This window comes from Serratia sp. SA088 (assembly GCF_049065515.1).
GTDB lineage: Bacteria > Pseudomonadota > Gammaproteobacteria > Enterobacterales > Enterobacteriaceae > Serratia > Serratia nematodiphila.
Genome location: NZ_JBAKGW010000004.1, coordinates 389,106 through 443,567, shown reverse-complemented (window position 1 = coordinate 443,567; position 54,462 = coordinate 389,106). Strand labels below are relative to the sequence as shown.

Annotated in this window: 57 protein-coding genes and 1 tRNA gene (1 of these 58 cut by a window edge); 38 read left to right on the top strand and 20 right to left on the bottom strand. The window is 60.8% G+C overall.

Annotated elements, in window-relative coordinates; genetic code table 11:
- Positions 1-10: 10 nt before the first annotated feature.
- A complete protein-coding gene (mtnA, locus tag ACOWVD_RS13795) occupies positions 11-1,039 on the bottom strand; it encodes an S-methyl-5-thioribose-1-phosphate isomerase (protein WP_197800769.1) in 1,029 nt (342 codons plus the stop codon).
- A gap of 146 nt (positions 1,040-1,185) precedes the next feature.
- Here mtnA and mtnK point away from each other — a divergent pair, with 146 nt between their 5' ends.
- Entirely contained in the window at positions 1,186-2,385 is a 1,200-nt protein-coding gene (gene mtnK / locus ACOWVD_RS13790) for an S-methyl-5-thioribose kinase (RefSeq protein ID WP_075685768.1), read from the top strand.
- Between the two features lie 73 nt (positions 2,386-2,458).
- Here mtnK and ACOWVD_RS13785 read toward each other — a convergent pair whose 3' ends face one another.
- Positions 2,459-2,611 carry a Hok/Gef family protein gene (locus ACOWVD_RS13785; protein ID WP_004930217.1) on the bottom strand — a complete coding sequence of 51 codons (153 nt, stop codon included), beginning with the start codon at positions 2,609-2,611 and terminating at the stop codon, positions 2,459-2,461.
- A 284-nt stretch (positions 2,612-2,895) separates the two neighbouring features.
- On the bottom strand, positions 2,896-5,352 hold the full coding sequence (fadE, locus tag ACOWVD_RS13780) for an acyl-CoA dehydrogenase FadE (RefSeq protein WP_197763861.1): 2,457 nt from the start codon (positions 5,350-5,352) through the stop codon (positions 2,896-2,898).
- Positions 5,353-5,598: 246 nt separating this feature from the next.
- On the opposite strand from fadE, the gene lpcA reads away from it, so the two are divergent.
- Positions 5,599-6,180, top strand: a complete 582-nt coding sequence (gene lpcA / locus ACOWVD_RS13775; protein ID WP_004930220.1) for a D-sedoheptulose 7-phosphate isomerase — start codon at positions 5,599-5,601, stop codon at positions 6,178-6,180.
- Between the two features lie 102 nt (positions 6,181-6,282).
- Positions 6,283-7,086 (top strand): class II glutamine amidotransferase, encoded by an 804-nt coding sequence (locus tag ACOWVD_RS13770; RefSeq protein WP_004930222.1) that lies wholly within the window; start codon positions 6,283-6,285, stop codon positions 7,084-7,086.
- On the opposite strand, the gene dpaA is transcribed toward ACOWVD_RS13770, so the two are convergent.
- Positions 7,021-7,791: a peptidoglycan meso-diaminopimelic acid protein amidase gene (dpaA, locus tag ACOWVD_RS13765; RefSeq protein ID WP_049241359.1), complete on the bottom strand. Its 771-nt coding sequence runs from the start codon at positions 7,789-7,791 to the stop codon at positions 7,021-7,023. The two genes, ACOWVD_RS13770 and dpaA, sit on opposite strands and share 66 nt — an antisense overlap.
- 554 nt (positions 7,792-8,345) lie before the next feature.
- Here dpaA and ACOWVD_RS13760 point away from each other — a divergent pair.
- The 8 genes from ACOWVD_RS13760 to nqrM are packed head-to-tail and all read left to right on the top strand — an operon-like array spanning position 8,346 to position 15,456.
- Positions 8,346-9,695, top strand: coding sequence for a Na(+)-translocating NADH-quinone reductase subunit A (locus tag ACOWVD_RS13760; protein ID WP_049241361.1), 1,350 nt, complete (start codon positions 8,346-8,348; stop codon positions 9,693-9,695).
- Positions 9,696-9,698: 3 nt separating this feature from the next.
- On the top strand, positions 9,699-10,940 hold the full coding sequence (locus tag ACOWVD_RS13755; protein WP_164095997.1) for an NADH:ubiquinone reductase (Na(+)-transporting) subunit B: 1,242 nt from the start codon (positions 9,699-9,701) through the stop codon (positions 10,938-10,940).
- On the top strand, positions 10,930-11,724 hold the full coding sequence (locus ACOWVD_RS13750) for a Na(+)-translocating NADH-quinone reductase subunit C (protein WP_015376731.1): 795 nt from the start codon (positions 10,930-10,932) through the stop codon (positions 11,722-11,724). Before ACOWVD_RS13755 ends, ACOWVD_RS13750 begins: the two co-directional genes overlap by 11 nt.
- Positions 11,717-12,346 (top strand): NADH:ubiquinone reductase (Na(+)-transporting) subunit D, encoded by a 630-nt coding sequence (locus ACOWVD_RS13745; RefSeq protein WP_004930232.1) that lies wholly within the window; start codon positions 11,717-11,719, stop codon positions 12,344-12,346. The genes ACOWVD_RS13750 and ACOWVD_RS13745 overlap by 8 nt, the downstream gene beginning before the upstream one ends.
- A 6-nt stretch (positions 12,347-12,352) precedes the next feature.
- Positions 12,353-12,949 (top strand): NADH:ubiquinone reductase (Na(+)-transporting) subunit E, encoded by a 597-nt coding sequence (nqrE, locus tag ACOWVD_RS13740; RefSeq protein WP_015376732.1) that lies wholly within the window; start codon positions 12,353-12,355, stop codon positions 12,947-12,949.
- Between the two features lie 15 nt (positions 12,950-12,964).
- Positions 12,965-14,188: an NADH:ubiquinone reductase (Na(+)-transporting) subunit F gene (nqrF, locus tag ACOWVD_RS13735; RefSeq protein ID WP_033634097.1), complete on the top strand. Its 1,224-nt coding sequence runs from the start codon at positions 12,965-12,967 to the stop codon at positions 14,186-14,188.
- On the top strand, positions 14,172-15,221 hold the full coding sequence (locus ACOWVD_RS13730) for an FAD:protein FMN transferase (protein WP_049241365.1): 1,050 nt from the start codon (positions 14,172-14,174) through the stop codon (positions 15,219-15,221). The genes nqrF and ACOWVD_RS13730 overlap by 17 nt, the downstream gene beginning before the upstream one ends.
- 7 nt (positions 15,222-15,228) lie before the next feature.
- Positions 15,229-15,456, top strand: a complete 228-nt coding sequence (gene nqrM, locus ACOWVD_RS13725) for a (Na+)-NQR maturation NqrM (RefSeq protein WP_421105676.1) — start codon at positions 15,229-15,231, stop codon at positions 15,454-15,456.
- Positions 15,457-15,487: 31 nt separating this feature from the next.
- On the opposite strand, the gene ACOWVD_RS13720 is transcribed toward nqrM, so the two are convergent.
- Entirely contained in the window at positions 15,488-16,384 is an 897-nt protein-coding gene (locus tag ACOWVD_RS13720) for a glycerophosphodiester phosphodiesterase family protein (RefSeq protein WP_164095996.1), read from the bottom strand.
- A 183-nt stretch (positions 16,385-16,567) separates the two neighbouring features.
- Here ACOWVD_RS13720 and dinB point away from each other — a divergent pair, with 183 nt between their 5' ends.
- On the top strand, positions 16,568-17,629 hold the full coding sequence (gene dinB / locus ACOWVD_RS13715; RefSeq protein ID WP_021505001.1) for a DNA polymerase IV: 1,062 nt from the start codon (positions 16,568-16,570) through the stop codon (positions 17,627-17,629).
- A gap of 42 nt (positions 17,630-17,671) precedes the next feature.
- On the opposite strand, the gene pepD is transcribed toward dinB, so the two are convergent.
- Entirely contained in the window at positions 17,672-19,132 is a 1,461-nt protein-coding gene (pepD, locus tag ACOWVD_RS13710) for a beta-Ala-His dipeptidase (RefSeq protein ID WP_049241371.1), read from the bottom strand.
- Positions 19,133-19,471: 339 nt separating this feature from the next.
- Between pepD and gpt the strand changes: the two genes are divergently transcribed.
- The 8 genes from gpt to ACOWVD_RS13670 all read left to right on the top strand — a co-directional run bounded on the left by gpt (position 19,472) and on the right by ACOWVD_RS13670 (position 26,378).
- Positions 19,472-19,930, top strand: coding sequence for a xanthine phosphoribosyltransferase (gene gpt / locus ACOWVD_RS13705; RefSeq protein ID WP_004930253.1), 459 nt, complete (start codon positions 19,472-19,474; stop codon positions 19,928-19,930).
- Positions 19,931-20,233: 303 nt separating this feature from the next.
- A complete protein-coding gene (gene frsA, locus ACOWVD_RS13700; RefSeq protein ID WP_049241373.1) occupies positions 20,234-21,481 on the top strand; it encodes an esterase FrsA in 1,248 nt (415 codons plus the stop codon).
- A 60-nt stretch (positions 21,482-21,541) separates the two neighbouring features.
- Positions 21,542-21,943, top strand: coding sequence for a sigma factor-binding protein Crl (crl, locus tag ACOWVD_RS13695; RefSeq protein WP_033651027.1), 402 nt, complete (start codon positions 21,542-21,544; stop codon positions 21,941-21,943).
- Positions 21,944-22,059: 116 nt separating this feature from the next.
- On the top strand, positions 22,060-23,163 hold the full coding sequence (gene proB, locus ACOWVD_RS13690) for a glutamate 5-kinase (RefSeq protein WP_015376738.1): 1,104 nt from the start codon (positions 22,060-22,062) through the stop codon (positions 23,161-23,163).
- Between the two features lie 9 nt (positions 23,164-23,172).
- Entirely contained in the window at positions 23,173-24,426 is a 1,254-nt protein-coding gene (gene proA, locus ACOWVD_RS13685; RefSeq protein WP_019454296.1) for a glutamate-5-semialdehyde dehydrogenase, read from the top strand.
- A 190-nt stretch (positions 24,427-24,616) separates the two neighbouring features.
- Positions 24,617-24,692 (top strand) — tRNA-Thr (locus ACOWVD_RS13680).
- A gap of 231 nt (positions 24,693-24,923) precedes the next feature.
- A complete protein-coding gene (locus ACOWVD_RS13675; RefSeq protein ID WP_273875020.1) occupies positions 24,924-25,703 on the top strand; it encodes an alpha/beta hydrolase in 780 nt (259 codons plus the stop codon).
- Between the two features lie 456 nt (positions 25,704-26,159).
- Positions 26,160-26,378: a TM2 domain-containing protein gene (locus ACOWVD_RS13670; protein ID WP_019454291.1), complete on the top strand. Its 219-nt coding sequence runs from the start codon at positions 26,160-26,162 to the stop codon at positions 26,376-26,378.
- A 94-nt stretch (positions 26,379-26,472) separates the two neighbouring features.
- Here the strand turns inward: ACOWVD_RS13670 and ACOWVD_RS13665 are convergent, their stop codons facing one another.
- Positions 26,473-26,790, bottom strand: coding sequence for a hypothetical protein (locus tag ACOWVD_RS13665; protein ID WP_239504307.1), 318 nt, complete (start codon positions 26,788-26,790; stop codon positions 26,473-26,475).
- Between the two features lie 457 nt (positions 26,791-27,247).
- Between ACOWVD_RS13665 and ACOWVD_RS13660 the strand changes: the two genes are divergently transcribed.
- Positions 27,248-28,345 carry a hypothetical protein gene (locus ACOWVD_RS13660; protein WP_342134941.1) on the top strand — a complete coding sequence of 366 codons (1,098 nt, stop codon included), beginning with the start codon at positions 27,248-27,250 and terminating at the stop codon, positions 28,343-28,345.
- A gap of 3 nt (positions 28,346-28,348) precedes the next feature.
- Here the strand turns inward: ACOWVD_RS13660 and ACOWVD_RS13655 are convergent, their stop codons facing one another.
- From ACOWVD_RS13655 to ACOWVD_RS13635, 5 genes are all read right to left on the bottom strand, one after another.
- Complete coding sequence (locus ACOWVD_RS13655; RefSeq protein WP_164095444.1) at positions 28,349-29,053, bottom strand: hypothetical protein; 705 nt, start codon at positions 29,051-29,053, stop codon at positions 28,349-28,351.
- 16 nt (positions 29,054-29,069) lie between these two features.
- Entirely contained in the window at positions 29,070-30,245 is a 1,176-nt protein-coding gene (locus tag ACOWVD_RS13650; RefSeq protein ID WP_164095445.1) for a hypothetical protein, read from the bottom strand.
- Positions 30,242-31,528, bottom strand: coding sequence for a hypothetical protein (locus ACOWVD_RS13645; protein ID WP_049243214.1), 1,287 nt, complete (start codon positions 31,526-31,528; stop codon positions 30,242-30,244). Before ACOWVD_RS13645 ends, ACOWVD_RS13650 begins: the two co-directional genes overlap by 4 nt.
- 53 nt (positions 31,529-31,581) lie before the next feature.
- Entirely contained in the window at positions 31,582-32,106 is a 525-nt protein-coding gene (gene cybB / locus ACOWVD_RS13640) for a cytochrome b561 (RefSeq protein WP_080356249.1), read from the bottom strand.
- 277 nt (positions 32,107-32,383) lie between these two features.
- On the bottom strand, positions 32,384-33,985 hold the full coding sequence (locus ACOWVD_RS13635; RefSeq protein WP_033634060.1) for an ABC transporter substrate-binding protein: 1,602 nt from the start codon (positions 33,983-33,985) through the stop codon (positions 32,384-32,386).
- Positions 33,986-34,159: 174 nt separating this feature from the next.
- Between ACOWVD_RS13635 and ACOWVD_RS13630 the strand changes: the two genes are divergently transcribed.
- Complete coding sequence (locus ACOWVD_RS13630) at positions 34,160-34,741, top strand: flavin reductase family protein (protein WP_049242861.1); 582 nt, start codon at positions 34,160-34,162, stop codon at positions 34,739-34,741.
- Here ACOWVD_RS13630 and ACOWVD_RS13625 read toward each other — a convergent pair.
- Positions 34,738-35,118: a winged helix-turn-helix transcriptional regulator gene (locus ACOWVD_RS13625; protein ID WP_004940645.1), complete on the bottom strand. Its 381-nt coding sequence runs from the start codon at positions 35,116-35,118 to the stop codon at positions 34,738-34,740. The genes ACOWVD_RS13630 and ACOWVD_RS13625 overlap by 4 nt on opposite strands.
- A gap of 83 nt (positions 35,119-35,201) precedes the next feature.
- Here ACOWVD_RS13625 and ACOWVD_RS13620 point away from each other — a divergent pair, with 83 nt between their 5' ends.
- Positions 35,202-35,969, top strand: coding sequence for an NAD(P)H-dependent oxidoreductase (locus tag ACOWVD_RS13620; RefSeq protein WP_049188727.1), 768 nt, complete (start codon positions 35,202-35,204; stop codon positions 35,967-35,969).
- Here ACOWVD_RS13620 and ACOWVD_RS13615 read toward each other — a convergent pair.
- Positions 35,966-36,214 carry a hypothetical protein gene (locus ACOWVD_RS13615; RefSeq protein ID WP_004940639.1) on the bottom strand — a complete coding sequence of 83 codons (249 nt, stop codon included), beginning with the start codon at positions 36,212-36,214 and terminating at the stop codon, positions 35,966-35,968. The two genes, ACOWVD_RS13620 and ACOWVD_RS13615, sit on opposite strands and share 4 nt — an antisense overlap.
- Before the next feature lie 193 nt (positions 36,215-36,407).
- Between ACOWVD_RS13615 and ACOWVD_RS13610 the strand changes: the two genes are divergently transcribed.
- The 3 genes from ACOWVD_RS13610 to feaR all read left to right on the top strand — a co-directional run bounded on the left by ACOWVD_RS13610 (position 36,408) and on the right by feaR (position 38,599).
- Complete coding sequence (locus ACOWVD_RS13610; RefSeq protein WP_015376778.1) at positions 36,408-36,812, top strand: Exc2 family lipoprotein; 405 nt, start codon at positions 36,408-36,410, stop codon at positions 36,810-36,812.
- Between the two features lie 107 nt (positions 36,813-36,919).
- On the top strand, positions 36,920-37,561 hold the full coding sequence (locus ACOWVD_RS13605; RefSeq protein ID WP_197798681.1) for a DsbA family protein: 642 nt from the start codon (positions 36,920-36,922) through the stop codon (positions 37,559-37,561).
- Positions 37,562-37,699: 138 nt separating this feature from the next.
- Positions 37,700-38,599 (top strand): transcriptional regulator FeaR, encoded by a 900-nt coding sequence (feaR, locus tag ACOWVD_RS13600; protein WP_049242857.1) that lies wholly within the window; start codon positions 37,700-37,702, stop codon positions 38,597-38,599.
- A gap of 33 nt (positions 38,600-38,632) precedes the next feature.
- On the opposite strand, the gene ACOWVD_RS13595 is transcribed toward feaR, so the two are convergent.
- Complete coding sequence (locus ACOWVD_RS13595) at positions 38,633-40,132, bottom strand: aldehyde dehydrogenase family protein (protein ID WP_164095448.1); 1,500 nt, start codon at positions 40,130-40,132, stop codon at positions 38,633-38,635.
- 159 nt (positions 40,133-40,291) lie between these two features.
- Positions 40,292-40,930, bottom strand: coding sequence for a leucine efflux protein LeuE (gene leuE, locus ACOWVD_RS13590; protein ID WP_004940625.1), 639 nt, complete (start codon positions 40,928-40,930; stop codon positions 40,292-40,294).
- A gap of 237 nt (positions 40,931-41,167) precedes the next feature.
- Here leuE and ada point away from each other — a divergent pair, with 237 nt between their 5' ends.
- Together ada and ACOWVD_RS13580 are read left to right on the top strand one after the other, a co-directional pair.
- Complete coding sequence (gene ada, locus ACOWVD_RS13585) at positions 41,168-42,223, top strand: bifunctional DNA-binding transcriptional regulator/O6-methylguanine-DNA methyltransferase Ada (RefSeq protein ID WP_421105675.1); 1,056 nt, start codon at positions 41,168-41,170, stop codon at positions 42,221-42,223.
- Positions 42,220-42,933, top strand: coding sequence for a 2OG-Fe(II) oxygenase (locus tag ACOWVD_RS13580; protein ID WP_164095449.1), 714 nt, complete (start codon positions 42,220-42,222; stop codon positions 42,931-42,933). The genes ada and ACOWVD_RS13580 overlap by 4 nt, the downstream gene beginning before the upstream one ends.
- Here ACOWVD_RS13580 and tehB read toward each other — a convergent pair.
- Positions 42,928-43,791 carry an SAM-dependent methyltransferase TehB gene (tehB, locus tag ACOWVD_RS13575; protein WP_049242848.1) on the bottom strand — a complete coding sequence of 288 codons (864 nt, stop codon included), beginning with the start codon at positions 43,789-43,791 and terminating at the stop codon, positions 42,928-42,930. The genes ACOWVD_RS13580 and tehB overlap by 6 nt on opposite strands.
- Before the next feature lie 178 nt (positions 43,792-43,969).
- Between tehB and ACOWVD_RS13570 the strand changes: the two genes are divergently transcribed.
- Entirely contained in the window at positions 43,970-45,073 is a 1,104-nt protein-coding gene (locus tag ACOWVD_RS13570; RefSeq protein WP_049242846.1) for a DUF1615 domain-containing protein, read from the top strand.
- Between the two features lie 55 nt (positions 45,074-45,128).
- Here ACOWVD_RS13570 and ACOWVD_RS13565 read toward each other — a convergent pair whose 3' ends face one another.
- Positions 45,129-46,808 carry an alpha-keto acid decarboxylase family protein gene (locus ACOWVD_RS13565; RefSeq protein WP_049242844.1) on the bottom strand — a complete coding sequence of 560 codons (1,680 nt, stop codon included), beginning with the start codon at positions 46,806-46,808 and terminating at the stop codon, positions 45,129-45,131.
- A gap of 676 nt (positions 46,809-47,484) precedes the next feature.
- Between ACOWVD_RS13565 and ACOWVD_RS13560 the strand changes: the two genes are divergently transcribed.
- From ACOWVD_RS13560 to ACOWVD_RS13545, 4 genes are all read left to right on the top strand, one after another.
- Positions 47,485-47,913, top strand: coding sequence for a universal stress protein (locus tag ACOWVD_RS13560; RefSeq protein WP_004940605.1), 429 nt, complete (start codon positions 47,485-47,487; stop codon positions 47,911-47,913).
- Positions 47,914-48,120: 207 nt separating this feature from the next.
- A complete protein-coding gene (pagP, locus tag ACOWVD_RS13555) occupies positions 48,121-48,711 on the top strand; it encodes a lipid IV(A) palmitoyltransferase PagP (RefSeq protein ID WP_031300033.1) in 591 nt (196 codons plus the stop codon).
- Between the two features lie 126 nt (positions 48,712-48,837).
- Positions 48,838-49,326, top strand: coding sequence for a DUF2501 domain-containing protein (locus ACOWVD_RS13550; RefSeq protein ID WP_015376789.1), 489 nt, complete (start codon positions 48,838-48,840; stop codon positions 49,324-49,326).
- 51 nt (positions 49,327-49,377) lie between these two features.
- Positions 49,378-49,641, top strand: a complete 264-nt coding sequence (locus ACOWVD_RS13545) for a DUF333 domain-containing protein (RefSeq protein WP_004940597.1) — start codon at positions 49,378-49,380, stop codon at positions 49,639-49,641.
- A gap of 36 nt (positions 49,642-49,677) precedes the next feature.
- On the opposite strand, the gene ACOWVD_RS13540 is transcribed toward ACOWVD_RS13545, so the two are convergent.
- Positions 49,678-50,295 carry a hypothetical protein gene (locus ACOWVD_RS13540; RefSeq protein WP_015376791.1) on the bottom strand — a complete coding sequence of 206 codons (618 nt, stop codon included), beginning with the start codon at positions 50,293-50,295 and terminating at the stop codon, positions 49,678-49,680.
- 172 nt (positions 50,296-50,467) lie between these two features.
- Between ACOWVD_RS13540 and ACOWVD_RS13535 the strand changes: the two genes are divergently transcribed.
- Entirely contained in the window at positions 50,468-51,250 is a 783-nt protein-coding gene (locus tag ACOWVD_RS13535) for a DeoR/GlpR family DNA-binding transcription regulator (protein WP_016928923.1), read from the top strand.
- A gap of 2 nt (positions 51,251-51,252) precedes the next feature.
- Positions 51,253-51,636: a VOC family protein gene (locus ACOWVD_RS13530; RefSeq protein ID WP_015376793.1), complete on the top strand. Its 384-nt coding sequence runs from the start codon at positions 51,253-51,255 to the stop codon at positions 51,634-51,636.
- Here ACOWVD_RS13530 and ACOWVD_RS13525 read toward each other — a convergent pair whose 3' ends face one another.
- Positions 51,637-52,545 carry a LysR family transcriptional regulator gene (locus tag ACOWVD_RS13525; protein ID WP_033634044.1) on the bottom strand — a complete coding sequence of 303 codons (909 nt, stop codon included), beginning with the start codon at positions 52,543-52,545 and terminating at the stop codon, positions 51,637-51,639.
- Between the two features lie 125 nt (positions 52,546-52,670).
- On the opposite strand from ACOWVD_RS13525, the gene ACOWVD_RS13520 reads away from it, so the two are divergent.
- From ACOWVD_RS13520 to ACOWVD_RS13510, 3 genes are all read left to right on the top strand, one after another.
- Complete coding sequence (locus ACOWVD_RS13520; RefSeq protein WP_015376795.1) at positions 52,671-53,552, top strand: pirin family protein; 882 nt, start codon at positions 52,671-52,673, stop codon at positions 53,550-53,552.
- Between the two features lie 118 nt (positions 53,553-53,670).
- Entirely contained in the window at positions 53,671-54,297 is a 627-nt protein-coding gene (gene ycaC, locus ACOWVD_RS13515; protein WP_004928476.1) for an isochorismate family cysteine hydrolase YcaC, read from the top strand.
- Between the two features lie 154 nt (positions 54,298-54,451).
- Positions 54,452-54,462, top strand: partial view of a hypothetical protein gene (locus tag ACOWVD_RS13510; RefSeq protein ID WP_421105674.1) — the start only. 319 nt of this gene lie beyond the right edge of the window; 11 of the gene's 330 nt are visible here — the first part of the coding sequence; the start codon lies at positions 54,452-54,454; its stop codon lies off the right edge, out of view.

The following is a 54,462-nucleotide window of genomic DNA, read 5'->3' as shown; positions in this document are numbered from 1 at the left end:
CCGGCGGGCGTTAACCCAGCGTCCGCCGGAAGATCCCCGCTTCAACCTGTTGCGGCGTGATCACGCCGCTGTCGAACACCCACCCGCTGATGAGTTTTGCCGGCGTGACGTCGAACGCCGGATTGTAGACCGGCGCATCGGCCGGCGCCCACTGGCAGGCGCCGAAGCTGCCTGAAACGCCGGTGACTTCGGCCGCCGCGCGTTGCTCGATCGGGATGGCGGCGCCGTCTGGGCAGTGCGGATCGTGGGTGGTATGCGGGGCAGCCACGTAGAATGGAATGTCATGGTAGTGCGCCAGCACCGCCAGGCTGTAAGTGCCAATCTTGTTGGCGACGTCGCCGTTGGCGGCGATGCGATCCGCGCCGACCCACACCGCATCGACCTGGCCCTGCGCCATCAGGCTGGCGGCCATCGAATCGCAGATCAGGCGATAGGGAATGCCCAGCTCGCCCAGTTCCCAGGCGGTCAGACGGCCGCCCTGCAGCAGCGGCCGGGTTTCATCGACCCATACCTGTTGCACCTTGCCCTGCTGGTGGGCGCGCAGCAGCACGCCGATGGCGGTGCCGACGCCGGCGGTGGCCAACCCGCCGGTATTGCAGTGGGTCAGCAGGCGGCTGCCGGGCTTGACCAGACCAGCGCCGCGATCGGCGATGCGATCGCACAGCAGGCGATCTTCCTCCACCAACCGCAGCGCTTCGTTCACCATCGCCGGCGCCCAGTCAGACTCCGCCAGCGCCAGCTTCATGCGATCCAGATTGTTCATCAGGTTAACCGCCGTCGGGCGGGCGGCGCGCAGCGTGTGCAGCGCCTGCTCCAGCTCGGCGCGCGGCAGACCGCGCTCCGCCAGCAGCGCCAACAACAGGCTGGCGGACAGCCCGATCAGCGGTGCGCCGCGCACCCGCAGGCTGTGAATGTGCCCGACCAACTCCTCCACGCTGTCGCAAGCGCGCCACCGCTTTTCCTGCGGCAGGGCTTGCTGATCGAGGATCCAAAGGCGGTTGTCCTGCAGGGTCAAACTGGTGGTGTTAAGCGCTTGCATCGGCGGTTAATTCCTTGTTGCGAGGTTATTGCATCTGAAACGCTATTCTGCCAACATGACTTCCAGATGTATAGACGTCCAAATGCTTTTACGTCTAAATAAACAGAATCGCTGGGGGCAGCGAGAGAGAACAGAGGGGTTGGGGAATGTCGCTTTATCGTACGTTTACGGCTGCCGATGCCGTTGAATACGCCCGCCAATACGGGCAGGTGGCCGATCCGCAGGCGCTGGTCAGCGCCGACGAGATCGGCGACGGCAACCTGAACCTGGTGTTCAAGATCCGCGATCGCGAAGGCGTGAGCCGGGTGATCGTCAAACAGGCGCTGCCCTACGTGCGCTGCGTGGGCGAATCCTGGCCGCTGACGTTGGATCGGGCGCGCATCGAAGCGGAAACGCTGTTGATCCACGGCGGTTTCTGCCCGCGGCATACGGTAAAAGTCTTGCATCACGATCCTGAGTTGGCGGTGATGGTGCAAGAAGATCTCTCCGATCATCGCATCTGGCGCAGCGAACTGGTGCAGGGGAACTATCATCCGCTGGCGGCCGGTCAGCTGGCGGAATACCTGGCGCAGACGCTGTTCCACACCTCCGATTTTTATCAGCCGGCGCAGCAGAAAAAGGCGGAAGTCAGCCGTTTCACCAACCCCGAACTGTGCCAGATCACCGAAGATCTGTTCTTTACCGATCCCTATATCGACCATGAGCGCAATCAGTTCGAGGCGGCGCTGTTGCCGCAGGTACAGGCGCTGCGCGAGGATGCGCCGCTGAAGTTGGCGGTCGCCGGCCTGAAACATCGCTTCCTCAGCAAGGCGGAGGCGCTGTTGCACGGGGATATCCACAGCGGTTCAATTTTCGTGGCGGAAGGGCGATTGAAAGCGATCGACGCTGAATTCGGTTTCTACGGCCCGATCGGTTTCGATGTCGGCACTGCGTTAGGCAATCTGCTGCTCAACTATTGCGGCCAGCCGGGGCTGTTCGGGCCGCGCGACGCCGCCGCCGGGCGCGAGCAGCGGCTGCAGGATGTGCGCGAGCTGTGGCTGATCTTTGCCGATCGTTTCCTGGCGCTGTGCCATCAGCAAAGCCGCGATGCGGCGCTGGCGACGCCGGGTTACGCCGAGCAGTTCCTGCAGCAGGTCTGGAGCGACGCGATAGGATACTGCGGCACCGAACTGATTCGGCGCACCATCGGCCTGGCGCACGTCGCCGATCTGGACAGCATCGCCGACGCTGACATGCGCCTCGACTGCCAGCGTCATGCGCTGGGTTTGGGGCGCACGCTGATCGTCAATGCACCGCAGATCGAGCATATCGACGCGCTGTTGGCGCGCATTCGTCAGCAAGGCTGAAAAGGCGGGTGCTCGTGGATCCAGCCTGACATCATCAGCCAACGGGCGGGGCGAACCCCGCCGTTGGGTTGCCTTACCGTTCGGATTCGTAAGCCAAAGTGGCCGCAACCTCCGAGTCTCCCAACCTGATGCGCAGTTCGCACAGCGAACCGCGGGTTAGCCAGATGAACGCGATCAGCGTCATACAGACGATCACCAGTTTAAGCACGACCCGTTTTTGCTGCATTTTTGACCTCCCTATCCTTGCCTTGCGGCGGGTAAGAGGCTAACCTGATGTTGCTTGGCATCAGAGTGGCCTCGGGTTGATAATATCGACTCGGGGCCTTTCTCTTTCTCTCCTTTGCCAAGGCGCCGGACAGAAAGATCCAGAGCACCCGCGGCGCAGCCTACCCGAACTTCCTTCCCGTAAAATCCGCCGTTGCGCCAACCTGCGGCGCGGTGCGCAGTTTGTCATGAAAGCAAAAGAAAAAGGGGCGATGATGATCGCCCCTTGGATACGTGAAGTGAACCTTAAGCCGCTTCGGTCTGCTGCTGGCGCTTAGATTGCGCCGCCGGCTTTTCCGGCTTGGCGGCCGCCAGCGCGTCCGGCGCGAAGTCGTCTACGTTGATGGAGCGCAGGCGGCTCTCTTCGGCTTTCACCAGGATCTTCGCCTCGTCGGCGCTGATCTTGCCTTCTTCCAGCGCGCGCTCCGCCAAACGATCCAGACGGGTGAACGGCAGGTTTTTGCCGACCGCCTTGCACAGGCGTTCGTGAATCGGCTCGGCGGCCATCACGTCGGCCAGCGCCGCTTCCAGCAGGCCGATTGGGTTATGCTCGCTCGGCGTCAGGTACTGGCCGCGCCCCAGACGGCTGCGGGTGGCGGAAGGCACCTGCAGGATCTTGGCCAGCTGATGATCCAGGCGATCGGACGGTGCGTTATGCACGCGGCCGAACGGGAAGACCACGAAGCGCAGCGCGCCGGCGATAAAGCGGTTCGGGAAGTTGCGCAGCAGATCATCCAGCGCCTGTTCGGCTTTATGCAGGCTGTCTTGCACGCCCCAATGCACCAGCGGCAGATCTTCTTTCTGACGGCCTTCGTCGTCAAAGCGTTTCAGCACGGCGGAAGCCAGATACATCTGGCTGAGGATATCCCCCAGGCGAGCGGAGATGCGCTCGCGGCGCTTCAGGCTGCCGCCCAGCACGCCCATGGAAACGTCCGACAGCAACGCCAGGTTGGCGCTCAGGCGGTTCAACTGCTGATAGTAACGACGGGTCGCGTCCTTGGTCGGCGTGGCGCTGGTGCGGCCGTTGGTCAGGCCCAGCCAGAAGCTGCGTACCTTGTTGCTGCCGACGTGGCCCAGGTGGCCGAACAGCGATTTATCGAAGGCGTTCAGATCGTTGTTCTGCGCCGCCGCCATTTCATCCAGCACATAAGGATGGCAGCGGATCGCGCCCTGGCCGAAGATCATCATGGTGCGGGTCAGGATGTTCGCGCCTTCCACCGTGATGGCGATCGGTGCGCCCTGATAAGCGCGAGCCAGGAAGTTGGATTCGCCCAGCATGATGCCTTTACCGCCGGCGATGTCCATGGCGTCAACGATCGACTGCTGGCCGCGGTGCGTACAGTGGTATTTGACGATGGCCGACAGCACGGCCGGTTTCTCGCCCTGCACCAGTGCATAGGTGATCAGCGAAGCGGCGGCGTCCATCACATAGGTGTTGCCGGCAATGCGCGCCAACGGCTCTTCGATCCCTTCCATCTTGCCGATGGAGATCTTGAACTGACGGCGAATGTGCGCGTAAGCGCCGGTCGCCAGGGCGATGGATTTCAGGCTGCCGGTGGAGTTGGACGGCAGGGTGATGCCGCGACCGACCGACAGGCATTCAACCAGCATGCGCCAGCCCTGGCCGGCCATTTTCGGCCCGCCGATGATGTAATCGATCGGCACGAACACGTCGGTGCCGCGGGTCGGGCCGTTCTGGAACGGCACGTTCAGCGGGAAGTGGCGGTTGCCGATTTCCACGCCCGGCGTGCTGGTCGGGATCAGCGCACAGGTGATGCCCGGGGATTCGTTGTCGCTCAGCAGGCGGTTCGGGTCATGCAGTTTGAACGCCAGGCCCAGCACGGTGGCGACCGGCGCCAGCGTGATGTAGCGCTTGTTCCAGGTCAGGCGCATGCCCAGCACCTGCTTGCCTTGCCATTCGCCCATGCACACGGTGCCCACGTCCGGGATCGCGCCGGCATCGGAACCCGCTTCCGGGCTGGTCAGCGCGAAGCAAGGGATCTCGTCGCCGCGCGCCAGGCCCGGCAGATAGTGGTTTTTCTGTTCTTCAGTACCGTAATGCTGCAGCAGTTCCCCCGGGCCGAGGGAGTTTGGCACGCCGACGGTGATTGCCAGGATGCCGGAAACGCCGGCCAGTTTTTGCAGCACCATCGCCTGAGCGTAAGGGGAGAATTCCAGGCCGCCGTACTCTTTCTTGATGATCATCGCGAAGAAACGGTGTTCTTTCAGGTACGCCCAGAGTTCAGGCGGCAGATCGGCCAGTTCGTGAGTGATCTGGAAGTCGTTGGCCATGCGGCAGGCTTCTTCCACCGGGCCGTCGATAAACGCCTGCTCTTCTTCCGTCAGGCGCGGTTTCGGGTAGCTGTGCAGCTTGTTCCAGTCCGGCGCGCCGCGGAACAGATCGCCTTCCCACCAGGTGGTGCCCGCGTCGATCGCTTCCTTCTCGGTGGTGGACATCGGCGGCATCACCTTGCGGAAGGCGCGCAGCGCTGGCGCGGAGAGCAGAGAGCGACGCACAGAGGAAAGGTTCAGTGGCAGCAGCACGATCGCCAGCGGCAGCAACAGCCAGAAGCTCCACAGGCCGATCGCGCCCATGGCGGCGGTGTACGCCACCAGTATCAGGCTGCTGAGGGTAAGGTTCACTCGGTGGTAGAACACCACGCCAAGGAGAGCCAGGAAAACGACGATACTAAGAACCATCATAAGAAGCTCCGAAGTAGTAAGAGGTCTGACCTGTTGTGTGTATGTAATAGGTTTTAGTACAAGGCAGAATTTTTATCAATGCGTTTACAGTTTAATTACAACTCAGGTCACAAACTGACAGCACCAATCATCAAAAACCTCTCCGCTTCCTTAACCGGCGCGCTGTTTGGCTGAGAATGCTTCTCGCTGTTTCCGCGATCCGGTACACTGCGGAGCGGAAGATTTGACGATAACAAGAGGTTCCTCATGTACCACGACCTTATTCGCAGTGAACTGAACGAAGCGGCTGATACCCTGGCGAAATTTATCAATGACGACGCCAACATCGACGCCATCCAACGCGCGGCGGTGCTGCTGGCGGACTCCTTCAAAGCCGGCGGTAAAGTGATCTCCTGCGGCAACGGCGGTTCCCATTGCGACGCGATGCACTTCGCCGAAGAGCTGACCGGCCGCTACCGCGAAAACCGCCCGGGCTACCCGGCGATTGCCATCTCGGACGTGAGCCACCTGTCCTGCGTCAGCAACGACTTCGGCTATGAGTATGTGTTCTCGCGCTATGTGGAAGCGGTGGGCCGCGAAGGCGACGTGCTGCTGGGCATTTCCACCTCCGGCAACTCCGGCAACATCATCAAGGCTATCGACGCGGCGCGCGCCAAGGGGATGAAAGTGATCACCCTGACCGGCAAGGACGGCGGCAAGATGGCGGGTTCCGCCGATGTGGAAATTCGCGTGCCGCACTTCGGTTACGCCGATCGCATTCAGGAAATCCATATTAAAGCGATTCACATCTTGATTCAGCTGATCGAAAAAGAGATGGTTAAGGCGTAATAGCCTTCGGGGGGGCTGCAGCTCCCCATGAATAAGACTGCGGGCGCCGCATATATGCCGCGCCCGCACAGCCTGTGTCAGTGTGGTTAAGGAGTGCTGGCGATGTGTGAACTGCTCGGGATGAGCGCAAACGTACCGACCGATATCTGCTTCAGCTTTACCGGCCTGGTACAGCGCGGCGGCCGCACCGGGCCGCATAAGGATGGCTGGGGCATTACCTTCTATGAAGGGAACGGCTGCCGTACATTCAAGGATCCGCAGCCGAGCTTCAACTCGCCGATCGCCCGCCTGGTGCAGGACTACCCGATCAAGTCTTGCGCGGTGGTGTCCCATATTCGCCAGGCCAACCGCGGCGAAGTGGCGTTGGAAAACACCCATCCGTTCACCCGTGAACTGTGGGGCCGCAACTGGACCTACGCGCACAACGGCCAATTGAAAGGCTATCGCCAGCTGGATACCGGCACGTTCCGCCCGGTCGGCCAGACCGACAGCGAATATGCGTTCTGCTGGCTGCTGCACCAGCTGGCGCTGAAATATCCGCGCACCCCGAGCCAGTGGCCGGCGGTATTCCGCTACATTGGCCTGTTGGCGAGCCAGCTGCGCAAGAAAGGGGTATTCAATATGCTGTTGTCGGACGGGCGCTTCGTGATGGCCTATTGCTCCACCAACCTGTATTGGATCACGCGCCGCGCGCCGTTCGGCAAGGCGACGCTGCTTGATCAGGACGTGGAGATTGATTTTCAGCAACAGACCACACCGAACGATGTGGTCACGGTGATCGCCACCCAACCGCTGACCGCCAACGAAACCTGGCACAAGATTGAGCCAGGCGAGTTCGCGTTATTTCACTTCGGTGAGCGGCTTGTTCTGAGCGAAGGGGTTGGTGTTGGGCGTCGGGCTGGCTGACGCGTACTGCGTCATCATGCCGCCGCTGCTCATCAGCGGTTGACCCAAGACGTACTGGCCATTGACCACGCCCATTGTCGGCGGTTGGCGGTTCTTCGCGAAGTAATCGTAGCCCGGCTTCAGCTGGCGCCAGAAGGCGATATAGCTGGATGACGCATGGCGTTTGAGATTCTGATCGGTCATGCGGAACGGGTAGATGCTGATGTCGACGCGGCTTTGGCCATAGGCGAAGGCGGCTTCGACGTAGCGATAGATCTCATCCATATAGGTGTTGGTCATCGCGTAACAGCCGATCGATTTACATTCGCCGTGGATCATCAGATAAGCGCCGGAATAGCCCTGCGACTTATCGTAATCGTTAGGGAAACCGATATTGATCGCCCGATAATACTTGCTGTCGGGTTTCAGATGGCGCGCGTCAACGCTATAAAAGCCTTCAGGACTTTTAAAGTCGCCTTCACGACGTTTAGGACCCAGCCCGCCGGAGAAATTACAGATCGGGAACGTGTTGACCAGGCGGAATTCATTGCCCATTCTGGCATACAATTCCAGCTTGCGTTCCTCTTTGAAGATCTGAATATAGACCGGCGAACCCAATAATTGCTGTTTAACTACCGGCGCTTCGGGTACCTGCTCGCTGGCGCTGCAGGCCGTGATCATCGGCATAGAAACAAGCATCGCAAACAACAGCGCGATTTTGCTCATTATAATTCCTGCTTATATTTATCTGCCGGCGCAATCAACCTGGCCAGCATGCCACTGATTATTGTTTTTACTGCTGCAAAACACCGCCAGATTACCAGCGCGTTTATTTTTAGCAATACGTGATATGTATAAAAAAACGACAAAGCTCGATAAAAGTGAAATGACCGGCAGATTTTAACGATAAGTAGTGAAAAACAGGCGAAATTTAATTGCGTTTGCTTGACCCAAGTCACGACGGAACGCAGAACAATGTTGCGAACAATGTTAATATTCTCTCTTCAATTTAACGCGCGGTGGCGATTGAAGCGGCGGGGGTTATGGCATATAACCCGGCCGTTTCGGTGGTTATTTGGCTACAGGCCGTTAACACATCGATTGTCACGCAAATAACGGAGAGGGGGGAATCAAGGGAATGCGCGTTACCCCATATATTCACTGCGAGAAAGTTTATGTTGGGCGTGCCGTCGTGCGCACTGCCCGGCAATCCTGGCATCGTCCGCACCCGCCTCTGGGGCCGGTCAGACGTGTAAACCAAACTACATCGTATAAATCCTATGATTAAGATCAGAAAAGGGTTAGATCTGCCGATAGCCGGGGCTCCGGTTCAGGCGATCCAAGATGGCCCGAACATTCAGCATGTCGCCCTGCTTGGGGAAGAGTATGTCGGAATGCGCCCCTCCATGCTGGTGCAGGAAGGCGATACCGTTAAGAAAGGCCAGGCGTTGTTCGAAGACAAGAAAAACCCCGGGGTTTTCTTCACGGCTCCCGCCAGCGGCCGCATCGCCGCGATTAACCGCGGCGAGCGGCGCGTATTGCAATCGGTGGTGATTGCGCTGGAAAACGGCGGCGACGATCAGCTCGAGTTCGCGCACTACCCGCTGGGTGAACTGAGCCAGCTGCCGCGCGAACAGGTCGAAAGCGAACTGATCGCCAGCGGCCTGTGGACCGCGCTGCGCACCCGTCCGTTCAGCAAGACGCCGGCTCCCGGCAGCGAACCGCGCGCCATTTTCGTCACCGCTATGGACACCCAGCCGTTGGCCGCCGATCCGCAGGTGATCATCGCCGAGCAGCAGGCGGCGTTCAACGCCGGGTTGGTGGTGCTGGCGCGCCTGACGGCAGGCAAGGTGCACGTGTGCCATGCCGCCGGCGCTTCGGTTGGTCAGCAGAGCGGCCCGCAGATCGCCTACAGCGAATTCGCCGGCCCACATCCCGCCGGGCTGGCGGGCACCCACATTCACTTCCTCGAACCGGTCAGCCTGAAGAAAACCGTTTGGCACATCGGTTACCAGGACGTGATCGCCATCGGCACGCTGTTCACCACCGGCAAGCTCGATACCCGCCGTGTGGTGGCGCTGGCCGGGCCGCAGGTGGCGCAGCCGGCGCTGCTGCGCACCCGCCTGGGGGCCAGCCTCGATGAGCTGACCGCCGGCCGCCTGAAAGGCGGCGAGAACCGGGTGATCTCCGGTTCGGTGCTGAACGGCATGCACGCCGCCGGGCCGAACGCCTGGCTCGGCCGTTTCCACTCGCAGGTGTCGGTGCTGGAAGAAGGGCGCGACAAAGAGCTGTTCGGCTGGATCGTGCCCTCGCCGAACAAGTTTTCCATTACCCGCACCACGCTGGGCCACTTCCTGAAGAACAAACTGTTCGCCTTCTCGACCACCACCAACGGCGGCGAGCGCGCCATGGTGCCGATCGGCAACTACGAGCGGGTGATGCCGCTGGATATTTTGCCGACGCTGCTGCTGCGCGATCTGCTGGCGGGCGACAGCGACAGCGCGCAGGCGCTGGGTTGTCTGGAGCTGGACGAGGAAGATCTGGCGCTGTGCACCTTCGTTTGCCCCGGCAAGTATGAGTACGCGCCGGTGCTGCGCGAGGTGCTGACCAAGATTGAGCAGGAAGGATAACCGATGGGCCTGAAGAATTATTTCGAGAAGATAGAGCATCACTTCACGCCGGGCGGCAAACTGGAAAAGTGGTATCCGCTGTATGAAGCGACCACCACGGTGTTTTACACCCCCGGCACGGTGACGCGCGGCGCTTCGCACGTGCGCGACGCCATCGATTTGAAACGCATGATGATCCTGGTGTGGCTGGCGGTGTTCCCGGCGATGTTCTGGGGCATGTACAACGTCGGCCAGCAGGCGATCCCGGCGCTGCACCATCTGTACAGCGGCGACGCGCTGCAACAGGTGCTGGCGGGCGACTGGCATTATCGCCTGGCGCAGTGGCTCGGCGCCTCGCTGGCGGCCGACGCCGGCTGGGTCAGCAAAATGGTGCTGGGCGCCTGTTACTTCCTGCCGATCTACGCCGTGGTGTTCGTCGTCGGCGGTTTCTGGGAAGTGCTGTTCGCCATTATCCGCAAGCATGAGGTCAACGAAGGTTTCTTCGTCACCTCTATCCTGTTCGCGCTGATCGTGCCGCCGACCCTGCCGCTGTGGCAGGCCGCGCTGGGCATCACCTTCGGCGTGGTGGTGGCCAAAGAGATCTTCGGCGGCACCGGGCGCAACTTCCTCAACCCGGCGTTGGCCGGCCGCGCCTTCCTGTTCTTCGCCTATCCGGCGCAGATCTCCGGCGATCTGGTGTGGACTTCCGCGGACGGTTTCTCCGGCGCGACGCCGCTGGCGCAGTGGAGCGCGGGCGGGGCGCACAGCCTGAGCAACGTAGCCACCGGCCAGTCCATCAGCTGGATGGACGCTTTCCTCGGCAATATTCCCGGCTCGATCGGTGAGGTGTCCACGCTGATGATCCTGATCGGCGGGGCGATTATCCTGTTCGGCCGAGTGGCCTCCTGGCGCATCGTCGCCGGCGTAATGCTCGGCATGGTGGCTTCCGCCATGCTGTTCAACGCCATCGGTTCGGACACCAACCCGATGTTCGCCATGCCGTGGTACTGGCATCTGGTGCTGGGCGGCTTCGCCTTCGGCATGATCTTTATGGCGACCGACCCGGTTTCCGCCTCCTTCACCAATAAGGGGAAATGGTGGTACGGCATTCTGATTGGCGTGATGTGCGTGCTGATTAGGGTGGTCAACCCCGCCTATCCGGAAGGCATGATGCTGGCGATCCTGTTCGCCAACCTGTTCGCGCCGCTGTTCGATTACCTGGTGGTGCAGGCCAACATCAAGCGGAGACAAGCCCGTGGCGAATGAAGCGAAAAATGACGGCATCGGTAAAACGCTGCTGGTAGTGCTGCTGCTGTGTCTGGTGTGTTCAGTGGTGGTGGCGGGCTCCGCCGTCGGCCTGAAGTCCAAACAGCAGGAGCAAAAGCTGCTCGATAAGCAGCGCAATATTCTCGACGTAGCCGGCCTGTTGCAGCCGAAAATGGAGAGCGAGCAGGTCAAGCGCCTGTACAGCGAGCGCATCGAACCGCGCCTGGTGGATCTGAACAGCGGCGAGTTTGTCGCCGGCAAAGCGGCGGCGTTCGATCTGGGCGCTGCGCTGCGCGACGACGCCAAAAGCGTGGCGCTGGCGGCGGGCGACGATCCGGCCGGCATCAAGCGCCGCAGCAACCAGGCGGAAATCTACCTGGTGCGCGATGAAAGCGGCCAGGTGAACAAGATTGTGCTGCCGGTGTACGGCACCGGTCTGTGGTCGATGATGTACGCCTTCGTGGCGCTGGATAACGACGGCAACACGGTCAAGGGCATCACCTACTACGACCAGGGGGAAACCCCGGGGCTGGGCGGTGAGGTCGAGAACCCGTCCTGGCGTCAGCAGTGGGTCGGCAAGCAGCTGTTCGACGATAACGGCCAGCCGGCGATCCGCGTGGTGAAAGGCGGCGCGCGTCAGGGGGATGTGCACGGGGTGGACGGCCTGTCCGGCGCCACGCTGACCTCCAACGGCGTGCAGCATACGTTTGATTTCTGGTTGGGCGAGCACGGCTTCGGCCCGTTCCTGAAAAAAGTTCGTGAAGGAGCGCTGAAAAATGGCTGATTCCAAAGAGATAAAGCGGGTCCTGCTGGGGCCGCTGTTCGACAATAACCCGATCGCCCTGCAGGTGCTGGGCGTCTGTTCGGCGCTGGCGGTGACCACCAAGCTGGAGACGGCGGTGGTGATGACCATTGCGGTGACGCTGGTAACCGCGTTCTCCAGCTTCTTCATCTCGCTGATCCGTCACCATATTCCCAACAGCGTGCGCATCATCGTGCAGATGGCGATCATCGCCTCGCTGGTGATCGTGGTCGATCAGCTGCTGCGCGCCTATGCGTTCGAGATCTCCAAGCAGCTGTCGGTGTTCGTTGGCCTTATCATCACCAACTGCATCGTGATGGGGCGCGCCGAGGCCTACGCCATGAAGTCGCCGCCGATCGAGAGCTTTATGGACGGCATCGGCAACGGGCTGGGCTACGGGGTGATCCTGGTGCTGGTCGGTTTCCTGCGCGAGCTGATCGGCTCCGGCAAGCTGTTTGGCGTACCGGTGCTGGAAACGGTGCAGAACGGCGGCTGGTATCAGCCGAACGGCCTGTTCCTGCTGGCGCCGAGCGCGTTCTTCATCATCGGCCTGCTGATCTGGGTGCTGCGCACCCTGAAGCCGGCGCAGATCGAAAAGGAGTAAAGGCCGATGGAACACTATATCAGCCTGTTTGTGCGCGCGGTGTTCGTCGAGAACATGGCGCTGGCGTTCTTCCTCGGGATGTGTACCTTCCTGGCGGTGTCGAAGAAGGTCTCGACCGCCTTTGGCCTGGGCATCGCGGTGACCATCGTGCTCGGCATTTCGGTGCCGGTGAACAACCTGGTCTACAACCTGATCCTGCGCGACGGCGCGCTGGTGGAAGGCGTCGATCTGAGCTTCCTCAACTTCATCACCTTCATCGGCGTGATCGCGGCGCTGGTGCAGATTCTGGAGATGATCCTCGATCGTTTCTTCCCGTCGCTGTATAACGCGCTCGGCATCTTCCTGCCGCTCATCACCGTGAACTGCGCCATCTTCGGCGGCGTGTCCTTCATGGTGCAGCGCGACTACAACTTCGCCGAATCGGTGGTGTACGGCATCGGTTCCGGCACCGGCTGGATGCTGGCGATCGTCGCCATGGCGGGGATCCGCGAAAAACTCAAGTATGCCAACGTGCCGGCAGGGCTGCGCGGCCTGGGCATTACCTTTATCACCACCGGACTGATGGCGCTGGGCTTCATGTCCTTCTCCGGTGTTCAGTTGTAAAGGCGGGAAGAATTTATGGAAATTATTTTAGGCGTAGCGATGTTCACCGCCATCGTGATGGTGCTGGTGTTGCTGATCCTGTTCGCCAAATCGAAGCTGGTGAACACCGGCGACATCGCGGTGGAAATCAACGGCGATCTGGATAAGAGCTTCCATGCGCCGGCGGGCGACAAGCTGCTCAACGTGCTCTCCAGCCAAGGGATCTTCGTCTCCTCGGCCTGCGGCGGCGGCGGCTCCTGCGGCCAGTGCCGGGTGGTGATCAAAGAGGGCGGCGGCGATATCCTGCCGACCGAGCTCTCGCACATCAACAAGCGCGAAGCGAAAGAGGGTTGCCGCCTGGCGTGCCAGGTGAACGTGAAGCAGAACCTGAAGATCGAGCTGCCGGAAGAGATCTTCGGCGTGAAGAAATGGGAATGCGAAGTTATCTCCAACGATAACAAAGCCACCTTTATCAAAGAGCTGAAGCTGAAGATCCCCGATGGCGAAGACGTGCCGTTCCGCGCGGGCGGTTTCATCCAGATCGAAGCGCCGGCGCACGACATCAGCTACGCCGACTTCGACGTGCCGCAGGAGTATCGCGGCGACTGGGACAAGTTCAACCTGTTCCGCTACCGCTCGACGGTGAATGACACCACGGTGCGCGCCTACTCGATGGCCAACTATCCGGAAGAAAAGGGCATCATCATGCTCAACGTGCGTATCGCCACGCCGCCGCCGAACAATCCGGACGTGCCGCCGGGCATCATGTCTTCCTATATCTGGTCGCTGAAGCCGGGCGACAAGGTGACCATCTCCGGGCCGTTCGGCGAGTTCTTCGCCAAGGACACCGACGCCGAAATGATCTTTATCGGCGGCGGCGCGGGCATGGCGCCGATGCGCTCGCACATCTTCGATCAGCTCAAGCGTCTGAACTCGAAGCGCAAGATCACTTTCTGGTACGGCGCGCGTTCGCTGCGCGAGATGTTCTATGAAGACGACTTCAACCAGCTGCAGGCGGAGAACGAAAACTTCACCTGGCACGTGGCGCTGTCGGATCCGCAGCCGGAAGATAACTGGACCGGCTACACCGGCTTTATCCATAATGTTCTGCTGGAGAACTACCTGAAGAACCACCCGGCGCCGGAAGACTGCGAGTTTTACATGTGCGGGCCGCCGATGATGAACGCCGCGGTGATCAAGATGCTCAAAGATTTGGGTGTCGAAGACGAAAACATCATGCTGGATGACTTTGGTGGCTAAATTGCGCGCATTGGCGACGAAGAACTGGCTGACGGGCGTGGCGCTGAGCGCCACCCTGCTGCTGACCGGCTGCGGGCCGGAACAGGTGGATCTGACGGGTAAAACCATGGGCACCTCGTATTCGATCCGTTACGTGACCGGCGACGATACGCCGTCGGCGCGCGAGATGCAGGCGGAGATCGACAAACGGCTGGAACAGGTGAACGATCAGATGTCCACCTACCGGCCGGATTCCGAGCTAAGCCGCTTCAACGCCAGCCGCGACATTGACCGGCCGTTCCCGGTTTCGCCGGCCACCGCCGAAGTGGTGCGCGAAGCGCTGCGCATCAACCGCGTCACCGATGGCGCGCTGGACGTGACCGTCGGGCCGCTGGTCAACCTATGGGGTTTCGGCCCGGAAGGGCGACCGGACAAAGTGCCGAGCGAGGCGGAACTGGAGCACCGCCGCGCCTGGACCGGCGCCGACAAGCTGTCGGTGCAGGGCAGCGCGCTGGTGAAAAGCATCCCCGAGCTGTATGTCGACCTGTCTTCGATTGCCAAAGGATACGGCGTGGACGTGGTGGCGGAGTATCTGCAATCGCAACACGTGAAAGACTACATGGTGGATATCGGCGGTGAAGTTCGTACCCGCGGGCGCAACGGCGAGCAAAAGCCGTGGCGCATTGCCATCGAGCGCCCGACCGCCGGCGCGCAGCAGCAGGCGCAGCTGGTGATCCAGCCGGGGGAGATGTCGATCGCCACCTCGGGTGACTATCGCAACTACTTCGAACAGGACGGGGTGCGCTATTCGCACACCATCGATCCGGTCACCGGGCGGCCGATCCATCATCGGCTGGTGTCGATCACCGTGCTGAGCCCGACCTGCATGACCGCCGACGGCCTGTCCACCGGCCTGAACGTGATGGGGCCAGAGCGCGGCATGGCGCTGGCCAACCTGCTCGGTATCCCGGTGTTCATGATCGTGAAAACCGCCGACGGGTTTGAGGAGCGTTATTCGGACGCGTTCAAACCCTATCTGAAAAAGCGTTCGTGAGGTTGCTATGTTGACGGTATTCGCCGCTACCTTCGTGTTGTTCCTGCTGATCGTCGGCGGGATGTCGCTGGGTTACGTGTTCAAACGCAAAAGCCTGCAGGGCAGCTGCGGCGGCATCACCGCGCTGGGCATGGAGAAAGTCTGCGACTGCCCGGAGCCGTGCGATGCGCGCAAAAAGCGCGAAGCCAAAGCGGTGCAGCGGCGCGAGCAGTTGGACAAGCACCGCATTCTGTAGCGAAGCGAAAACCCGGCCTTGGCCGGGTTTTTTATTTCGCCTTGCGGAAGCTTTTCGCCTCGGCCGGCGAGTTGACCATCACGCCGTCGGCGCCCAGCGCCAGCGCCTGCTGATACTCCTGCGGCGTGTTGACGCCGAACAGAATGATGTGCGCCGGGCCCTGCGAGCGGAAACAATCCATCGACTCTTTATCCCAGGTCAGAAACGCCTTCGAGCGCCCTTCGCCGAGGGTGTACTTCTCTACCACTTCCACCTCGCGCTTCAGCTCCAGCCCATACCAGCGCGGCTGTCGGTTGTCCGGTTTGACATCGCACTGGTGCGCCATGGTGACGTTGGCCAGCAGCGTGCGGGTCTCGTCGCGGCTTTCAAAGCGCGGGACGGCCGGCGGCAGCGCCTGCAGGTATTTGGCATCGGTAGAGTAAACGCGGGTGCGGTTCAGGCTGTCGGTGCTTTCCAGCGTCGCCAGCAGCGCCTGGCCAAACTGCGCCGGATCGGCGTCCGGGGATTTGATGTCCAGATAGAAGGTGACGTGCGGAAACGCCTTTAGCACCTCGTCCAGCCGCGGAATGCCGATGCCCTGGCCGCGGAACGGATGCGCATCGCCTTTGGCGAACGCCCAGCCGGCATCGGTCTCGGCCAATTGCGCGGCGGTATAGGCAGAGACCGGGCCCTGCCGGTTGGTCAGCGCCTTCAGATCCGAGGGGCGATACAGCACGATGACGCCGTCTTTGGATTCTTGCAGGGTGATCCAAATGGCGTCGGCACCGTTTTTCAGCGCGGTTTCGATGGCGATGCGGGTGTTTTCCGGCGCATCGGCGGTGCCGCCGCGATGGGCGACGATCGCCGGCGCGTGACCGGTGGCGGCGCTGGCCGCCAACGCGCTCAGCGACAGCGCGGAAGCCAGCAGCCAGTGAGAAAATCTGATCATGTAGAGTACCTTGTCGTTATCGTTGTGGTGAGCCGCACGGGATGGCGGAAATCATACTATTGAAAAATTAAGCTTTTTTAACAACGCGGAAATATCTGGTGGAAACGGCGCTTTCATCGAAGCCTGCGGCCTTGAGCTTTCGGCATATGACTGTATACTTATACAGTGTTACTGGAGGGTGCGATGCGTAAAATCATTCATGTCGATATGGACTGCTTCTTCGCGGCGGTGGAAATGCGCGACGATCCCAGCCTGCGCGATATCCCGCTGGCGATTGGCGGCAGCGCCGATCGGCGCGGGGTGATCAGCACCGCCAACTACCCGGCGCGGCGCTACGGCGTGCATAGCGCCATGTCTACGGCGATGGCGCTCAAGCTGTGTCCGCATCTCACCCTGCTGCCGGGGCGCATGGCGGCCTACAAAGAGGCTTCGCTGCATATCCGTGAAATCTTCGCCCGCTATACCCCGTTGATCGAGCCGCTGTCGCTCGATGAAGCCTATCTCGACGTGACCGACAGCCCGCAATGCAACGGCTCGGCGACGCTGATCGCTCAGGAGATCCGTCAGGCGATCGCCGATGAGCTGAATCTCACCGCGTCGGCCGGCGTCGCGCCGATCAAGTTTCTCGCCAAAATCGCTTCCGAGATGAACAAGCCGAATGGGCAATACGTGATCACCCCGGCGCAGGTGCCGGCGTTTTTGCAGCAGCTGCCGCTCAGCAAAATCCCCGGCGTCGGCAAGGTGACCGCCAAACGGCTGGAGGAAGTGGGGCTTATCACCTGCGCCGACGTGCAGCAATACGATTTGGCGCAGCTGCTCAAGCGCTTCGGCAAGTTCGGCCGGGTGCTGTGGGAGCGGTGTCAGGGCATCGATCGGCGCGAAATCTCGGCGGAGCGGCTGCGTAAATCGGTGGGCGTGGAGCGCACGCTGGCGGAGGACATTCACGACTGGGAAGATTGCGAAACGCTGATTATCGACAAACTCTACCCCGAGCTGGAGATGCGGCTGCGTAAGGTGAAGCCGGATCTGCATATCGCCCGGCAGGGCGTGAAGCTGAAGTTTCAGGATTTTCAGCAAACCACCCAGGAGCACGTGTTCCCGGTGCTGAATCAGCAGGATTTGCTGGCGGTGGCGCGGCAGGCGTGGCGCGAACGGCGTGAAGGGCGCGGCGTGCGGCTGGTGGGGCTACATGTGACGCTGCTCGATCCGCAGCTGGAGCGGCAGCTGGCGCTGCCTTGGGAATAAAAAAGCCGGCGATTAGCCGGCTTTTTGCGTTAAGCGCGCAGATTACGCGCGCTCAGGGATCGCTTTCAGCAGCGAGGTCAGCAGCTTCCAGTACAGACCGACGCTTTCGATATGCACCTGCTCATCCGGCGAGTGCGGGCCGGTGATGGTTGGCCCGATCGATACCATGTCCATGTTTGGATACGGCTTTTTGAACAGACCGCATTCCAGGCCGGCGTGGATCACCATGATGTTCGGCGTCTTGTTGAACAGCTCCTGATACAGCTCGCGCACCAGGTGCATCACCGGCGAGTCGGCGTCCGGCTGCCAGCCCGGGTAGCCGCCCTTCGGCGCCACCTTGGCGCCGGCCAGCTGGCCCAGCGCGGTCAGCATCTCGACCACGTAATCTTTGCCGCTGTCGATCAGAGAGCGGATCAGGCAGATGATTTCCGCTTCGTTTTCGCTGGTGGTGACCACGCCGACGTTCAGCGAGGTTTCCACTACGCCTTTGACCGCGTCGCTCATGCGGATCACGCCGTTCGGCGTGCCGTTCAGCAGCGCCAGGAAGCGTTGCTGGCTGTCGGCGCTCAGCGCCTGCGAAGCGCTGGTGGCCGGCTCCAGCAGCACGGTGATGTTCTTCTCTTTGGCGGAGAGTTCGTTCTGCAGCACCGCCAGGAACTCCTGGCTCAGCGCTTTCAGCGCGTCGGCTTTTTCCGCCGGCACCGCAACCACCGCGGAGGCTTCACGCGGAATGGCGTTGCGCAGGGTGCCCCCGTTCAGATCCAGCACGCGCAGGTTCAGCGCCGCCGCATGGGCGAACAGGAAGCGCGCCAGCAGTTTGTTGGCGTTGCCCAGCCCGACGTGGATCTCGGCGCCGGAGTGGCCGCCTTTCAGGCCCTTGAGGGTCAGCTTCAGGGTTTGATAACCGGCCGGCACCGCTTCGCGCTGCAGCGGCAGGGTGGTGATGAAGTCGATACCGCCGGCGCAACCCATGTAGATTTCGCCTTCTTCTTCGGAATCGGTATTGATCAGAATGTCTGCCTGCAGCCAGTTTGGCTGCAGCCCGAAGGCGCCGTCCATGCCGGCTTCTTCGGTCATGGTCAGCAGCACTTCCAGCGGGCCGTGCTCAACGCTGTCATCGGCCAGCACCGCCAGGGCGGAGGCCATGCCGATGCCGTTGTCGGCGCCCAGCGTGGTGCCGCGCGCTTTCACCCACTCGCCGGCGATATAAGGCTGGATCGGATCCTTGGCGAAGTCGTGCACGGTGTCGTTATTCTTTTGCGGCACCATGTCCAGGTGCGCCTGCAGCGCCACCGGCTTGCGGTTTTCCATGCCTTTGGTGGCCGGTTTGCGCAGCAGGATATTGCCGACCTGATCGCGCTCGGCGTGCAGGTTCTTCTCTTTGGCCCAGGTGAGGATGTGCTGCGCCAGCGCTTCTTCATGATAAGAAGGGTGCGGGATAGAACAGATCTTGGCGAAAATATCCCACAGCGGCTGTGGCGAAAGCTGAGACAATTCAGACACTATAAGTCTCCTGTGACGGCAGGCTCCGACAGGACGGGCGTGCCGCGCGGTTGAGGTGAGCGGGTATCTGTGCGTCGTGGCACGATCGTTAGAGAATATCACTTTATTTCCGGCGGCGCGCGCCCCGTATTGTGCGGTTTAAGCGCTTGATCACACGGCTTTGCGGCGGGAACGTTCGCTTTTTCAGCATCAATCACCGAAAAGCCGCGCGGCGGAAATCGCGAGGTTTTCCTCGGTACAGCTGGAATTCAACGCGGCCAGTCTCTATAATCTCGCGCAACCTTTTTTCCCCTGAACTATAAAGTAAGCCGCTTCACCAGCCGGCTGGGACACGATTCTATGAGCGAAAAATACGTTGTTACCTGGGATATGCTGCAAATACATGCACGCAAGCTGGCGCACCGCCTGCTGCCTGCCGACAAATGGACCGGCATCATCGCCGTCAGCCGCGGCGGCCTGGTGCCGGCGGGTCTGCTGGCGCGCGAACTGGGCATTCGCTATGTGGATACCGTCTGCATTTCCAGCTACGACCATGACAACCAGCGCGAAATGAAAGTGCTCAAGCGCGCCGAAGGCGACGGTGAAGGCTTCATCGTAGTAGACGATCTGGTGGATACCGGCGGCACCGCAAAAGCGATCCGCGACATGTACCCGAAAGCGCATTTCGTCACCATCTTCGCCAAGCCGGCGGGCCGTCCACTGGTGGACGACTACGTGATCGACATCCCGCAGGATACCTGGATCGAACAGCCGTGGGACATGGGCGTCAGCTTCGTTCCCCCTATCGGCGGTCGCTAAGCCCAGCCAGTTCCAAGTCAACGCCCGGTTATGCCGGGCGTTTGTTTAAGGATAAACGTGATGGCGTTGTCAGGCTTACCGAAGGCAAGATATAAAAAATAAGGAAAATCAATTTATTGATTTTCGGCCGTTGACCACAAAGGAGGAAAAACCACGCTGTTTCCTCCTTTGTCAGCCGCCTGACGCCCGGTTATGCCGGGCGTTTGCGTTATCTTGGTTTATCCCGCCAGAGTTAGGTACACTACCCCCAGTTAAGTAGGCCTGTTGCGGCCTATCGCCAGATTTACGGAGGCTGTTGTTACCATGGCACAGGCCAACCTTTCTGAAATTCTTTTCAAGCCCAAATTCAAACACCCTGAAACCTCGACGCTGGTGCTGCGCGCGCGCAACAAAGTGAGCGCCGCCATGCATTCCGCGTTGGAAGGCGACACCACCGGCAGCTGGTACCGCATGCTGAACCCGCTACTGTGGGCCTGGCGCGGCGTCAGCCCGATCGAAATCCACGAAGTGCTGGCGCGCATTGCCGCCTCCGACGCCGAGCGCAGCAACCCGCAGCGGCTGGATACCGTGGTGGGCTACCGCAACGGCAACTGGATCTACGAATGGATCCATCAGGGCATGCAGTGGCAACAGCGGGCGACGGAGCAGCAGGATCCGCTGCTCGGCGGCGAATACTGGCTGAAGGCCGCGAGCCTGTACAGCATCGCCGGCTACCCGCACCTGAAGGGCGACGAACTGGCCGAACAGGCGGAGATGCTGGCTAACCGTGCGTACGAAGAGGCGGCGCTGCTGCTGCCGTATCAGCTGAAAGAGCTGGAGTTTCGCATCGAAGGCGGCGGCAGCGTCACCGGGTTCCTGCACATGCCGGAGAAGGGCGAAGCGCCGTTCCCGACGGTGCTGATGTGCGGCAGCCTCGATACGCTGCAGACCGACTACCACCGCCTGTTCCGCGACTACCTGGCGCCGCACGGCATCGCCATGCTGACGCTCGACATGCCGTCGATCGGTTCTTCCTGCAAATGGAAGCTGACGCAGGACTCCAGCTACCTGCACCAGCAGGTGTTGATCCAGCTGGCCTCGGTGCCGTGGGTGGATCATCAGCGGGTGAGCGCCTTCGGCTTCCGCTTCGGCGCCAACGTGGCGGTGCGATTGGCCTACCTGGAGCCGCAGCGGCTGCGCGGCGTAGCCTGCCTGGGGCCGGTGGTGCATCGCCTGCTGTGCGACAGCAGCACCCAACTGAACGTGCCGGACATGTATATGGACGTGCTGGCCAGCCGCATGGGCATGGCTAACGCCTCGGACAACGTGCTGAAGGTGGAGCTGAACAGCTACTCGCTGAAAATGCAGGGGCTGCTGGGGCGCCGCTGCCCGACGCCGATGATCTCCGGCTACTGGGAGCGCGATACGCTCAGCCCGAAAGAGGAGTCGCAGCTGATCGTCACCTCCTCGGTGAGCGGCAAGCTGATCGCCATCCCGCGCACCCCGGTTTACGACAGCTTCCACCGGGCGTTGCTGCAGATGTCCGGTTGGCTGAAGGATAAAATGCGTTAATTAGTTGCTAAATTTTAACAATTTGTTAAAAAGAGTGGTCTACATTGAGGAGGTTAGAGAATGACGTTACCGAGTGGTCACCCTAAAAGCCGACTAATGAAACGTTTTGCCAGCTTGGGGCCGTACCTGCGTGAAGGGCAATGTGAGAACGACCGGTTTTTCTTTGATTGTTTGGCCGTCTGCGTCAATGTAAAGCCCGCTCCGGAGAAGCGTGAGTTCTGGGGCTGGTGGATGGAGCTGCAGGCGGAAGAGGCGCGCTTCACCTATTCGTACCAATTCGGCCTGTTCGACAAGGAAGGCAACTGGACGACGCAAAACATTAAGGATGATGAAGTGAACGCCAAACTGGAAGATACCCTGCGCGACTTCCATCGCCGCCTGGGCGAACTGCTGGCGACCATGGAACTGGGGCTGGAACCCGCCGATGATTTCAAAGAAAAACTGATCAAACTCTCCGCCTGACCCCGTTTGACCACGTATTGTGCTGATTTCGCGTTGTGCCTGTTGGCATAACGCGTCTCTCCTGTTACAAAGACCTTTGCACTCTTCTTCTCATCATTACACACGGCAGAAATACTATGAACGGCAGCCAGACATTGGTTGTGAAATTGGGCACCAGCGTGTTGACCGGCGGATCGCTGCGTCTGAACCGCGCCCACATCGTCGAATTGGTGCGCCAGTGCGCGCAGCAACACGCCGCGGGCCACCGCATCGTCATCGTCACCTCCGGCGCCATCGCCGCCGGGCGCGAACACCTGGGCTATCCCGAGCTGCCCGCCACCATCGCCTCCAAGCAGCTGCTGGCGGCGGTAGGGCAGAGCCGGCTGATCCAGCTGTGGGAACAGCTGTTCTCCATTTACGGCATCCACGTCGGGCAGATGCTGCTGACGCGCGCCGATCTGGAAGACCGCGAGCGCTTCCTCAACGCGCGCGACACCATGACGGCGCTGCTGGACAACCGCATCGTGCCGGTAATCAATGAGAACGACGCCGTCGCCACCGCCGAAATCAAAGTGGGCGACAACGATAACCTGTCGGCGCTGGCGGCCATTCTGGCCGGGGCCGATAAACTGCTGCTGCTGACCGATCAGCAGGGCCTCTACACCGCCGATCCGCGCAACAACCCGCAGGCCGAACTGATCCGTGAAGTGCACGGCATCGACGACGCGCTGCGCGCCATCGCCGGCGACAGCGTCTCCGGTCTGGGCACCGGCGGCATGGGCACCAAACTGCAGGCGGCCGACGTGGCCTGCCGCGCCGGCATCGACGTGGTGATCGCCGCGGGCAGCAAGCCGGGCGTGGTGGCGGACGTGATCGAGGGCAAACCGGTGGGCACCCGTTTCCACGCGCTGGAAACCCCGCTGGAAAACCGCAAGCGCTGGATCTTTGGCGCGCCGCCGGCCGGTGAGATCACCGTCGATGACGGTGCGGTGGAAGCGATGATGGCGCGCGGCAGCTCGCTGCTGCCGAAAGGCATCCGCGAAGTGAAGGGCGACTTCTCGCGCGGCGAAGTGATCCGCATCCGCAACCTGGCGGGGCGCGATCTGGCGCACGGTGTCAGCCGCTATAACAGCGATGCGATGCGCATGATCGCCGGGCACCACTCGCAGGAAATCAGCGAGATCCTCGGTTACGAATACGGTCCGGTGGCAGTGCACCGCGACGATATGATTGTCAGTTAAGGAGTGAGCATGCTGGAGCAGATGGGGAAGGCCGCCAAGCAGGCCTCCTGGCAGCTGGCGGTGCTGAGCACGGCGAAGAAGAATCAGGTGCTGTCGGTGATGGCCGACAGGTTGGAAGCCAACAGTGAAGCGATCCTGCTGGCGAACGAACAAGACATGGCGCAGGCGCGCGCCACCGGCATGAGCGAAGCGCTGCTCGATCGCCTGCTGCTGACCCCGGCGCGGCTGGCGGCGATTGCCAACGACGTGCGCCAGGTATGCCGCCTGAACGATCCGGTCGGCCACGTGCTGGACGGCAACCTGCTGGACAGCGGGCTGAAGCTGGAGCGCCGCCGGGTGCCGCTCGGCGTGATCGGCGTGATTTACGAGGCGCGGCCGAACGTCACCATCGACGTCGCCAGCCTGTGCCTGAAAACCGGTAATGCGGTGATCCTGCGCGGCGGTAAAGAGACGCACAACACCAACCAGGCGACGGTGAAAGTGATCCAGCAGGCGCTGGAACAGTGCGGCCTGCCGGCGGCGGCGGTGCAGGCGATCGACAGCCCGGATCGCGCGCTGGTGAACGAACTGCTGCGCCTGGACCGCTATGTCGACATGCTGATCCCGCGCGGCGGCGCCGGTCTGCACAAGCTGTGCCGCGAGCAATCGACCATCCCGGTGATCACCGGCGGCATCGGTGTGTGCCACACCTACGTGGATGCCGACGTCGATTTCGACAAGGCGCTGACGGTGATTGAAAACGCCAAGATCCAGCGCCCCAGCGCCTGTAACTCGCTGGAGACGCTGCTGGTGAACCGCAGCATCGCCGCCGAGTTCCTGCCGGCGCTGAGCGCCAAAATGGCGGCGGTGGGCGTGACGCTGCACGCGGCGGAAAATGCGCTGCCGCTGCTGCAGGGCGGCCCGGCGACGGTGGTGCCAGTGAACGCGGAAGATTACGACGACGAATGGCTGTCGCTGGATCTGAACGTGCTGCTGGTGGACGATATCGATCAGGCCATCGACCACATCCGCACCCACGGCACCAACCACTCCGACGCGATCCTCACCCGCTCGCTGAGCAGCGCCGAGCATTTCGTGCGCGCGGTGGACTCCTCGGCGGTGTACGTCAACGCCAGCACCCGCTTCACCGACGGCGGCCAATTCGGCCTGGGCGCGGAAGTGGCGGTGAGCACCCAGAAACTGCACGCCCGCGGCCCGATGGGCCTGGACGCGCTGACCACCTACAAGTGGATCGGCTACGGCGACGATCTGGTGCGCAGCTAAGGCCGGATTGCGGTCATAAAGAGGTCAGGGCGCAGCGTGCTGCGCCCTGATTGTTTTTGGGGAAGGTTGAGTGTGCCGCAGTGTGGTTGCTTGCAAAACGACCAAACGCCCCGGCGGCTATTGACTCATTTCGCGCGCAGGTCTACCTTGTTCAACGCACATCCGGCTTGCCCCGCAGGCTTGGCTCGATGCCGATATAGCTCAGTTGGTAGAGCAGCGCATTCGTAATGCGAAGGTCGTAGGTTCGACTCCTATTATCGGCACCACCTCACTTTTTAACTTTCCCTTTCGTACACACCGTCACCGACTCTGCCGCAACGCTAAAGTCTATTAATCTGGTGCATGATGCAATACCTGGGCTTGTGTACCATAAACCGCACAACACACAAACGTCGTAAACGGGAATATGCGTTGCTACGTTGGGACCTCACCGTCTTTTTCTTCTCTGAGAATAAAGGCATTGACGTGATTAATTCATTTAAACAAGTGAGGTTGTTATGTGTGAAGATTTAATTTCAAGAGCGAAGTGTTTTGTCTTTAATGGTCAAAGATACAGAGTCTTTATCTCTCACCGCAGGGGGATTGGCGGTAATTTGAACCCGCTGTATCTTTTGGATGCTAACTCCCAGTTTTCGGTCGTGACGGAACGTAACAACAGAAAACGCGATGGGGATATTCTTTATATCGGCATTGGCTATCAAGACGGGGTGGATATCTTGAAGGCAAGAACCCGTGATTATACGGTTCCCTCAGGAGAGAAAGAGTTTGCGGAGGGGGGCGGAGCGGCAGCGTTTTATCAATTTATTGCCGCATGCGTTAAACCATGGATCGAAGCGCATTATCCTGTCAACGCAGACCAGCAAACGCTGGCAGGCCACTCGCACGGTGGTCATTTTGTGTTGTATACCCTGTTTAATCATCCTGATGCATTTCAAAATTATTTAGCGGCCAGCCCATCCATTTGGTGGGGCAATGGGGCGTTGATTCCTGACGGCAAGTTAACCATTGATGAGCATGTCAATCAGGTCACGCTGATGGTGGGAGAGTATGAAGAAAAACTTCATCCCCAAAGTAATGAAACAGAGAAAATGCAGATCCTTAGAATGAACGCCACGCCTAAGCTGCGAGCCAGAAATCTGGCGGAGAAGTTGATCGGTAATGAACAGCGCTGTAGCTTTGTTTTTTGCACCGGGCGGCGCCATCCCGGCGTTATTAAGGATTATGCACAGGTGGCAAACCTGATCGCTGGGCATTGTCCCCAATATGACGGGCTTTAGAATAGACATCGCGTTATTCAAGATCGATTTTATTGCTGTTAGTCCGGGCTGACGCTGCGAATCCTTTCAATGCGAGTCACCTAGATTGCCAGTGGGAAGTCACCAGGGAAAATAAAATAGCCGACAGGGATCTGGCCCCCTAAGAGGCAACACGCTTAGCGCGGCGTCAACGGCTGGCGTGATAGTCATGAATGTATGTGAATTATTTACTTTAAAAACAAAAAGATATTAAACTATTGAGCCTTCGCCGCAGGAATATTCCTTCTCTTGCCGTACGTCATTTGCCTGCCTTTCCCCGGTTAAACAACCGTTTAATTAATCACTGTTATACTTACCCCTGTTGAGCCTTGATGGGTGAATGTTTTCCTCCTCAAGCATTGCGATGCGGCGCTCAGTGGCGCGGCATCCGTTTTTGGACATGCCGGTGGTTCGGTGAGAAGTAAGGAGAAGTGCACTATGAGCAGAAAAGACAAGCTCGCGGCGGCCCTGCTGGCCATCTTCCTGGGGGGGCTGGGCATTCACAAGTTTTACCTGGGTATGAAGTGGTGGGGGCTGTTCTACCTGCTGTTCTGCTGGACGGGGATCCCGGCGATTGTCGGCTTTATCGAAGGCATTATTTATCTGTTCCAGTCGGAAGAGAAATTCAACCAGAAATACAATTCTGGCCTGATTTAATGATTTTATAACGGTGCTTCCTGTTAAAGGACGCGCCGTTTTTCATTCCATTACTGTTTCTTTATCATAATCTTACCGTGTATCTCTTTGCTCATCATTTTATTCGAACTGGAGAGCACGAGGGTTGATCACCATAATCCGCCAGGCCCAGCGTGGTGAGATCGGTCGCCAGTTCCATCGGCTGTTTGTTGTTTGGCGCTGGGAACATCGATTTGGCCGACATCATCATAGTGCTGCTGTTGATGGTGTAATCGGTTTTGACCTTCATGCCGATATATTTCGATTCCGGCATGGAGAGTTCTTTTTTGCCGGCGGCGTCGTGCTGTGGCGCCGGGCCGCCATTTTCCATCACGGCGTGCGCGTGTTCCGGCATTACTTCCGCGCTGCCGGTAGTGGGCTCAGCATCGGCCACGTAGGACGCGCCGCTGAAGGCGGCCACAGAGGTAAGGATAATGCCTGTAACGATTTTGATTGTCGCTCCCCAGAATATTGTTGATGAAATATTTTATCGCCCGATAAAAACGGAATTTTTAAATTTCTGCAAGTGTGCTTGCGTGTGTTTGGATACATGTAAATAGTATATCTAAACATAGTCAATGATTGGAGTGTGTACAAATTATTGCGGTTTTTTTTCGCTTTCATTTTCCAGTTTTTAACAAGGAGTAAATGTTATATTGAGATGCGGGGAGTTATCTTTTTACGTTAAAAGCACTCTGTGAAGCGTTATTTATGTGAACTTCATAGTCACAGAAATAATGCCGAAATTACTACCTTTCTATCTAATGGCTAATTATTCATGGCATAGGCTTCAACCCCTTGCGTTTCCTGCGCTAGAATCAGGCGGTTTTCTCTTGGAAAAGGATATCGCCATGGCCGCCTGGGCCCTTTTGATCGTCGGTTGGGTGTTGATTTGGCAGGATCAGCCGATTGTCGGCGTGCTGTGCATCGCGCTGTTTGCCGTGCTGCAATGGGCGAAGTACGCCGCTAAAGGCGCGCAAGACCCCGAAGAGGTGGCAGAGTGGCGCAAGACCGACTGGCGTTCGCAGCCGATTGAAATGGCGCACGCCGGTGACAGTGACCGGCAGATAGGCGGCGTGGGGGAGTTGGGCATGGGCGGCCCCAGTTTTTGGACGCTGCTGCTGCGCGACGGGGCGATGGTGCATGGCGCCAGTGCCGAGCCGCAGGACGTGGACGGCGGCAGGTTGCGCCTGATCCCGACCCGCAGCCGCGAGGGAGAGGGGCTGACGGTGTACGAGCCTGCCGCCCGGGTGATGTACGCGCTGCCCGCGCTGACCGATCGTGAGCAGGGAGCCTTAGCCGCCGGTTCCGCCGAGGCGCTGGCGCGGCTGCGGGCGAAGTGTCGGCAGGTGGAGGCCACGCCGTTGCGGCAGGTGCGCGGTCTGTGGGTGCCGCAGTGGATAGAGGAACCGGCGGATCGTCTGGAGATCACCTTGCCCAGCGGCCGCGCGCTGGCGGCGCGTTTGATGTTGCCGCCCGATCTGCGCTATGCAGACGATCCCGCCGCGCTGCTGCACGCACCGCCTTATGCGTTGTGGCTGGATAACCGGCCGACCGATCGCTTCGTGTGCGATCTCGAACGCGTGGCGGAATCCCCGGCGGGTGATGCCTTCAGCGTCGGCGGTTGCCAGTTCCGCGGCGAGCATATCGTGGATGGCCTGTACCACCTCTATTTCGCCGGCGAGTGGTTCTGCCTGCTCTCTTATGCGCACAAACCTGCTGGTGGGCGTGGTTCAGACACCACCTTTTTCGTTGAACGGGTCGAGCCGCAAGACGGCGGCGTGTTCGTGATTGAATGGGATGCCTACAGCCTGGGGCCCGACGGGCGTGAGCCGCGCGTGCCGGCCCCGCCGGTCTTGGTTATCGCGGTGAGCTGGCAGGAAGCGCCGCTGCAGCTGCCCACGGCCAATAACCGCGTGACCGTGCGTTTGCCCAACGCCACGGCGTAAGGCTTAGGGCAGCACCCTGACTTCGCCGTTGTGCAAGGTCAGCACCGCGATCGGGCTGCCGGAGAAGCACTCCCTAAAGATCCAGTCGCTGGGCCGAAACGCCGCCGCTGGCAGCCCGGCCTGCCACTCCTCCCACTGCGGGGTCGGCTGATCCGACGGCAAAGAGAAAGAGACCAGCCAACCGGCTTCGCAGTGCGCCCTTTGGCCGGTTGGACGGGTGAAGGTATGCGCATCCGCCAGCTCCATCACCGGCGGTAAAACCTCAAAAGCGATGATCGGCACGCCGGCCACGCTTTGCGGCTGAGGGAAGCGCACGGCGGTTACACCGTCCATCGTGATGGGGCTGTCTTCGGTGCCGGGCTGGCGCGGCTCCTGCCGGTTTACCCAGCTTCCCTTTGGCAGGGTGATTTCGCCGAACGGCCTGGCCGCCTCGAGCGTCAGGTAGCTGCGCCGATTCCAGCGTTCTTCCGCCCGCTGGCTCTTGAGATCCTGGATGGCAATGTCGATCAGCATCAGCGCGAACGCTACCGGGTAGATCGCCAGCGCCGAGGCCAACAGATAGCCGCCCCAGGAAAGCGGCGGGCGCGGGCGGCCGCAGCGGGCGGCGGCATATCGCCAGCCCCACCAGGCGAGCAGGATGCCGGCGAGCAGCAGGGCCAATAACAGCGCCAGCAGGCCGGCGACGCCGGCGCCATAACCTAACAGCATGGCAAGTTCCTTATGTTCACGGCGTGGTGGAGCGATAGCGAATGAAGTAGGGCAGCGCCGGGGTCTCCCCGTCATCGCCATAGTGGCTTTCCGGTTCGATCACGGTTTGGCGTGCGTCGTCGCGCCCGTTGTAGCGGTACTCCAACGGCTGTCGGTAGCGCACTTCGGATGAGCGCAGATCGAAAATCAGCGAAAGACGGGCATCGCCGTTATCCGTTTGGGCGACCAGCTTATCGTTGCCCGCCCAGAGCTGATACAGCGATTTATCGCCGGTCTCCAGCAGCACCTTCAACTGCCCGTCGGATTGATAACGCAGAAGCTGATACACTCCTCTGTCCAGCGTTTGGGCGATCAGGTAGATGCCGCCGTCCGGGGCCTGTGCGCTTTCCTCCACGCGCACCAGCAGCCAATGCAGTTCAATCACCTCGCCGGTTTTACCGTTAACGGCGATGTGTAACGCGCCGGATCCGAGCACCGGGTTCATCCAGAAATGCACGCGATCGCCATCAACGGCGGTGAAGATCTCGGGTACGGATTTGCGCTTACCGGAGGCGTAAGCCGTCGGTGAGTCCTCCTCGCCGCGCTCAAAGCCCAGCAGTTGCCGCGCGTCCAGCAGCGCCGGCAGATCCAGCGTCTGCCGCCAATGGGCGCCGAAGTCCGGGCTGTAGAATACGCCTTCGGTGCTGATGAGATACAGCGCGCGTTTTCCCGGTTGCGCCACCAGTTTGCCGCCGACAAAGGAAGGCCGGTTGTCGTCGCCCTCCGGCCAGGGGATCAGCGCCCCGATGGTGCCCCGTTGCACATCAACCAGTCTGCGGCCCTTAGAGAGAAAAAGCACGCACTCCTGCTCGCCGCAAACCGCATCATGGATCAAGTCGTCGAGTTCCCCCAGCATCTGTAACCCTTTTGGGCCGGCAAACAGCACCTGGCTGAGGTAGTTGGCCGCCCAGCCGTAAAAGCTATTGTACGCGCGGTCTTCACTTCTTTTGCTGGTGAGCAGCAGGGCGCCGTCCTGCGCCGGGTAGCTGTGGATGAGATCGTAACGGGCTATCGTCGGCAACGCCTGGTCGCCCTGAGTCCATTGCCACTGCTCATAGCGTTGCTCAGGGGCGAGCAAATAGACGCCCAGCGCGCTGGCCAAAAACAGCGTCAGGATAATAAGGGGTCTTTTATAAAGCGCTAACGTCATCATTTCAGCTCCGTCACCTGAGCCTGCCGCCATAAACTGCGGCGCAGATTTCTCAGGTATTTAAACGTTTTAAACGTGCGGTGCTGGTCAAAAGAGTACAGGCGGCAGATCTGGGCGACCCCCTCGATCAACAGCGCCAGGCCGCTGACCATCAGCATCAGCAGCAGAATAATCGGCGGCAATTCGCTGCCGAGACGCTTCAGGGTCCAGGCATCCAGGTGAAAGCCGGCCGGGGTATCGGCGTTATCCACCACCATCATGCCGAGTACAAAACACGCCACGATTGCCCCAAAAATGAAGACAACGCGCGCGCACAGGTTAAGACCGGCTTCGGTGAAGTAGCGGCTGCCGCCGATGAGATAGGTTTGGCGATCGCGATGATTGATGATCCCACGCACTTTGGGCAACTCGGGAATGACGTCGTTCTCGCAATACAGCACCTGCAGCGGATCGCCTTTGGCGATGAAAAGCGGATGTTGCCGACGAAATACCGGATGCAGTTTGGTATTGGGGACATTGAGCGCGCGGGTCGTCAACGCGAAGTGCGTCTCCTTCTGACGCCACGCATACGTATCCAAATACTGCACCTGCCGCGGGATCTCATAGTGGCAAAGTTCGTAGTTCAGGGCGTTGACCGTCTCGATGCCGGAGGTCTCGACGCCGTCCGGGAGGGGAGGCGCGGTCTGCAGCGGTGCGGTCGCCGGCACAGCGTCTGCGCGGACGGCCCGGTATTTGATGCCGGGGATTTTCAGGCTGAGCGAGCCGGGCGGCGTGACGTCTTGCCCCAGCAGCACGCGATCCAGCGCCCGGAGCAGGCGCCTGCGGCCGCGGTGCCCGATCAGCAGGAGCTCCGAACCGACGAACAGCGCCATGCCGATGCCGATAAGGCCGGCGATGATGGCGATAAAGAACAGGACGATGGTCAGCCAGGAATCTTCCCCGTCCATGATGAAAAAGGCCGCCGGGAAACCGCCGGCCAGCACCGCGCCCAGCAGCAGCAGGGCGAAGTATTTCAGCTTGTATTTCAGCGTCCTGTCAGGCTCCAGCCGGCCTTTCGTGCCGTGCAGCAGCCAGTGCAGCCAGTAGCTGCCGTCTTGCAGGCGGTGGGCACCGATCTTCACTCGATCGCCGGCGGCGAGCCTGGCCAGCAGATTTTCGCTGTCGCTGAAGTCGTCGCGGTAAAAAAAGAACGTCTGGCCGGAGGCGATGATCCTCACCAGGTTGTCGGGCGCCGTCTGCTGGCAGGCGCATTGTTCGACGGTCACATTAAAAAATTGGGTTTGCATGTCATTCCCTGTCAGTGGGCGTGGCCCGAAAATTCATCCCTGGCGCCGGGTATTCAGCGTTTTTTCATCAGCGGCAGCATGCGCACCAGCGCATTGTCCTTGACGATATAGTGGTGGAACAGCGCGGCGGCGGTATGCAGGCCGATCAGCCAGTAGCCGAATGAGGCCAGCGTTTTGTGCCAGCCGATAATCATTCGTGCCTGCGGCCGATCGGCCACGTCGGCGAACGGCATCGACAGGCCGAACAGATACCACTCCTTGCCGCCCAGATAGCGCGAATACACCCCCAGTACCGGCAGCGTCAGCAGCAGCAGGTAAATCAGGGCGTGCGTCAGGTGCGCCAGGCCGGTTTGCCACTTCGGCGGTTTGGGCGCGATGGCGGGCGAGGGGTAGCGCCAGCGCAGGAACAGACGGGCGATCATCAGCGCAAACACCGTTACGCCGCAGCTGAAGTGGGTGATAACCAGCGCGTACCAGGGGGCGCTGCCCGGTTCGGCATAGCCGCGCAGCTCGATGGTGACACAGGTGATGACCAGCAGGATCGCCACCAGCCAGTGCAGGCGAATTTGCAACGGCATGTAGGTGTTCTGCACCGGGTTACCTTTTGATGTTAAAGGGTCTGTGTGCCGATGGTAACGAAATGTTACAGGCGAGGAAAGCGCCTGCATGCAGTTTAAGCAAAATGCCAGGGGTTACGCCGCTTATTAAGCTATGAATTTAGTGGGTTAAGTGCCTGGCGGCAGGGGAGGCAGTTAGCATCGTAAGTTGTGAAGTTAATGCGCGGTAGGTTCAGAGGCTGGCAGCTTATTAAGCGATGAGGCGGGTGCGCCGCAGCCCTCGCTGCGGCGCCCGGGATCAGTTCAATTTGGCCTTGGCGAAGTCGCTGCCGTTCACGTCCACCACGTAGCCGCTCAGGTTGCTGCGGGTGGCGTAGAACACTTTGCCGGTGGCCAGCGGCAGCCACGGCGCCTGTTTGGCGAAGATCACCTGCGCCTGTTGATACAGCCTGGCGCGCGCCTGCGGCTGGTTCTCCTGGATCGCCTGCTGGATCAGTTTGTCATAATCCTTATCGCACCAGCGCGCCACGTTGGCGCCGCTCTGCACGCCGGCGCAGCCGAGCAGGGTGGCGAAGTTGTCCGGATCGCCATTGTCGGACACCCAGCCGTACAGCGCGCTCTGTTGCTCGCCTTTGCGCAGCCCGGCCAGATACTGGCCCCACTCCCAGGTGACGATCTTGGCTTTCACGCCCACCTTCGCCCAGTCGCTCTGAATCATCTCGGCGATGCGCTTCGAGTTCGGGTTGTAGGGGCGCTGTACCGGCATTGACCAGATGTCGGTCTCAAAGCCCTGCTCCAGCCCGGCTTGCTTCAGCAGTTCGCGCGCCTTCTGCGGATCGTAGGCGTACTCCGGCAGTTTATCGTTGTAGCCCAACATGCCCGGCGGCAGCAGCGAGTTGGCCGGGGTGCCGCTGTCTTTGAACACGGCGGCGACGATCGCTTTCTTGTCTACCGCGTAGCTCAGCGCCTGGCGCACCAGCAGGTTGTCGAACGGTTTTTTCTGGGTGTTGAACGCCAGATAGCCGACGTTCAGCCCGGTAATGTCGTGCAGTTGCAGGTTGCCGTCGGCCTTGATGGCGGCGAATTGCTCCGGCAGCGGTGCCGGGATGATCTGGCATTCGTTGGTTTTCAGCTTGGCCAGCCGGGTTTGCGGATCCGGCGTAATCGAGAAGATCAGGTGCTTGCTGGCCACGTCGCCCTGCCAGTAGTGCGGGTTGGCGATGTAGCGGATCAGCGAATCCTGCTTGTACTGCTGCAGCGCGAACGGCCCGGTGCCGATCGGCCAGTTGTCGACGTATTCCGGCGTGCCCTTTTTCAGCATCGCGTCGGCGTACTCGGCGGACAGGATCGAGGCGAAATCCATCGCCCAGTCGGCGACGAAGGCGGCGTTGGGCTGGCTCAGCGTGAAGCGCACGTGGTGCTCGTCCACCGCTTCCACCTTGGTGATCAGCTTATCCAGGCCCATGTCGGTGAAGTATTCATAGTTGCCGCCGGAGACCTTGTGATACGGGTTGGCGGGATCCTTCTGCCGCATCACGGTGAACACCACGTCTTCGGCGTTGAAGTCGCGCGTTGGGGTGAAGTATTTGTTGCTGTTGAATTTCACGCCCTGGCGCAGGGTGAAGGTGTAGGTCTTGCCGTCCGGGCTGACGCTCCACTCGGTGGCCAGCGAAGGGGCGGGCGTTTTATCGCTTTCGCGCAGCGTCACCAGGCGGTTGTACAGCACCTGCGAGGTGGCGATAAAGGTCGGCCCGGAGCTGGAGAGCTGCGGGTTGAACGATTCCGGCGAGGCGACGGTGCAGTACACCAGCGCATCGGAAGCGGCCAGCGCGCCGCCCGCCGACAACAGGCCGCAGCCGGCCAGCGCCAATCCGGCGATAGGGTGTTTTAAAAACGTCAAGGCAAGATCCTCAGGTGGAATGAGCCGTTACCGGCGAATTGATTTAACTATAGATAACGGATGGCGAGATGGGGAACAAGCGCCTCATCGGTGCATTCTGTGCGCCTCGCGTTGCCTGCCATTGCGGCGCAGATCTACACTGCTGGGCAAACAGTCACTCGCAAGGATTTCCCGATGAGCCACTTTCGTCCTGTCGCCCTCGAACACGCCAGCCGCCTGCTGAATCACGGTCCGACGGTATTGATCACCAGCCGCAGCCATGACGGCGCCAAACGCAACGTGATGGCCGCCGCCTGGTCGATGCCGGTGGAGTTCAGCCCGCCGCGCATCGCCATCGTGGTGGACAAAGGGGCGCATAGCCGGCAAATGATCGAGGAGAGCGGCGCATTCGGCATTTGCGTGCCGGCGGCGATGTTCATCGACGCCACCTACGCGGTGGGCAGCGTGTCCGGGCTGGATGAAGACAAATTTTCCCGTTTCCATATCGCAGCGACGCCGAGCGCCACGCTGCAGGTGCCGCTGATCGAACAGGGCTGCGTGGCGTGGCTGGAGTGTCGCTTGCTGCCGGAAAGCGGCGCGCAGGAAAAATACGACACCTGCTTCGGCGAGGTGTTGAGCGCGGCGGCGGATGAGCGAGTGTTCCAGCAAGGGCGCTGGCACTTCACCGCCGCCAATGCGGATCTGCACACCATTCATCATCTGGGGGCGGGCAACTTCGTGCGCATCGGCGAGACGCTGCGGGCCAAACCGCTTTAATCGGCCTCGCGTTTGCGGTCTGCATCATAGCGCTCGCGGGCGGCGTCCAGCTCGGGGAAATGGTATTCCGCCCACTTATCCAGCGCCGTCAGCGTCTCGACCAGCGAGCAGGCGACGGCGCTGAGGCGGTATTCCACATGGGCCTGATTCTTTTCACTTAAATCCAGCCGCTCGAGCAGCCCGTTGCGTTCCAGCTGGCGCAGCGTTTGCGTCAGCACCTTCTGCGAAATGCCGTCGATGCGGCGCAGCAGCTCGCCGTTGCGCATCGGCCGCTGCGCCAGCGCGGGCAGGATCAACATTACCCACTTGCCGGAAATCAGCGCCAGCGCATCGCGCGCGGAGCACTTGCTCGAATAGACGTCGCCGGGATAAGCCATTGGGGTTACCTTCAGGTGCGTAATTGCCAAGGGGGCGATAAAGCCACAGCATAACAGCACCACCTTACAACGGGAGAAACAGGATGAACGTGCTGATTGTGCTGGCTCACCCCGAGCCGCATTCTTTCAATGCCCATTTGGCCGAACAGGCGCGGCAGGCCTGGTTGGCGCAGGGGCATCAGGTGAAAACGGTCGATCTGTATCAGGAGGGGTTTGATCCGCGCGAGGGCGCCGGCCACTACCCCAGCAGAAAGCAGGCGGACCGGTTCGATGCGATGCAGGAGCAGCGCCATCACTGGACGATCCAGGCGCTGCCGGCGGAGATCCGGCGGCATATCGAGCTGCTGCGCTGGGCGGATACGCTGGTGCTGCAGTTCCCTTTCTGGTGGTTCGGCGCGCCGGCCATCATCAAGGGCTGGATGGATCGGGTGTTCGTTTACGGCGGGCTCTACGACAGCCGCCACCGCCATGAGAACGGCGTGATGCGCGGCAAGCGGGCGCTGCTGACCGTCACCGCCGGCGCTTCCGCCCAGGCCTGCGCGCCGGACGGGCGCGACGGCGACATGCGGCTGATGCTGTGGCCGATCATGCATGCGCTGCACTATATCGGCTTTAGCGTGCTGGAGCCGTTCCTGGTCTATGGCGTGCGCGGCGGGCTGGCGGGCGAGGAGCGGCAGGCGCAAAACGCCGCGTTGGCGCAGGTGACGCAGGCGTATCGGGCTGGCTTAAGCGACCTTGCCGCCTGGCCGGCGGTGCCGTTCAACCGTAATGAAGATTTTGACGCCGATCTGGCGCTGAAGCCCGGCGCGCCGGTCTACAGCCCGTTCGTGCGGCACCGAGATCCGGCTTAGAACCCGGCCTTCAGCAGTTCCTCGCGCAAATCGTCGATAATCGCCGGTTCGATGTCGGGGAACTGCTGCTGAATATCGGCTATGGCTTCGGCCACGCTCGGGCCGGCGAAGGTGCCGGAGAAGGGCAGCAGCGGCAGGTTCGCGTCGCTGTCCGGCAGTTCACCGCGGATGGTGCCGGTGATCATGCCCGCTTTTTTTTCCGCCGTGAGGTCGTACTCCCCCACGCTTTTGTCGATCGGTTTCATTGGCCGCCTCGCTGTCGGTGAGTGTTTACCCTGTTCTGTTAAAGCATAGTGTTTCAGGCAATGAATACCAATCAATGTATATAATATTAATATAAAACAAAGTGATGCGTATTTTGTCGTTTGACGTTCAACGGCGGCCGGCGCTATGCTCTTGGCGCTAAAGGAACCTTCCTCACTGACAGGGACAGACGACATGAAAAGACTGAAAAGCGCGGCGCTGCTGTTGCCGCTGTTGGCGCTCAGCGCCTGCACTCACTCCCTCAGCAGCGCAGAGCAGCATGCCAAACACTACGTTTATCAAACCCGCGACGACTTCGATCCGCAATTCCGCACCGATGTGAACGGCAGCATTAAAAACGCCGTGCCGATGTTCGAACAGTTCTATCAGCAGGGGAAAAAGGATCGCGCGGCGGGCGTGGCGCGCAGCGAAGCGCAGAAAAAGGCCGACTACCTGGCCAGCGCGGAATTCCAGCAGAACATGGAACACAAAACCATTTTCATCAATCGCGCCTACAGCAGCACCGACAATCCTAAACGCCGCCAGGTGCTGTCGCAGGAAGCGGTGGGCGCCTATTGGGACGGCTACGAAGGGCGCTGACTTAATCCCACATAAACAGAAGGTAATAAAAACTGGCCTTCTGGCGGTTATTTGATTATAAAAACCGCCGCTAAGGACGATGTTCATAGAAGAAACCAGGAGTGTTTATGTTGGCAAAAGTTAAGCGTTCGTTCGCCGCCGCCGTCGTATTGATGTTGGCGCTGCCCGCAGTGCAGGCCGCGGATTACCGTGCGGGCGAGCAATATACCCGGCTGGATAAGCCGGTGGCCGCCGCGCCGGCGGTGGTGGAATTTTTCTCCTTCTACTGCGGCCCTTGCTATCAGTTCGCCGAAACCTACCGCGTAGGCAGCACCGTCGCGCAGGCGCTGCCCGCCGGCGAGAAAGTCACCAAATATCACGTCAGCCTGATGGGCAAGCTGGGCAATGAGCTGACCGAGGCCTGGGCGGTGGCGACGGTGCTGGGCGTGGAAGACAAGATTGAAGGGGCGATGTTTGACGCGGTGCAGAAACAGCGCGCCGTCAACGGCGCCGAGGATATTCAGCGGGTGTTCACGGCGGCCGGCATCGATGCCGCCACCTACGAAAACGCGCGCCACAGCCTGCTGGTCAAAGGATTGATCGCCAAGCAGAACGAAGCGGTGAAAGCGTTCGAGGTGCGCGGCACCCCGTCGTTCTACGTGGCAGGCAAATACAAGATAGATAATGCCGGCATGGCCAGCACCAGCGTCGAAGGTTACGCCAAAGAGTACGCGGCAGTGGTGCGCCATCTGTTGGATACGCAGCCTTAAGGCGATGCCTCCCCGGCGCCCGGTGATCTGTGATCGCGGCGCCAAATCCCCCGCTCGCCATTGATTGTGTGTTAACGGATTGTTATGGTGTTTTTCTGTTCAACGGCGCAGCTCCGCTGCTGTTTGAAGGGAGAGATCATGACGGCATTGGCAACGCTCCGGGACGTCGGCTTCGAAGAGTGGCTGGGGAAAATCAACACCGCCTGCGGCCGATTCTGCGCGAAAACGTTGGGGCCCGGCTTTCGCGGGGCGATGCAGGAGTTTCGCGCCCATGCCCTGCGCCTGAGCGTGGTCGACGTGTCCCAGGCCCGGTTGTACCGCACGCCGCGTGAGATCGCCCGCAGCGACGGCGCGCACTTTTTCACCGTCATCCAGCTGCGCGGCAGTGCGTTGATGGAGCAGGGCGATCGCCAAACGCTGCTCTCCCCCGGCGACATGACGCTGATCGATGCCTCACGGCCCAGCAGCTTCACCTTCCAGCGCGATTCGCGCCAAATCTCCCTGTTGTTGCCGCGCGGCTGCCTGCCGCTGCCGCCGCCTGGTGCGCAGCGTCTCGGGGCCGAGCTCAGCGCGGTGCGCCTCAGCCGCCAGCTGGTGCTGAGCAGCATGCAGGATCCTCAGCTCGCCGCGGCGGAAAGCGAGGCGGTGCTGAATGCGCTGGCGGCGCTGCTGCGCCCGGCGTTGGCGCTCGAACAGGCGCGTCCGGAGGGGCAACAACCGGTCTTCGACAAGGCGCTGGTGTTGATCGACAGGCATATTCAGTCGGCGCAGCTGCGCCCTGAGTGGGTGGCGGCCGAGTTGGGGGTGTCGCTGCGCAGTCTGTATCGGCTGTTCGCCCGCCAGGGGCTGGTGGTGGCCCAGTACATCAGGAACCGCAGGCTGGATCTGTGCGCGCAGGCGCTGCGCAGCGCCGCCGGGCAAGAAAAGCTGGCCGGAGTTGGCCTCGACTGGGGCTTCGCCGATCACAGCCATTTCTCGACCGCTTTCAAGCAGCGTTTCGGCATGTCGCCGAGCGAGTATCGCCGGCAGTATCAGTAAGTCAGGGCGCGGGCCAGGCCCGCGCCGCTTCACTCAATAGCGGATGCAGACCGATTTGGTTTCGGTGTAGGCATCCAGCCAATCCGGGCCGAAATCACGGCCGCTGCCCGACTGTTTGAACCCGCCGAACGGCATGTTCGGGTCGATCAGCGTATGGGTGTTGACCCACACGGTGCCGGCCTGAATGCGCGGCGTCAGCGCCATCGCCTGCTGCAGGCTGGTGGTCCACAGGCTGGCGGTCAGCCCGAAGTCGGTGTCGTTAGCCTTGCTCAGCGCTTCTTCGGCGCTCGCCACCCGGATCAGGTTGACCACCGGGCCGAACACTTCTTCGCGCGTCAGGTTCAGCCGATCGTCCGGGTTGATCACCAGGGTCGGCGGAATGTAGAAGCCGTTGGCGTCCGGCCCGGCCGCGCCGCCGATAAGCTCGGCGTTTTTCGCCCGGGCATCGTCCAGATAGGCCGCCACCTTGTTGCGGTGCGCGAGCGACACCAGCGGGTTGATTTGCGCGCCGGTATCCATCCCCGGCCCGACCGACAGCGATTTCACCGCCTGTTCGAATCCGGCCACCAACCGATCATAAATCGGCGCTTCGATATAGATTCGCGAGCTGGCGGCACACACCTGCCCCTGGTTGAGGAAGCTGCCGAGCATCAGGCCTTCGATCACCTGCTGCGGATCGGCATCTTTCAGCACGATGGCCGGGTTTTTGCCGCCCAGCTCCAGCGTCACGCGGGTCAGGCGATCCGCCGCCGCGCGCGCGATGCTTTTGCCCACCGGCGTGGAGCCGGTAAAGCTGACTTTGGCGATCAGCGGATGTTCGGTCAGCACCTTGCCGCACACGGTGCCGCGGCCGGTGACCACGTTGAACGCGCCCGGCGGTACGCCGGCTTCGCTCGCCAGTTCGGCCATGCGCAGCAGGGTGAGCGGGGTGGTTTCCGACGGCTTGATGACGATGGAGCAACCCGCGGCCAGCGCCGGCATCACTTTCCACATGCCGATCATCAGCGGGAAGTTCCAGGGCACGATGCCGGCGACCACGCCGATCGGCTCTTTGCGGGTATAAACCTGATATTTGGCGCCCGGTGGCATCGGAATGGAGACATCCAGCGTCTGGCCGGTGATTTTGGTCGCCAGCCCGGCGGTGTAGCGCATCCAGTTCAGGGTGCTGCCGACTTCGAAGGCGCGGGCGATGTTGATGGATTTGCCCTGCTCAAGGGTTTCGAGCTGCGCCAACTCTTCGGCGTGCTGCTCCACCAGATCGGCGAAGCGCAGCAGGATGCGTTCACGCTCTACCGGCAGACGCTGCGCCCAGACGCCTTCGCTGAAGGCTTTGTGGGCGGACTGCACCGCCAGCGCGACGTCGTGTTCATTGGCGTCGGCGGTGGTGGCTATCTGCTGCCCATTGGCGGGGTTGTACACCGCCAGGCGGCCTTCCGCGGCGGACGCGCGCCACTGGCCGTCGATATACAGCCCATGCTGACGATCGAGAAAACGCGACACGCTATCCAGCACGGCTACGGTATTGTCAGACATACATCCTCCGATCAGGCTCATCAGGTTATCGTTAACCCTGAGAGTCTAGATCAGCGGGAAAGCGGCGGCTTTGGTCTGCCTGACATTCGGTTTGTCCTGCGTGTCATTTTGCCGTGACGGGAGAGTAAACCGCGGCCGGCGGGCGCCGGCCGGAAAGGATCACGAGCTCAGGGTCGCCAGACGGGTGGCGAAACCGAGGAACAGCAGGCCGATCAGGCCGTTGCCGAGCTTCGCCAGGCCTTTCTTGTGGTTGAAGAAATGCGCCAGCATCGCGCCGGAGAAGATCAGCGTGCTCATGTAGATAAAGCTGACGGCTTCGAGGATCAGCGCCAGAATGGTGAACGACAGCCCGGTGTGCGCGTAGTTGAAGTCGATGAACTGCACGAAGAACGACACGTAAAACAGAATGGCTTTCGGGTTGGTCAGGCTCAGCGTCAGCGACTTGCGCAGAATGCTGTGGCCGCCTTCAATTTGCTGCTGTTGCGCCTGCGCCTTCTGCACGAAGGTGGCGTAGAGGATTTTTGCGCCGAGGAACAGCAGGTAAATCGCGCCGAGAAAACGCACCAGGGTAAACAGGAACGGCGTGGTGCGGATCAGCGACGCCACGCCGATATAGGCGCAGAAGATCAGGATCGCATCGCCGATAAACACGCCCAGCGCCGCGGTGTAGCCGGCGCGCACGCCGCGCGATATGCCGGTTTTCAGCACGTACAGCGTATTCGGCCCCGGCAGAATGATGATGAAGACCACCCCGGCCAAATAGGTCCATAAATTCAGGACGCCAAAACTCTCTAACACAATAACCTCTCCATGCGCGCAACTAACAGGCAAAAACACTGGCCACGCCCGTGGCCGGCCGCGATCCTAACGCCGTGCAAGCGGGTTGGCAACGTAATAAACTTCATGTTGTTGGTTAAAAATTGTCGAAAGATTGTTGAAAACGTCGGCGTCGAATTAAAAAGCAAGAGTCGGCGTGTTTCGCCAACGGCCCGTCACTATGCTGGTTAACATCGAAACCGCAGTGAGGAACGGATGATGAAAAACGTAATCGACAGCGCCGATCCGCGCTGGCTGGCGATCGTCAGCCGCGACAAGCACGCCGACGGCCGCTTTATCTACGCGGTGAAAACCACCGGCGTGTATTGCTCGCCTTCCTGCCCGTCACGCCAGCCGAATCGGCAAAACGTGGAGCTGTTCGACGATGCGGAACAGGCGGAGGCGGCGGGTTATCGGCCCTGCAAACGCTGCCGCCAGGGGCTGACGCCGTTGACAGAGCAGCATGCGCGGCAGATAGCCGAGGCCTGCCGCTATATCGAACGGGCGGAGAAAGCGCCGTCGCTGCAGACGCTGGCGCGCCACGTCGGGTTGAGCCAATACCATTTCCACCGGCTGTTTAAAGCGATCACCGGCCTGACGCCGAAAGGCTACGCCGACGCGCAGCGTAGCCAGCGCTTGCGCACCGGTCTTTCGCAGCAGGAGACGGTGACCGACGCGATCTTCGACGCCGGCTATGGCGCCAACGGCCGCTTCTACCAGCAAGCCAACGCCGCGCTGGGCATGACGCCGAAGGCCTACCGGGCGGGCGGCAAAGGCATGCGCATCCATTTCGCCGTCGGGCGCTGTTCGCTGGGCGAGATCCTGGCGGCGCAGAGCGAGGTGGGCATTTGCGCCATTCTGCTGGGGGACGATGCGCAGCAGCTGGTGCAGGATCTGCAGGATAAATTCCCCAACGCCGAGCTGATCGGCGGTGACGCGCAGTATGAAGCGCTGATGGCGCAGGTGGTGGGCCTGATCGAAGCGCCGGAGAGCGGGCTGGCGCTGCCGCTGGATATTCGCGGCACTGCGTTTCAACAGCGGGTCTGGCGGGCGCTGCAGGCGATACCGGTCGGCGAAACCGTCAGCTATGCCGATATCGCCCGGCGCATCGGCGCGCCGAAAGCGGTGCGCGCGGTGGCCGGCGCCTGCGCCGCCAACTTGCTGGCGGTGGCAATCCCCTGTCACCGGGTGGTGCGCAACGACGGCGCCTTGTCCGGTTATCGCTGGGGCGTCGAGCGCAAGAAAGCCTTGCTGGAAAAGGAGGCGCAGCGATGAGCGGCGCGCTGGCGGCGCGGTTGGCCGAATTGGACTGGGCGGCGATCGAACGCGAACTTGATGCGCAGGGGGGCGCGCGCCTGCCGGGCGTGCTCAGCGCCGAGCTGTGCCGGCAATTGGCGGCGCTTTATCCGCATGGCGAGCACTTCCGCAGCCGCATTGTCATGGCGCGGCACGGTTTTGGTCGCGGCGAGTACCAGTATTTTGCGTATCCGTTACCGCCCCCGGTGGCCGAAGCGCGCGGCCTGCTGTACGCGCGGTTGGCGCCGTTGGCCAATCGCTGGAACGCCATGCTGGGTCTGGCGGCGCGTTATCCCGCCGAACACGAGGCCTACCTGACTGAATGCCATCAGGCCGGCCAGCGGCGGCCAACGCCGCTGCTGTTGCGTTACACGGAGGGGGATTACAACTGCCTGCATCAGGATCTGTACGGCGAACGGGTGTTTCCGCTGCAGGTAGCGTTTTTGCTCTCCGCCCCTGAACGGGATTTCACCGGCGGCGAGTTTGTGCTGACCGAGCAGCGGCCGCGGATGCAGAGCCGGCCGGAGGTGGTGCCCTTGCAGCAGGGCGACGCGGTGGTGTTCGCGGTGCATCATCGGCCGGTGGCGGGGGCGAGAGGCTACTATCGGGTCAATCTGCGCCACGGCGTCAGCCGGATACGCACCGGCCAACGCCACACGCTAGGGGTGATCTTTCACGACGCGTTATAGCTTGCGCGCCAGCAGGGTGGCGAAGCGCAGCGAGATGCGGTTGCCGGCGGCGTCGGTCTTGTGCAGTTGCCCGACGTCCTCGTTGTATTTGAGGATCTGCCAGTCGCGGTAATAGTGCTTCAGCTCGCCCGGCTTGAAGGTGAACGGGAACGGCAGCGGGCAGGGATAATCTTCGGTATCCATCGCCGCCACGATCAGATTATGGCCGCCGGGCACGGTGCTGTCCTGCATGTTTTGCACGATATACGGGATCTGCTGGCGCTCGAGGAACATCAACACCACGGTGGACAGGATGAAGTCGTACTCGCCGCTGAAGCGGTGAGTATTGAGATCCTGCACCCCGGCGCTCAGGCGGGTCAGCTGCTCGGCGTCGATGATCTGATTGAGGCGAGCTATCGACGGCGCGTGCTTGTCCCAGGCGGTGACGTCGAAACCTTTCAGATTGAGATAGAGCGAATTGCGGCCGCCGCCGCAGCCCAGATCCAGCGCCTTGCCCGGTGCGATGCGCGCCGCCGCCTCGATCACTTCGGAGTGGGTGCGCGTCAGTTCGTATTTCTTGTGGTAGTAATCTTCCGGCGTGCAGTAGAACGCCAGCCGGCAGGTCATGTCGTCCGAGAAGGAAACGATGCGATGCCACTGCTGCGGTTCGATAAACGGCGGCTGGCTTTCGGGGCTAAACTGCCAGGTCTCGGTGGTAGCGCCGTCTTCGGTCATCATGGCGAACGTCAGGTTGCCGCTCAGCACGGTGAGCTTCGCCCAGGTGCCGCTCTGGGTGTTGTGGCGCTGGCGAAAGGCTTCCGGCAGTGTGTCGCTGTTCCATTCCGGCAGGGTTTTATAGCAAAGCAGCTGTTGCTCCATAGGGGGCTCCTCTGGCTGGGCAAACAAAGTGATTTATATGATGCATATAAAATACATCTTTATCGATCGTTTGAACATAGCGGCCTGACGGAAAGGCGCGGCGATATCTTTATACTGGATTGTGCGCGGCGGCTGGGCTAATTTCAGTGCTGTTCATGTCATCACGTTCAGGGAAAAGATGCCGATATCTCGTTTATTCCACCCGATGCCCTTCCGTTTGCTGAGCCTGGCTGCGCTGCTGGCGCTGGCGGGCTGTACCAGCAAAACCACCACCACGGCGCCGGCGGCGCGCCCCGCCGACGTCAAAGCCCGACTGATGACGCTGATCCCGGCCAACGCCGGCGATCGCCAGGGCTGGGCCACCGATATTACCGCCGCCTTCGCCGCGCAGGGTATTGAACCGAGCGATGAGAACCTGTGTTCGGTGCTGGCGGTGACCGAACAAGAGTCGACGTTCCAGGCTAACCCGCAGGTGCCGGGGCTGCCGAAGATCGCCTGGAAAGAGATCGACCGCCGTGCCGATCAGATGCACATCCCGAACTTTTTGGTGCATACCGCGTTGAAGATCTCGTCGTCGAACGGCCAGAGCTACAGTGAGCGTCTGGATAAGGTGCGCACGGAGAAGGATCTGAGCGATATCTTCGATGACATGATCGACCGCGTGCCGATGGGACAGAAGCTGTTCGGCCATTTGAACCCGGTACATACCGGCGGCCCGATGCAGGTGAGCATCGCCTTCGCCGAGGCGCACGCCAAAGGGTATCCTTATCCGGTCGACGGCTCGATTCGCCGCGAAGTTTTCAGCCGGCGCGGCGGCATGTACTTCGGCATTATGCATTTGCTGGGGTACCCGGCCGATTACAGCCGGCCGATTTACCGCTTTGCCGACTTCAACGCCGGCTGGTACGCCAGCCGCAACGCGGCGTTCCAAAACGCGGTCAGCCGGGCGAGCGCCATTCCGCTGGCGCTGGACGGCGATCTGATCGATTTCAGCAGCGACAAGCCCGGCTCGACCGAGCTGGCGGTGCGTACGCTCGGCAAGCGCCTGAACATGAGCGACAGCGCCATTCGCCGGGCGCTTGAGAAAGGCGATACGGCTGACTTTGCCGATACCGACCTGTATAAGAAGGTCTATGCGTTGGCGGGCGGCAAGCTGCCGCGTGAGATGCTGCCGGGTATTCAGCTGGAAAGCCCGAAAATCACCCGCAAGCTGACCACCGCCTGGTTCGCCAAGCGGGTGGATGAACGCCGGCAGCGCTGCATGGCGCGCGCCGGCGGGTAACGGTATGAAAAACGCCGCCGGTGGCCTGAACCACCGGCGGCGCGATCATCGCGCCTCAGGCGCTGCGGCGCGGGTTGGTCAGGCCGAAGTTAAAGCTGTTGCAGCGGTTACAGAACTCTTTCATCACCGGTGGCGTGTCCATCATCGGCACTTTCACCTCGATAAACGCCAGCCGATCCTGCCGTGAGGCGTGTTCCAGGGCCATTTCCAGCTGTTGTGTGGTTTCCACCGCTACGCTGAACGGCTGCGCCTGGGTATTCAATACCGCCGGCAGTTTGGCGTAGTCCCACGGGCTGATGTCATTGTAGGACGAGTTTTCGCCGAGGATATAGCGTTCGATAGTGTAACCGTCGTTGTTGATCAGGAAGATGATCGGCTTTTGTTCGCAGCGCAGCAGGGTGGACACTTCCTGCGCGGTAAGCTGGAAGGAGCCGTCGCCGATGAACAGCAGGTGACGGCGCTCAGGGGCCGCCATCAGGGTGCCGAGCAGCGCCGGCAGGGTATAACCGATCGAGCCCCAAATCGGTTGGTTGACCACCTTGACGCCGCCCGGCATGCGCATGCCGCCGATGGCCGCGCCCGAGGTGCCGTTTTCCACCACCACCACATCCTCCGCCTGGATGAAGCGTTGGATCCGCCGCCACAGATAGGCCTGGTCGATAGGCGCGTCGCTCGGCGTCGCCAGCTTGTCACGCGGATCGGCCAGCGGTGATAAAAGCTGCGCCGGCGCGTCTTCGCTCAGATCCAGCAGCGCCTGCAGCAGATCCGCCGTCGCTACCGCCGGGTAGGAGGTGTTGTCCAACGTCATCGAGAACGGCTGAATATCCACCTGAGCGGCGGCGGGAATTTGCTGCGAGAAATAGCCGGTGGTGGAGTCCACCAGACGCACGCCGAAACTCAGCACGCAGTCTGAGTGGGCCATGCGTTCATACAATTCGGGGCGCGACAGGTTGCCGCTGTAGCCGCCCATCCAGCCGGCAGTGTTTTCCGGGATAATGCATTTGGCGGTTGGCATATTGGTCAGCGGTATGGCGAAGCGGTGAGCGACCTCGATAACCTGCTGCTGCAGCTGATAGCGATCCACCATTTGGTCGACCAATATGATCGGGCGCTGCGCGCGTTTTATTTTGGTTAACAGCGCCATTGCCGCCAATTGCACATTGTATTTATCGCTCGCCGGCAATTGCGGCGCTGCTGCGGCTGCGGTGATTTCAATTTCGACGTCGCAAATATCAGACGGCAGCTGTAAATACACCGGTTTCTTCTCTATCCAGGCGCGAGAAATAACGCGTGGAATTTCCTGCGCGGCATTTTCCGGCGTGATAAGAGCCTGAGCGACGGTGAATTGTTTAAAGCAGTTCATGACGTTGTCGAAATTGCCGTCGCCCAGGGTATGGTGCAATAGCTGATGATTCTTCATCGCGTGCAGCGGCGGCGTGCCGGCGATGCAGACCACCGGCGAAGATTCGGCATAGGCGCCGGCGATGCCGGACAGCGCGGCCAGATCGCCGACGCCGTAGGTGACGATCAGCGCGCCGGCGCCTTTCATCCGTGCGTAGCCGTCGGCGGCGTAGGAGGCGTTCAATTCATTGCAGTTGCCGACAAACGCCAGCCGTTCGTCGCTTTCCAACAGCTCCAGCAGGCTGAGGTTATAGTCGCCGGGCACGCCGTAAATACGATCGACGTTCAGGGCGTGAAGCTGTTGCAGAATGAATGACCCGATAGTTATTTTCATTGATTGCTCCGGATTATTTATCTTTATTTTGTCAGGCGAAAATCAGCAAAAATAAATTGCTGGCGATGTTGTGTCGTTAGCATTAACAGTTATTTAAAGTGTCGGCTTGTTCAAGATAGGAGGAGCGGCCGAGGAAGAGGCGGTTTGTATTCGGCGCTTTACGCGATGGGTTTGTCCATAAATAGTGTGGCTATTGTGCATTAGGGCGGGGCGGTATTTTTCGTTGACGGCATATCGGCAGAAAAACGGCGCCGCGTTGGCATTTATCATGACGCAGGGGGAGTTACCCGGTACTTTTGATGCCGCGTTAAATCCTACCTGGCGGCACCCGGCTGTGAGTCTGAGAAAGAAAAACCGACGCTGACGTAAAGGGGGATTTTGGTGATCCGCCGCACGCTTATTTCAAGAAACTATCCTGCAACCAATTAAAAACAAAAAATTAACAACGATCGTTTTTTATTTGTCGGTTTCCGTCAGTTTTGCTTTACAGATGCCGCAATGCGCGCCGCGTCGGGCCGGTGTAAAAATGGGCCGTCACGGGCGCGAATATAACGTGGCGGTCATCACATTCTGTGGGAAGTGATACGTAAACTTTTCTCTACGTGCGCACGGATGGCGTATACCTACCAGAGGGGCTCATGTCCCAGCGGTGCTGGCCTGAGAGGGGGGGCGTGTGATGAAAGGCTATCGACATATTCTGGTGCTGATTCATAACGAGCGTGATGGGTTGCCGTTGCTGCGTCAAACGGCGGCGATGGTGCGCGGTAAGCCCATCGCCCTCACCGTCGGCCATCTTAACGCCGACTACGCGGAGCTGGAGTACGGCAGCGATGCGTTAATCAAGGATCGCCAGGCGCAGGAGGTGATCGCCGCCAAGGCGATGCTGAGCCGGTTGGTGAGCGCCGTCGATGTGCCGGTTGCGGTCAAGGAAATCGTCACTATCCGGCGCTTTAAGGACGTCAGCGATTTTATTCACCAGGCCGGCATCGATCTGGTGGTGGTCGGGCACCAAAACCGCCTGTTCGGCCTCTATTCCTCGTATTCCCTGGAGTTTGTGAACCGTCTCGATGTCGATGTGTTGGTCAAGCATCTTGCTCGCGAGTAGCGTGCGACAAAGTGGATTTTTCCCACGGCTTTGCCGCCCGAAAGGCGATAGCATACGCAGGCCGGTGCAGCCTGTTAAAAGTTATCGGGAATTTTCCGGTGCTAAACTTAACCAAAGCACAACGGGCGTTGGATAAATTAGATACAGCTTGATCTTGCCTGGGCTATCGGTAAAAATCTGCGGCCGTATTTTTACAGGAGCTTTACGATGTTTCTAAAACGGACCCTTTTGGCGTGTTCTCTGGCGTTGATATTTCCTGCACTGCCTTCTTACGCTGAGGTTGGTACAGAAAGTGGCAATACCGCGCAGGCTGAAAAACCGGGTCTATGGCAGCGTTTTACCGATAACGTGGCGGAGACCTGGAACAACTCGCCTAACCACGATCTCTATATCCCGGCCATCACCTGGCACAACCGTTGGACTTATGATGATGAGCATATCGATAAGTACAACGAACGTCCGTGGGGCGCCGGTTACGGCATCTCCCGCTACGACAGCGACGGTGACTGGCACGGCATCTACATCATGGCGTTCAAGGATTCCTTCAACAAATGGGAGCCGATCGGCGGCTATGCCTACGAGAAGATCTGGCGCCCGCTGGATGACAAGGATTTCCGCCTGGGGCTGGGCTTCACCGCCAGCGTCACCGCGCGCGACAACTGGAATTACATCCCTATCCCGGCGCCGCTGCCGCTGGCCTCTATCGGCTATCAGCGGCTGACGTTCCAGGCGACCTACATTCCCGGCACCTATAACAACGGCAACGTGTTCTTCGCCTGGCTGCGCTGGCAGTTCTAAACTTCCTGAATTCCGAAAAACGGCGCGGTGGCGAGATAAAAGGAACTTGTCGCCGCAGGCGGCGTCGGAGAGGTATCCCGGCGCGCTGCGCCGATTGCATGCCGTTATGACAGGAGTTTCACCACTATGATCACCAAACATCGTTTATTGCTGGCTTTGGCGCTGTCCGCGACCCTGGCCAGCGGCGCCACCCAGGCCGCCGGGCTGATGGATTCCCTCAGCAGCGCGGCGGGCGAACTGAGCAAGTCGGGCGGCGACAGCAGCGGCGGCATGTCGCTCTCCTCGTTGACCGGCCTGCTGAACGGCGGCGACAAGGCGTTGAGCTCCAGCAGCATGACCAATGCCGCCGGTATCCTGCAGTACTGCGTGAAAAACAACGTGCTGTCGGCTAACGGTGCCGAAGGGGTGAAAGATCAGCTGCTCAGCAAGCTGGGCATCACCAGCACCGAAAACGCCAAGAGCCAGGATTATCAGCAGGGCCTGGGCGGCTTGCTGCAGACCGGTGAAGGCAAGAGCCTGGATCTGAACAGCCTGGGCACCTCGCAGATCACCGAGAAGGTGAAACAGAAAGCCTGCGATCTGGTGCTGAAACAGGGCAAATCCTTTATTTCATGATCAACCCACGGCGGAGCGTTCCGCCGTGGGTATTTTGCATAAGCTGGAAAAATGAAAAAAACGTTGATGCTTTCCCTGCTGGCAGGGATGACGATGTTGCAGGGGTGTTCCGTGAAATCCAACGATGCGCCGCCACCGCCGCAGGTGAAACCGATCGGCATGGCGAACCCGGCCGACGTGTACTGCACCCAAATCGGCGGCAAGCTGAACGCCAAAGAGAATGCGGCAGGCCAGTATTCTACCTGTACCTTGCCGAGTGGGCAGGAAATTGAAAGCTGGGAACTGTTCCGCCGCGATCATCCGGTGAAAAAGTAACCCTATGCGGCGCCGGCTCTGCTGCCCGGCGCCCGCTCAGAATTGGCGATCGCCTATCGGCTGCAGCTGCAGGCTGCCGTCCTTCTGCAGCGTCAGCGGCATGCGCCAATCACGCTGTTTATCCAGGTTGAACGGCCGGGAGCGGAACATGCAGCCGGTCTTGATATTCTTGATTTTCATCACGTGTTCCGCGTTCGCATTGATTTTCACCTCGAAGCTGCCGGCGGGCGGAATAAAGACTTCCGCCAGCTGTTGCGGCGCCGCTGGCGTTTCCAGCTTGACCAGCACCGCGAAATCGTTGCCCTGATTATCCAACGTCAGCCGATGCAGGCCGGATGCGGGCAGCCGCGTTGGCTGATGCAGATAACCCGCTGAAGCGGGCCACGGCTGCCCGGCATTGTCATGCAGCGGCCCGCCGCACTGTTCGCGCGCCTCCCGCAGCGGCATTTCGCGCTTGATGGCGCGATTGTAATCGGCGGGGGCGGCGAGACTGAACTCGTCGTCATATTGGTGGGCGCGCAGATAGCGCTTGGCGCCGAGCACCCCAACGGCGACCAGCATGAAGAACAAAAATATCCTCAGGCGATTTTTGAAAATCAGCCCGAACAGCTTCCCGGGGAGTTGAAACAGCCACCTTGCGATCGTCAATAACATCGTTTTCCCTTAGCGTCCAAGCCGTTACGTCTGCGGTAACTTCGCTTGCCTCAGTATAGCCAACATCCCGCAGGCGAAAATCCTGCCCGGCGATTTTTCTTCCGCTCTGCATTGTACGTTTGTGTTTGTTTGTGTACATTTGTGATCACTTTAGCGTCACCGGATTGAAATGATGTCCAAACTGTTACCGAATGAGCGTCACCAGGCCATTCTTGACACGCTCCGCCAACAGGGGCGGGTGCTGGCCCTGGAGATGGCGCAGCGGCTGAACACCACCGAAGCGACCATCCGCCGCGATCTGCGCCAGCTGGCGGCGCAGAACCTGTGTAAACGCATCTATGGCGGCGCGTTAGCGCCGACGCCGGCCGAAGGCCCCGTTGCGACGCGCATTGCGCTCAGCGGTGACGAGAAGCTGGCGCTGGCGCAGACCGCGCTGGGGGTGATCGGTGAAGAACAGCTGATCTTCCTCGACGCCGGCAGCACCCACCTGTATCTGGCGGATCTGTTGCCGCGCGACCGGCGTTTGACGGTGGTGACCAATGCATTGAGCATCGCCGGCAAAATGCTGGAGCGGCCGGGGATCCGCACCATCCTGATCGGCGGCGAGTTGGATGCGCAGGTCGGCGGCTGCGTGGACGCCAAGGCCGCGGAAGAGATCGACGGTTTCCATTTCGATTTGGTGTTTACCGGCATCTGCGCCTACGACCCGGCCGGCGGCTTCTCCGCGCTGAGCTACCAGGACGCCACCTTCAAAAAGCGGCTGTTGACGCGCGCCGGCAGCGTGGCGGTGCTGTGCACCCGCGACAAGCTCAATACCTACGCCCCTTACCCCTTCCTGCCCGCCGGGCGGGTGGATCATCTGGTGACGGCGCGCGGCGCGCACCCGCAGCTTGAGCTGCAGGTGGCGCAGGGCGGCGGCCAGGTTTGGCACAGCGATTTACCGACCGGAGAATGATGATGAAAATAGCCCATGTTGCTCTGTGGACCCGTGACATCGACGCGCAGCTGGCATTTTGGCAGCGTTATTTCAATGGTGCCGCGGGGGAGGAGTATGTCAGCCGCAACCGGCCGGGGTTCGTTTCCCGCTTCGTCAGCCTGGCGGCCGGGCCGTCGCTGGAGATCATGCGCGTGCCGACGTTGCTGCCGGCGCAGGAACAGGAGGAGCGGGTCGGTTGGGCGCACATCGCGCTGTCGCTGGGGGATGAGCGGCAGGTCGATCGGTTGGCGCAGCGCGCGCAGCAGGAGGGCATTTTGCTGTCCGCGCCGCGCTGGACCGGCGACGGCTTCTACGAGGCCGTCATTCGCGATCCAGACGGCAACGCGATCGAAATCACCGCCTGATCACTCTTCTTCAATGCTGGCGAACTGCTCGCCCAGATAGTCGAGCAGCAGCCGCACCGCCGGCAGCAGGCCGCGGCGCGACGGGTAAACCGCATGCACCACGCCGCCCTGCGGCTGCCAGCCCGGCAACAGTTGCACCAGCTCGCCGCGCAGCATGTCGTCGCGCATCATCATCGCCGGCAGTTGTACGATGCCGGCGCCGGCGATGGCGGCGGTGCGCAGCATCAGCATGTCGTCGGTGACCAGCCGCGGCGTGTGCTCCCACTCCACCCGTTCACCCTGTGGGCCGGTCAGCCGCCATTGGTGCTGACCGCGCGCCGGGCCGAGATCGAGCGTCGGGTATTTACGCAGGTCTTCCGGCGTGTGCGCCGGCCCGAGGGTGCGCACCAGCGCCGGGCTGGCGGCGACGCACCAGGTGCGCTGCGCCAGGATCTTCAGCACCAGATCGCTGTCCTCCAGCGGCGGCGGCCGCACCCGGATCGCCAGATCCAAGCCTTCCCCCACCACGTCCACCCGGCGATTGGTGGCCTCCAGATGCACCGTCACCTTGGGATAATCGGCCATAAAGGCCGCCACCATGCTGCCGACGCGGGTGTGCAGGATCGCCACCGGGCAGGACATGCGCACCGTGCCGCAGGGCTCGGCGCGCGTCTGCTCGATCGCCTGCTGCGCCGCTTCCGCTTCCACCAGCATCGCCTTGCAGTGCGCGTAATAGGTTTGGCCGACCTCGGTCACCGAGAAGCGCCGCGTCGAGCGCTGGATCAGGCGCACGCCCAACCGCTCCTCCAGCAGTGCCACGCGGCGGCTGAGTTTGGATTTGGGAATGCCCAGCGCCCGGCCGGCGGGGGCGAATCCCTGGTGATCGACCACGCTGGCGAAGAAAAACAGATCGTTCAGATCGGTCAGCATCGTATCCCTTATCGTTCTATCAGTAGAACGCTGAGTGTACATCTTGCCTACTACTGCAGCAAACCCCGGCGGATTAAACTTCTGACATCAACTTAAGGCCGTGAGGTCTGAAACGGGAGTTCAAGATGAAAAAAATCCTCGGTATTCACAACAGCCCGGAAGCACACTGGGTCGGTAACGGTTTCCTGGTGAATTCGCTGTTCTCTTATAACGATTTGGGGGCGGAAATGAGCCCGTTCCTGCTGCTGGATCACGCGGCGCCGACCAAATTCCGTTCCGCCTCCGGCACCCGTGGCGTGGGTCAGCACCCGCATCGCGGGTTTGAAACGGTGACCATCGTCTATCAGGGCGAAGTGGAACACCGCGACTCGACCGGCAGCGGCGGGGTGATTGGCCCCGGCGACGTCCAGTGGATGACCGCCGCCTCCGGCATCCTGCACGAAGAGTTCCATTCGCGGGACTTCTCGCGCAACGGCGGCACCATGGAAATGGTGCAGTTGTGGGTCAACCTGCCGGCCAAGGACAAAATGGCCGAGCCGGGTTACCAGACGCTGCTGAACGCCGATATTCCGGTGGTCCCGCTGGCGGACGGCGCAGGGCAGGTGCGGGTGATCGCCGGTGACTTCGGCGGCCATGCCGGCCCGGCGCGCACTTTCAGCCCGCTCAACGTGTGGGATATGAAGCTGAATGCCGGCCATACCACCACGCTGACGGTGAAAGAAGGCCATACGCTGGCGCTGGTGATGCTGCACGGCGCGATCCTGGTTAACGGCGAAGATGTGGTGCGTGAAACCCAGATGGTGCGTTTCGACCGGGCGGGGGATTCGATCACTATCGAAGCCAACAACGACGTCGCGCTGTTGGTGCTGAGCGGCGAACCGATCGATGAGCCTATCGTCGGCTACGGCCCGTTCGTCATGAACAGCGAAGCGGAAATCCAGCAGGCGTTCCGCGATTTCAACAGCGGCAAGTTCGGCAGCATGAACGCCGAAGCGAGCGCCGGTTGAACCTTGGCATCTGGGGCGGGAAGTGTTCTCGGTTCCAGATGCCACACTTAAACCTCAACGCCCCGCCACACCGGCGGGGCATTTCATCCGCAACATCAAACCCCACAGGAGTAAAACCATGACTGCAAATTACAAACGCCTCGACAAAGATCAGGCCGCCGTATTGCTGGTGGATCATCAGGCAGGGCTGCTTTCGCTGGTGCGCGACATCGATCCCGATCGGTTTAAAAACAACGTGCTGGCGCTGGGTGATTTAGCGAAGTATTTCAACCTGCCGACCATTCTGACCACCAGTTTTGAAAACGGCCCCAACGGCCCGCTGGTGCCGGAACTGAAAGCCCAATTCCCCGATGCCCCCTTCATTCCGCGTCCTGGCCAGATCAACGCCTGGGACAACGACGACTTCGTCAAAGCGGTAAAAGCCACCGGCCGCAAGCAGCTGATCATTGCCGGCGTGGTGACCGAAGTGTGCGTGGCATTCCCGGCGCTGTCTGCGCTCAATGAAGGGTTCGAAGTGTTTGTGGTGACCGACGCCTCCGGCACCTTCAATGAACTGACCCGTCAGTCGGCCTGGAGCCGCATGGAAGCCGCCGGCGCGCAGTTGATGACCTGGTTCGGCGTCGCCTGCGAGCTGCACCGCGACTGGCGCAACGATATCGAAGGCCTGGGCACGCTGTTCTCCAACCATATCCCGGACTACCGCAATCTGATGACCAGCTACAACACGCTGACCAACGGTAAGTAACGCGACGGCCCTTTACTCAACCTTTCGCCTTTCATCACGTTAGACGCGGGATGTAAGCAAAGCGCAGCGGGGCGAAAAGGTAGCGAAAAGCGGCTTTCTCATTGGCCGGGGGCGGGGTAGCGTAATCCCGAACCCGGCAAATGAGGCTAATTCAATGAAACAAGC

Coding starts and splice junctions, on each gene's coding strand:
- mtnA (WP_197800769.1), bottom strand. CDS start 1,039: ATGCAAGCGCTTAACACCACCAGTTTGACCCTGCAGGACAACCGCCTT.
- mtnK (WP_075685768.1), top strand. CDS start 1,186: ATGTCGCTTTATCGTACGTTTACGGCTGCCGATGCCGTTGAATACGCC.
- ACOWVD_RS13785 (WP_004930217.1), bottom strand. CDS start 2,611: ATGCAGCAAAAACGGGTCGTGCTTAAACTGGTGATCGTCTGTATGACG.
- fadE (WP_197763861.1), bottom strand. CDS start 5,352: ATGATGGTTCTTAGTATCGTCGTTTTCCTGGCTCTCCTTGGCGTGGTG.
- lpcA (WP_004930220.1), top strand. CDS start 5,599: ATGTACCACGACCTTATTCGCAGTGAACTGAACGAAGCGGCTGATACC.
- ACOWVD_RS13770 (WP_004930222.1), top strand. CDS start 6,283: ATGTGTGAACTGCTCGGGATGAGCGCAAACGTACCGACCGATATCTGC.
- dpaA (WP_049241359.1), bottom strand. CDS start 7,791: ATGAGCAAAATCGCGCTGTTGTTTGCGATGCTTGTTTCTATGCCGATG.
- ACOWVD_RS13760 (WP_049241361.1), top strand. CDS start 8,346: ATGATTAAGATCAGAAAAGGGTTAGATCTGCCGATAGCCGGGGCTCCG.
- ACOWVD_RS13755 (WP_164095997.1), top strand. CDS start 9,699: ATGGGCCTGAAGAATTATTTCGAGAAGATAGAGCATCACTTCACGCCG.
- ACOWVD_RS13745 (WP_004930232.1), top strand. CDS start 11,717: ATGGCTGATTCCAAAGAGATAAAGCGGGTCCTGCTGGGGCCGCTGTTC.
- nqrE (WP_015376732.1), top strand. CDS start 12,353: ATGGAACACTATATCAGCCTGTTTGTGCGCGCGGTGTTCGTCGAGAAC.
- nqrF (WP_033634097.1), top strand. CDS start 12,965: ATGGAAATTATTTTAGGCGTAGCGATGTTCACCGCCATCGTGATGGTG.
- ACOWVD_RS13730 (WP_049241365.1), top strand. CDS start 14,172: ATGACTTTGGTGGCTAAATTGCGCGCATTGGCGACGAAGAACTGGCTG.
- nqrM (WP_421105676.1), top strand. CDS start 15,229: ATGTTGACGGTATTCGCCGCTACCTTCGTGTTGTTCCTGCTGATCGTC.
- ACOWVD_RS13720 (WP_164095996.1), bottom strand. CDS start 16,384: ATGATCAGATTTTCTCACTGGCTGCTGGCTTCCGCGCTGTCGCTGAGC.
- dinB (WP_021505001.1), top strand. CDS start 16,568: ATGCGTAAAATCATTCATGTCGATATGGACTGCTTCTTCGCGGCGGTG.
- gpt (WP_004930253.1), top strand. CDS start 19,472: ATGAGCGAAAAATACGTTGTTACCTGGGATATGCTGCAAATACATGCA.
- frsA (WP_049241373.1), top strand. CDS start 20,234: ATGGCACAGGCCAACCTTTCTGAAATTCTTTTCAAGCCCAAATTCAAA.
- crl (WP_033651027.1), top strand. CDS start 21,542: ATGACGTTACCGAGTGGTCACCCTAAAAGCCGACTAATGAAACGTTTT.
- proB (WP_015376738.1), top strand. CDS start 22,060: ATGAACGGCAGCCAGACATTGGTTGTGAAATTGGGCACCAGCGTGTTG.
- proA (WP_019454296.1), top strand. CDS start 23,173: ATGCTGGAGCAGATGGGGAAGGCCGCCAAGCAGGCCTCCTGGCAGCTG.
- ACOWVD_RS13675 (WP_273875020.1), top strand. CDS start 24,924: ATGTGTGAAGATTTAATTTCAAGAGCGAAGTGTTTTGTCTTTAATGGT.
- ACOWVD_RS13670 (WP_019454291.1), top strand. CDS start 26,160: ATGAGCAGAAAAGACAAGCTCGCGGCGGCCCTGCTGGCCATCTTCCTG.
- ACOWVD_RS13660 (WP_342134941.1), top strand. CDS start 27,248: ATGGCCGCCTGGGCCCTTTTGATCGTCGGTTGGGTGTTGATTTGGCAG.
- ACOWVD_RS13655 (WP_164095444.1), bottom strand. CDS start 29,053: ATGCTGTTAGGTTATGGCGCCGGCGTCGCCGGCCTGCTGGCGCTGTTA.
- ACOWVD_RS13650 (WP_164095445.1), bottom strand. CDS start 30,245: ATGATGACGTTAGCGCTTTATAAAAGACCCCTTATTATCCTGACGCTG.
- ACOWVD_RS13645 (WP_049243214.1), bottom strand. CDS start 31,528: ATGCAAACCCAATTTTTTAATGTGACCGTCGAACAATGCGCCTGCCAG.
- cybB (WP_080356249.1), bottom strand. CDS start 32,106: ATGCCGTTGCAAATTCGCCTGCACTGGCTGGTGGCGATCCTGCTGGTC.
- ACOWVD_RS13630 (WP_049242861.1), top strand. CDS start 34,160: ATGAGCCACTTTCGTCCTGTCGCCCTCGAACACGCCAGCCGCCTGCTG.
- ACOWVD_RS13625 (WP_004940645.1), bottom strand. CDS start 35,118: ATGGCTTATCCCGGCGACGTCTATTCGAGCAAGTGCTCCGCGCGCGAT.
- ACOWVD_RS13620 (WP_049188727.1), top strand. CDS start 35,202: ATGAACGTGCTGATTGTGCTGGCTCACCCCGAGCCGCATTCTTTCAAT.
- ACOWVD_RS13615 (WP_004940639.1), bottom strand. CDS start 36,214: ATGAAACCGATCGACAAAAGCGTGGGGGAGTACGACCTCACGGCGGAA.
- ACOWVD_RS13610 (WP_015376778.1), top strand. CDS start 36,408: ATGAAAAGACTGAAAAGCGCGGCGCTGCTGTTGCCGCTGTTGGCGCTC.
- ACOWVD_RS13605 (WP_197798681.1), top strand. CDS start 36,920: ATGTTGGCAAAAGTTAAGCGTTCGTTCGCCGCCGCCGTCGTATTGATG.
- feaR (WP_049242857.1), top strand. CDS start 37,700: ATGACGGCATTGGCAACGCTCCGGGACGTCGGCTTCGAAGAGTGGCTG.
- ACOWVD_RS13595 (WP_164095448.1), bottom strand. CDS start 40,132: ATGTCTGACAATACCGTAGCCGTGCTGGATAGCGTGTCGCGTTTTCTC.
- ada (WP_421105675.1), top strand. CDS start 41,168: ATGAAAAACGTAATCGACAGCGCCGATCCGCGCTGGCTGGCGATCGTC.
- ACOWVD_RS13580 (WP_164095449.1), top strand. CDS start 42,220: ATGAGCGGCGCGCTGGCGGCGCGGTTGGCCGAATTGGACTGGGCGGCG.
- tehB (WP_049242848.1), bottom strand. CDS start 43,791: ATGGAGCAACAGCTGCTTTGCTATAAAACCCTGCCGGAATGGAACAGC.
- ACOWVD_RS13570 (WP_049242846.1), top strand. CDS start 43,970: ATGCCGATATCTCGTTTATTCCACCCGATGCCCTTCCGTTTGCTGAGC.
- ACOWVD_RS13565 (WP_049242844.1), bottom strand. CDS start 46,808: ATGAAAATAACTATCGGGTCATTCATTCTGCAACAGCTTCACGCCCTG.
- ACOWVD_RS13560 (WP_004940605.1), top strand. CDS start 47,485: ATGAAAGGCTATCGACATATTCTGGTGCTGATTCATAACGAGCGTGAT.
- pagP (WP_031300033.1), top strand. CDS start 48,121: ATGTTTCTAAAACGGACCCTTTTGGCGTGTTCTCTGGCGTTGATATTT.
- ACOWVD_RS13550 (WP_015376789.1), top strand. CDS start 48,838: ATGATCACCAAACATCGTTTATTGCTGGCTTTGGCGCTGTCCGCGACC.
- ACOWVD_RS13545 (WP_004940597.1), top strand. CDS start 49,378: ATGAAAAAAACGTTGATGCTTTCCCTGCTGGCAGGGATGACGATGTTG.
- ACOWVD_RS13540 (WP_015376791.1), bottom strand. CDS start 50,295: ATGTTATTGACGATCGCAAGGTGGCTGTTTCAACTCCCCGGGAAGCTG.
- ACOWVD_RS13535 (WP_016928923.1), top strand. CDS start 50,468: ATGTCCAAACTGTTACCGAATGAGCGTCACCAGGCCATTCTTGACACG.
- ACOWVD_RS13530 (WP_015376793.1), top strand. CDS start 51,253: ATGAAAATAGCCCATGTTGCTCTGTGGACCCGTGACATCGACGCGCAG.
- ACOWVD_RS13525 (WP_033634044.1), bottom strand. CDS start 52,545: ATGCTGACCGATCTGAACGATCTGTTTTTCTTCGCCAGCGTGGTCGAT.
- ACOWVD_RS13520 (WP_015376795.1), top strand. CDS start 52,671: ATGAAAAAAATCCTCGGTATTCACAACAGCCCGGAAGCACACTGGGTC.
- ycaC (WP_004928476.1), top strand. CDS start 53,671: ATGACTGCAAATTACAAACGCCTCGACAAAGATCAGGCCGCCGTATTG.